Source organism: Streptomyces sp. NPDC029169, from assembly GCF_055563935.1.
In genome coordinates, this window is record NZ_JBVHXA010000010.1 from 111,529 (window position 1) to 168,291 (window position 56,763).

The following is a 56,763-nucleotide window of genomic DNA, read 5'->3' on the forward strand; positions in this document are numbered from 1 at the left end:
GAGTCCGCGGGCCATCCGAGTCCCGAGCGTCGTCTTCCCGACGCCGCCCACCCCGCTGATCACGGCGACGAAAGGGCGGCGCAGCGCGGGCGGGGCGCCGTCCGCCTCGCGGGCGAGGGCTTCGGCCAGGCGGCTCCGCTCCTCGTCGCGGTCGACGAAGGAGCGGCATTCGGGCGGTAACTGATCTGACATCAGCCCATGGGCGGCGGACGCCGGAGCCGGCGCGATGTGCAGATGATCGATACGTCCGGCCTGTACGAGTGTCTCCACCCGGGCCTGTCCCCCCACGCTGTTGCGCGTCTCCTCGACCACGGCCCCACCCTAGAGGGTTGTCGTTGCGCGGTGGTCAGTCATCGGCGGATTCCCGCCGGGACGCGGCCGGTGTCTGTGCCGTCCGGTCGCCCGGCCGGCCGGTTTCGCCGCCGATGGACAGGCTGCCGATCGTGCCGGCCTGCACCACCGTGCCGTGCTGGACCCCGCCGGTGATGGTGTTGGACACCTCGACGGTCGGCACAGCGGAGCTCTCTCCGGCCAACTCCGCGAGGATCACGCGCAGTTCGCCCGCCGCCTCGGGATCGTCCCGGAGGGTGCGGCGCATCCGGGCGCGCCATTCGGCCAGGGCTTCGGCCCGCGCATCGGCGGCGGCCTGCTCGTCGTCGCCCTGCTCCGCGTCGAGCAGCTCCTCCCGTACGAGCTCCAGTTCCGCGCCGACCGACTCCTGGTCGGCGCCGAAGCGTCCGGCGAAGAACGCCGCGACGCGGGTCCGCGCCTGCTCCCAGCCGTCGCCGACCATCTGCTGCACGAGCGCGGTCGCCCCCGCCGTGGCCAGTGCCACCAACTCGGCTTCCACCATTCCCCCTTCGGACGATCGACGCGTTCCGTCACCCTATCCGTCAGCGGCCGAGGAGATCGGTGAGTGCGCCGACGGGGTCGGCGTCGGGTGTGCCGCGGGGCCACCAGTCCTCGCGGTCGGCGTCCGACTCGTAGCCGTACCAGAGTCCGTCGCGGCCGAAGCGGAGCTGGAGGGAGCGGGTCGACAGGCGGTTGCGCCAGGGGCGGAAGGCCGGGAAGTCGGCGGCGAGCAGGGCGGGGCGGGCGCGGTCGAAGGGGCCTGCGGGCGGGTCCCAGGGCTCTTCGAGGACGGCGAGTCCGGCGGCTCCGCCCTGACGCCAGGCGGCGACGGCGCGGGCCAGGTCGGTGGGGGTGCGGTCGAGGGCGTAGGCGAGCTCGCGGTAGAGCGCGCGGGTGGAGGCGGTGAGTCCGGAGCCGGGGTGTGCGGCGGCCAGCCGGACGGCGTCCTGCCAGGGGGTGAGCGCGGCGACGGGGTCGTGTCCGGTGGCCAGGAAGGTGTGGGCGCGGGCGGCGGCCTCGGTCGCGAGCAGGTCCAGGGCGAGGGGGTCGGGGGCGTGGGGGTCCGGAGGGTAGACGGGCGGGCGGCCGGGCCGGTCGGGCACGGGGAGGGGCGGGGGCAGCAGTGGCAGTGCGTGGCCCGTCTGTGGCGCGAGGGCGGTGCGGGCCGGGACCGTGGCCATCGGCGGCGCGGACGCCGTCTTCTCGGCGGCGGAGCGGGCCGCGTTGCGCTGGGTGAGGGCAGCGAGGATCTCCTGCTCGCCGCGGCCCCGCATCAGGAAGAGGACGAACGGGTCCTCGTCGAGGAGCCGTGCCGACTGGTAGCAGAGGGCGGCGGCGTGCTTGCAGGGGAAGCCGTCGTCCGGGCAGGAGCAGTCGGGGACGAGGTCGCCGGGCGCGGGCAGCAGCCCCGTGACGGCCTCCAGGGCGTGCGGGACGTCCTTGTCGAGCAGGGCGGCGATGTGGTCGGGCCGGGCGGCGACCTCGTCCAGGAACCGCTCCCAGCCGTCGTCGCCGAGCGTCCGCAGCCGGATCTCGGTGCGGTACGGGCGGGGGCGTGTGCCGTGCACGTAGGCGACGACCCGGCCCGGGGTGACCGTGATGGCGTCGACGTGACCGCGCCCGGCGTACGCCTTGCCGCGGGCCAGCCGCGCCTCGTCGAGGGCGGTGTCCTCCAGGGCCTCCACCCAGGCGTTGCCCCACCAGGTGGCGGCGAAGCGTCCGTCCGGTGCTTCGCGCGGGGCGAGGGCGGGGAACGTACGGCGCAGGTCGTCGTGGCGCGGGCCCGCGAACCTCCCGGACGCGGGCCGGCGGGCGGCGGCGGGGCGCGGCGTGGAGCCGCTGCGGCGGTTCATGACGGCCTCCTCAGGGAGACCAGGTCGGCCAGCTCGCGGTCGGTCAGCTCGGTCAGCGCGGCCTCCCCGGAGCCGAGGACGGCGTCGGCCAGGGCGCGTTTGGCGCGCAGCATCTCGGCGATGGTGTCCTCCACCGTGCCCTCGGCGATCAGCCGGTGGACCTGGACGGGCTGGGTCTGTCCGATGCGGTAGGCCCGGTCGGTGGCCTGCTCCTCGACGGCCGGGTTCCACCAGCGGTCGAAGTGGACGACATGGCCGGCCCGGGTGAGGTTGAGTCCGGTGCCCGCCGCCTTCAGCGACAGCAGGAAGACGGGCACGTCGCCGGACTGGAAGCGGTCGACCATCCGCTCGCGCTCGGCCACGGGCGTTCCGCCGTGGAGCAGTTGGGCCGGGATCGCCCGGGCGGCGAGGTGGTCGGCGAGCAGCCGGGCCATGGAGACGTACTGGGTGAAGACGAGCACGGAGCCGTCCTCGGCGAGGATCGTGTCGAGGAGTTCGTCGAGAAGGGCGAGCTTGCCGGAGCGGCCGGCGAGCCGGGCCGTGCCGCCGCCCCTGGCCGTCTGCTCCTTGAGGTACTGGGCGGGGTGGTTGCAGATCTGCTTGAGCGAGGTGAGCAGCTTCATGATGAGCCCGCGGCGTGCGATGCCCTCCGCGCCCTCGATCTGCGCCATGGTCTCGCGGACCACCGCCTCGTAGAGCGAGGCCTGTTCGCGGGTGAGGGCCACGGGGTGGTCGGACTCGGTCTTGGGCGGCAGTTCGGGGACGATGCCGGGGTCGGACTTGCGGCGGCGCAGCAGGAAGGGCCTGACGAGGCGGGCGAGGCGCTCGACGGCCTCCTCGTTCTCGATCTCCTCGCTGTTCTCGACGGCCCGCGCGTGGCGGGAGCGGAAGGCCTTGAGGGGGCCGAGGAGGCCGGGGGTCGTCCAGTCGAGCAGGGCCCACAGCTCCGAGAGGTTGTTCTCCACGGGGGTGCCGGTGAGGGCGACCCGGGCGGGCGTGGGGATCGTGCGCAGTGCCTTGGCGGTGGCGGAGAAGGGGTTCTTGACGTGCTGCGCCTCGTCTGCGACGACCATCCCCCACTCCTGCTCGGCCAGCCGGGGTGCGCTGGTGCGCAGGGTGCCGTAGGTGGTGAGGACGAAGCCTCCGGGGCCGGATGTGGGGGTGAGTCCTTCGAGGGAGCGGTCGGCGCCGTGGAAGCGGCGCACGGGGACGCCGGGGGCGAAGCGCTGGATCTCCCGCTGCCAGTTGCCGAGCAGGGAGGCGGGGCAGACGACCAGGGTCGGCGCGCGGCGGGCGCGGCGCAGGTGGAGGGCGATGAGGGTGACGGTCTTGCCGAGGCCCATGTCGTCGGCGAGGCAGCCGCCGAGTCCGAGCGAGGTCATCAGATCGAGCCATGCCAGGCCGCGCAGCTGGTAGTCGCGCAGGGTGGCGTCGAGCCCGGCGGGCGCCTCGGCCTCCTCGGGGCCGGCGACGAGCCGGTCCCGGAGCGTGGCGAGGGCCCCGACGGGGACGGCGCGGACGGTCTCGCCGTCCACCTCGGCGGTGCCGCTGAGGGCGACGGCGAGGGCGTCGACGGGCTCCAGGAGGCCGAGTTCGCGCTTGCGGGCCTTGCGGACCAGGTCGGGGTCGACGACCACCCACTGGTCGCGCAGCCGCACGATGGGCCGGTGGGACTCGGCGAGGGCGTCCATCTCCCGCTCGGTGAGCGGGTCGCCGTCCAGGGCCAACTGCCAGTTGAAGCGGAGCAGTTCCTCGCTGTCGAAGAACGCGGTGCCGTCGGTGGCGGAGCCCGGGGCGGAGACGGGCGGCCGTACGACGGCGGAGGCGCTGAGCGAGCGGGCCAGCTCGCGGGGCCAGTGGACGGCCACCCCGGCGTCGGCGAGACGGGCGGCGGCCGGGCCGAGCAGTTCGTACAGCTCGTCCTCGGTGAGGGCGAGGACATCGGGGACGTCGCGCTCCAGGAGCCTGCCGAGCGGGGGCCAGACGCGGGCCGCGCGGCGCAGCGCGAGGACGGCGTCGATCCGGGCACGCGGTCCGAAGAGCTCGTCGCCGTCGCCCGCCCAGAGCGCGGCGGCGTCGATGACGAGGGTGGGGTCGGCGAGGCTGTGGATCTGGAGGAGGGCCGCGGCGGCCTGCCGTTCGTCGCCGCCCTCCTCGGCGATGTCGAAGAGCTCGTAGCCCGCGAGGTCGAGGCGGAGCGAGACGCGGACCCCGGCGTCCATGCCGGCCGCGGCCTCGGCCGCCCAGGCACGCGCGCGGGGCAGGTGCTGCGCGGCGCGCGCGGCGAACGGCGCCCCGGCCGCGTGGGCCGCGGCGGGCGTACGGGGCAGGGTGTCGGCGACCGCGTCGAGGAAGGCCCGTACCAGCGCCTCCGGCTCGGGCAGCTGGAGCGGGCTGCGGCCGGGTACGGGGACCGCGTGGGCCTCGTGGGGCATGGCGGCGGCGACGGCCCTCAGGTGGGCGATGTCGTCGGCGTCCAGCGGCCCGGCCCGCCAGGCGTCCAGGTCTTCGGGGGTGAGCCCCGGCAGCAGCCTGCCCCGTGCGGTGAGATGCAGGGCGTGCAGGGCGGCGGCGCCCCAGCAGGCGGTCGCGGGGTGGGCGCCGGGACGGTGGCGGGCGGCGACGAGATGCGGCAGGGCCTCGGCGACACCGAGGACCACGGCGGGGACTGTGCGACTGCGCACTCCGGCGCCGTGCCGCCGTACGACGGTGAGCTCGGCGAGTTCGGCGCCTGCACCGGACGCTCCCTCGGCCCCGGCGCCTGCACCCGACCCGCCCGCGCCTCCGGCGACGGCACCTGGTGTGACCGTGGCATCGCGGTCGACGCCGGTCCCACCCGCGCCTCCGGCCTCGGCCCCCTGGCCGACGCGCGGGGGCACGGGGAGTGCGCCGCCGTCCGGGGACCAGAAGGCGACCCGCCCCTCCCGGGGCAGCGCGGCGGGGAGGAAGACGGCGGCACAGGTCTGCCAGGTGTGCTGGGTCACGGCACTGCTCACCTCCCGTTCCACGACGGATTCCGACTGGATCTCCGACCTTACGGGTGGGGTCTGACAACGGGCCCTCGCGCCCCTTCGCCCGGGCGGCCCAGCAGCGGATGACAGCCCGCCCGGCAGGCGGCAGGGTGACGAAAACAGGGCTTCCGCCGCCTTCGCCCGACAGACGAGGATCCGCCATGTCCGTTCACCGGCGTCTCGGCACCGCCGCCGGGGCCGCGCTCCTGACACTCGCCGTCGCGGGCTGCTCCGGCCTCGGCCGCACCGCGGTCGGCACCCTCAGTTACGAGACCGAGCGCGAGGTCGTGATCACCCTGACCAGCCCGTCCGTCAAGGGCTGCCACCGGCTGGCGCCCCACGGCGTGACCGGGGTCGAGAACCGGACACTGAACGACATCAAGGTGTACCGGACCCCGAACTGCAAGGGCGACAACTTCTACGTCCCCACCAACACCAACGGCTCGATCGTGCCCCGCACACTCCCCTGGCGCAGCTATAGCGTCGTTCACTAGACGCCTGCCGGGGTAGAGGCCCAGTAGGGCCCTCACGAGCCTCGGTAGGAGATGCGACCGTCATGCGTACGGGGAGTGAGCCGGCGACCGCGCGCAGCGCTCTGCGGATGCGGTTCTGGCTGAGTCTGTGGGGTCTGCTCTGGGCGGCCTTCGGTACGACGGTGTTCGCCCTGCTCGGCAGTGTGGGGTGGGCGACGGCCTGCGGGGTGCTGTTCGTGGTGGCCGCCGTCGACATGTCGATCGTGCTGCGCCACATCCGCCAGGGGCCGCACTGGCAACCCGGCCGGGACGTTCCGCCGTACGAGCCCGACCACGGCGGCACGGGCCGCCGCTGAGCGGGTCAGTCCTCCGTGCCGAAGCGGGCCGCCTGCAGGTACTCCGGCTTGGGGTCCAGTGCGGCCGCGAGGCGGAAGTGCCGGGTCGCCTGGCCGGGGCGGCCGGACCGCTGGAAGGTGCGGGCCAGCGCGAAGTGCGCGAACGCGTTGTCCGGCTCGTGGTCCACGATGTGCTGGAACTCGCGCTCCGCCGCCCGTAGTTGGGCAGCCGCGAAGTAGGCGCGGGCCCGCAGCAGACGGGCCGCTCTGCTCTCCGGGTGGGCGGCGATGACCGAGTCGAGCAGCTTGATCGCACCCCGCGGGTCACGGGCCGCGAGCAGTTGCTCGGCCGCTCGGAAGTCGATGACGTGGGTCTCCGGGCTTGTCTCGGCCACGGTGGCGTCCTTCCCTTGCTCCGGCGGTTCAACATCGGGAACGGCAGCGGTATTCCGTACCGGAATACGATCCGACAACCGCCGCACGCCGGCATCCCTACCCAGCCGGCGGCACCGCCGATCTGCCCGAGCCCGGCCGCCTTCCAGCAGCCTTCCGACCGCCCTCCAGCCGCCTTCCAGCCGCCCTCTAGCGGCCCTCGGCGGCCGCCCGCCGGGTCAGCTCGTCCCAGACCTTGCGCACCTGGGGTTCGAGCGCCTCCAGCGGCCCGTCGTTGTCGATGACGAGGTCCGCGACCGCCAGGCGCTGCTCGCGCGTGGCCTGGGCCGCCATCCGGGCACGCGCCTCGGACTCCGCCATGCCGCGCAGCCGTACCAGCCGGTCGAGCTGCGTCTCGGGGGAGGCGTCCACGACGACGACCAGGTCGTAGAGCGGGGCGAGGCCGTTCTCGGCGAGGAGGGGCACGTCGTGGACGACGACGTCGTCCGGTCCGGCCGCGCTCTCGAGCTCGGCGGAGCGGGCGCCGACAAGGGGGTGGACGATGGCGTTCAGCGTGGCGAGACGGTCGGGGTCGGAGAAGACGATCGAGCCGAGCTTGGGCCGGTCCAGGGTGCCCTGCTCGGTCAGGATCTCGGTCCCGAACGCCTCCACGACGGCCGCGAGCCCGGGTGTCCCGGGTTCGACGACCTCGCGGGCGATCTTGTCGGCGTCGATCAGCACGGCTCCGTACGAGGCGAGGAGCCGTGACACTTCACTCTTGCCGGCGCCGATACCGCCGGTCAGGCCCACCTTCAGCATGAGCGGCAGCTTAGGACGCGCGGTCCGTCCGCTATGCGTCGCCCTCCCGCTCCGCGAGGAACCGCTCGAACTCGCGGCCCAGCTCGTCCGCCGACGGCAGGTCGACGGGCTCGGCGACCAGGCTGCCGCGGGTCTCGGCGCCGGCCACCGCGTCGTACTGGTGCTCAAGGCCCTGGACCAGGGCCGTCAGCTCGTCGTCGCCCTCGCCGATCTGGCGCTCGATCTCGGTCTGGGTGCGCCGGGCCTCGGTGCGCAGCGTGTGGGCGACACCGGGCAGGACGAGTCCGGTGGCGGCGGTGATCGCCTCCAGGGCGGTCAGCGCGGCGTCGGGGTAGGACGACCGGGCGACGTAGTGCGGGACGTGCGCGGCGACACCGAGGGTGTCGTGCCCGGACTCGGTGAGCCGGAACTCGACGAGCGACTCGGCGCTGCCGGGGACCTGGGCCTCGTCGAAGGGGCTGCGATGGCCGGGCATGAGGTCCGTGCGGCTGCCGTGCGGGGTGAGGCCGACGGGCCGGGTGTGCGGGACGCCCATGGGGATGCCGTGGAAGTTCACCGAGAGCCGGACGCCGAGCCGCTCGACGATCTGGCGGACGGCGGCGGCGAACCGCTCCCACTCCACGTCCGGCTCGGGGCCGGAGAGCAGCAGGAAGGGCGCGCCGGTGGCGTCCTGGACGAGCCGGACCTCGATGGCGGGTGTCTCGTACGACGTCCAGCGGTCGCGCCGGAACGTGAGCAGCGGTCTGCGGGCGCGGTAGTCCACGAGCCGGTCGTGGTCGAAGCGGGCCACCACCTGGTGCGGCAGCGTGTCCAGCAGGCGGTCCACGATCTGCTCGCCGGTCTCACCCGCGTCGATGTAGCCGTCGAAGTGGTAGAGCATGACCAGCCCGGCCGACTCCTGCGCCAGGGCCACGTCCACCACGGCCAGGCCCTTCTGGTCCCATTCGTACAAACCCTGGGGATCAAGCACGATTACCGCTCCTCCTCGCGTTCCTAGTGGTGAACGCGCCGCGGGGTACGAGCATTCCCCGTGACCCGGTTTTCATGAACGGAGTGTCAGCGCCCGAGTACGCGCCACGCGCGCTCACCGGGAAACGCGGGAACGACTGAGGCCCGCTCCCCCGGAGGGGAACGGGCCTCGATCGTTGGCTAGCTAGTGCCTAGCAGCAGAGCCGATTCAGCTCTGGCCGCCGGCCAGCTTCTCGCGCAGGGCAGCCAGGGCCTCGTCCGACGCCAGGGCGCCGGAGTTGTCCTCCGACTCCGAGGAGTACGAACCACCCGAGACGCCCGCCGGGGCACCGGCCGGAGCGGCGGCGCCACCCTCGGCAGCGGCGGCCTCGTCGGCCTCGCGGGACTTGATGACCTGAGCCTGGTGCTGCTCGAAGCGCTGCTGCGCCTCGGCGTACTGGGTCTCCCAGGCCTCGCGCTGGCTCTCGTAGCCCTCGAGCCAGTCGTTGGTCTCGGGGTCGAAGCCCTCGGGGTAGATGTAGTTGCCCTGGTCGTCGTAGGACGCGGCCATGCCGTACAGGGTCGGGTCGAACTCGACCGACGCCGGGTCGGCACCGAAGGCCTCGTTGGCCTGCTTCAGGGACAGCGAGATCCGGCGACGCTCGAGGTCGATGTCGATGACCTTGACGAAGATCTCGTCGTTGACCTGGACGACCTGCTCCGGGATCTCCACGTGGCGCTCGGCCAGCTCGGAGATGTGGACCAGACCCTCGATGCCCTCGTCCACGCGGACGAACGCACCGAACGGAACCAGCTTGGTGACCTTGCCCGGGACGACCTGACCGATCTGGTGCGTACGGGCGAACTGCTGCCACGGGTCCTCCTGCGTCGCCTTCAGCGACAGGGAGACACGCTCGCGGTCCATGTCCACGTCGAGAACCTCGACGGTGACCTCCTGGCCGACCTCGACAACCTCGGACGGGTGGTCGATGTGCTTCCAGGACAGCTCGGAGACGTGCACGAGACCGTCGACGCCACCCAGGTCCACGAAGGCACCGAAGTTGACGATCGAGGACACGACGCCGGAGCGGACCTGACCCTTCTGGAGGGTCGTGAGGAAGGTCTGGCGAACCTCGGACTGGGTCTGCTCGAGCCAGGCGCGGCGGGACAGGACCACGTTGTTGCGGTTCTTGTCCAGCTCGATGATCTTCGCCTCGAGCTCCTTGCCCACGTAGGGCTGGAGGTCGCGGACCCGACGCATCTCGACCAGGGAGGCCGGGAGGAAGCCGCGGAGGCCGATGTCGAGGATGAGACCACCCTTGACGACCTCGATGACGGTACCGGTGACGATGCCGTCCTCTTCCTTGATCTTCTCGATGGTGCCCCAGGCGCGCTCGTACTGGGCACGCTTCTTCGAGAGGATCAGGCGGCCTTCCTTGTCCTCCTTCTGGAGGACCAGGGCCTCGATCTCGTCGCCGACCTTGACGACCTCGTTCGGGTCGACGTCGTGCTTGATCGAGAGCTCGCGGCTCGGGATGACACCTTCGGTCTTGTAACCGATGTCGAGCAGGACCTCGTCCCGGTCGACCTTCACGATGACGCCGTCGACGATGTCGCCGTCGTTGAAGTACTTGATCGTCTCGTCGATCGCGGCGAGGAAGGCTTCCTCGTTACCGATGTCGTTGACCGCAACCTGCGGGGTGGTGCTGGTGGCGGTGGTCTCGGTGCTGCTCGTCATGTGGGAAAGGGCTCCGGTTACGGACAGAAAGTCGTAGGTACTGCTACGCCGAGAGCCCGTATCGCACCGAAGAAGCCGGACAGCCAATGAAGCGCCTGCCCCGCAGAACGGGGGACGCCTCGAGAACCGAGGGGACATACAACCGTGCGAGCGCGGCCTGCTCCGTCTGAGGCGCGCAGGCCCGCAGCGCAACCTTTAGCATACGGGGGCAGCCGGACAGGGTCAATGCGCGAAGCGCGCACGCGGGGCGGATCGCCGCAAAACCGGCACAACTCAACTCTCCCCAGGCCATCCTGGCCGCGGGGCCGCAGAGCGCCGCTGTGCGCAAACTACATCGACGGGCGAGATGAACCAAGAGTACGGACAGGAAGACGGGCCCGACCAGGAGCCGGAGGCGACCCGGCGTGACGCCGGGGACGCGGAGAGCAGCCGGGCGAGCCGGGGCTGGTGGGACCGGAACGCCGACGAGTACCAGAGCGAGCACGGGGCGTTCCTCGGGGACGACCGGTTCGTCTGGGGTCCGGAGGGCCTCGACGAGGCCGAGGCGGGGCTGCTCGGACCGGCCGGCTCGCTGAAGGGGCTCTCCATCCTGGAGATCGGCGCGGGGGCGGCGCAGTGCTCACGCTGGCTGGCGGCGCAGGGGGCGCGGCCCGTGGCGCTCGACCTCTCACACCGGCAGCTCCAGCACGCGCTGCGGATCGGCGAGGACGTGCCGCTGGTCGAGGCGGACGCGGGAGCGCTGCCGTTCCGGGACGGCGCCTTCGACCTGGCGTGTTCGGCGTACGGGGCGGTGCCGTTCGTCGCGGACCCGGTGAAGGTGTTCCGCGAGGTGCGCCGGGTGCTGCGGCCGGGCGGCCGGTGGGTCTTCTCGGTGACGCACCCGATCCGCTGGGCCTTCCCGGACGAGCCGGGCCCGGAGGGACTGTCGGTCTCGGCCTCCTATTTCGACCGCACCCCCTATGTCGAGCAGGACGAGCAGGGGCGGGCCGTCTACGTGGAGCATCACCGGACGATCGGCGACCGGGTGCGGGACGTGGTGGCCGGCGGCTTCCGGCTGGTGGACCTCGTCGAGCCCGAGTGGCCGGAGTGGAACAGCCAGGAGTGGGGCGGCTGGTCCCCGCTGCGGGGGAACCTGATCCCGGGCACGGCGATCTTCGTGTGCGAGAGGGACTGACGGCGGGAGCATGCGTCGGTAGTCGACCGGCTCGTTCGACTCGTCAGTCGTACTCGTTAGTCGTATAAGAGGACGGGGCCTGTGGACAGCCGGGTCCGTCGCCGGCGGGGACGTACGAGACTGAGTGCGTGATCCGAAACGACGCACTCGACCGTCTCCCCGTCCGCCATGCCGTACCCGAGCTGCTGACCGCGCTCGAGGAGCGCGGCACGGCGGTGCTGCACGCGCCTCCCGGCACCGGCAAGACCACGCTGGTTCCGCTGGCGCTCGCGGGGCTCATAGGGGACGGACCGCGGCGGCGGGTGCTGGTGGCCGAGCCGCGCCGGATGGCGGTGCGGGCGGCGGCCCGGCGGATGGCGTGGCTCCTGGGCCAGGAGGTCGGCGAGGCCGTCGGCTTCTCGGTCCGCGGCGAGCGCCGGGCCGGCCCCGCGACCCGTGTCGAGGTGGTGACGACGGGCGTGCTGCTCCAGCGTCTCCAGCGCGATCCGGAGCTGGCCGGCGTGGACGTGGTGCTGCTCGACGAGTGCCACGAGCGCCATCTGGACGCGGACACGGCGATGGCGTTCCTGGTGGACGTCCGGGCGACCTTGCGGCCGGAGCTGAAACTGATCGCCGCATCGGCCACCAGCGACGCCGAGGCGTGGTCGCAGCTCCTGACGGTCCTGGACGGCACGGATCCGGCGCCGATCGTATGGGGGAAGGGCGAGGGGCACGGGTACCTCGTCCGCTTCGCCGCCCCGCCCGCCGGCATCCGGCCCGCGCACGGCACCTGGGTGGATCCCACCCTGCTGCGCCACGTGGCGGCGACGGTGCGGCTCGCCTGTGAGCGGCACGAGGGCGATGTCCTCTGCTTCCTGCCCGGTACGGGCGAGATCGCGCGGACGGCGGGGATGCTGGCCGATCTCGACGCCGAGGTGTTCCAGCTGCACGGGCGGGCCCCGGCGGCGGTGCAGGACGCGGTGCTGCGCGGGGCGGACCCCGGGGGTCGGCGGCGGGTGATCCTCGCGACGTCGGTGGCGGAGTCGAGCCTCACCGTGCCGGGGGTGCGGATCGTCGTGGACTCGGGCCTGGCCAGGGAACCGCGGATGGACCACGCCCGTGGGCTCGGGTCGCTGGCGACGGTGCCGGTGTCGGTCGCGGGCGCCACGCAGCGCTCGGGCCGCTCCGGACGGGAGGCGTTCGGCGTCGTCTACCGCTGCTGGGCCGAGGCGGACGACGGGCGCCGGGCTCCCTTCCCCTCCCCCGAGATCGAGATCGCCGATCTGGCCTCGTTCGCCCTGCGGACGGCGTGCTGGGGCGACTCCTCGGCGGAGGGGCTCGCTCTCCTGGATCCTCCGCCCGCCGGGGCGATGGCGGCGGCCCGTTCCGTGCTCACGGCGATCGGGGCGGTGGACGAGCAGGGCCGGGCGACGCAGCGGGGCGTACGGATGTCCCGGCTCGGGGTGCATCCCCGACTGGCCAGGGCCCTCCTGGACAGTGCGCCCGAGGTCGGGGCGCGGCGGGCGGCCGAGGTGGTCGCGCTGCTCAGCGAGGAGCCGCCCCGCGAGTACGGCGACGACCTGGCCGCTGCCTGGCGCGCGGCGCGCCGGGGCTCGGACGGCTACGGGGCCCGCTGGAAGGCGGAGGCCCGCCGCCTGGAGCGGTCGGCGGGCGAGGCGGGAGTTGGTGCGGGAGCCGGGGCGAGAGCGGGAGCCGGTGCTGGAGCAGCTGTCGGGGCGGGAGCGGTCGCCGGGGCGGGCGCGGATGCCGGGGCGGGTGCGGGAGCCGGGGCGGGTGCGCCCGGGTCTGGAGGCGCCGAGGAGGTGGTGGGCTCCCGGGGTGGTGCGTTGGTGCGGGGTGGGGATGACGTGGTGGCCGGGCTGGTGACGGCGTACGCGTTTCCCGAGCGGGTGGCCAGGGCGCGGGAGGGCAGCGGGTTCCTGATGGTGTCGGGGACGGGTGCCGAGCTCGCCGAGGGGTCGGGGCTCGGCAGCGCGTCCTGGCTGGCCGTTGCCGTGGCGGACCGGACCGCGCGGAGCGCCACGGCGCGGGTGCGGCTGGCGGCCGTGGTGGACGAGGACGTGGCGCGGGCTGCCGCCGGGCATCTGCTCGTCTCGGGCGAGGAGGTCCACTGGGAGGACGGAGACGTGGTCGCCAGGTCCGTGTCCCGGCTGGGTGCCGTCGAGCTGACGGCCCGTCCGCTCAGGGACGGCGCCGACCCCGTACGCGTACGGGCGGCGCTCCTGGACGGGCTGCGGCGCGAGGGGCTCGGGCTGCTGCGCTGGAGCCGGGAGTCGGAGGAGCTGCGGCAGCGGCTCGGCTTCCTCCACCGGGTCCTGGGCGATCCCTGGCCGGAGACGTCGGAGGAGGCCCTGCTCGACCGGGCGGAGGAGTGGCTGGAGCCCGAGCTGTCCCGGGCGCGCCGGCGGGCCGACCTCGGCCGGATCGACGCGGGGCAGGCGCTGCGGCGGCTGCTGCCCTGGGCGACGGGCGAGGCGGGTCGGCTCGACGAGCTGGCGCCGGAGCGGATCGAGGTGCCGAGCGGTTCGCGGATACGGGTGGACTACGGCGGGGAGCAGCCGGTCCTCGCGGTCAAGCTGCAGGAGATGTTCGGCCTCGCCGAGACGCCGAGGGTGGCGGGCGGGACGCCGGTCGTGGTCCATCTCCTCTCCCCCGCCGGCCGGCCCGCGGCCGTCACCGCCGATCTGGCTTCGTTCTGGCGGGACGGCTACCGCGCGGTGCGGGCGGAGCTGCGGGGGCGGTATCCCAGGCATCCGTGGCCGGAGGACCCGGCGGGGGCGGAGCCCACGCGGCACACCAGCGCGCGGCTCAGACGGGAGCGGTAGCGGGGGTGTCCGGGGCGGGGCGCCGGCCGCGGGCCTCCAGCCAGAGGGCGAGGGCGAGCAGGAGGAGGGACAGGGTGACGAAGGTCCAGGGCAGATAGGAGGTGACGAGAAGGACGATGGTGCGGTTGGTGCCGACCAGCTCGACGGTGCTCCGGATGTAGTCCTCGCGCATCTTCACATGGCCGGAGAAGGCGGTGACCTTCCACTGGGTCTTCTCGTTGCGGAGCTCCTCCTCATGGATCTCCTCGCCGTTGACGGGGGCTCCGGTGACGGGGTCGACCCAGAACATCCGCTTGGTGGTGTACCAGATGGACATGCCCGACTGGGCGATCATCTCCGGGGTGACGCCCTTGACCGGCATCGTCCTGGGCATGGGGACCTTGGTCCAGGGGATGGTCTGCTCGAAGTAGTAGACCTCCATGCCACGGAAGTCGCGGGTGCCCTTGTAGTGGATGGGTGCCGTGGTGCGGGAGCGGGCGTCGAAGTACTGGTAGTCCCGCTTCTCGGTGAGGAAGGGCCACTTGAACTCGATGCCCTCACGCCGGACGGCGTCGCCGTCGACCATCGACCCGGTGGCGTTGACCGGGTCCTGGGTGTGGGCGTCGAAGATGTAGCGCTCGGGGATCTGGGAGACCATCTTGCCGTCGGGGCCGGTGATGTAGGTGAGCGCGTCCCAGACGACGACGTCACGGCCGGCGTCGCTCTCGATCCGCTTCGACTCCGCCACGTTGCCCTTGAGGGTCTGGATGATCGTCAGCTTCTCGACCTTCTTGGCCGTGAGGGTCGAGTAGTCGACGAGCGTGGCGGGCTTCGCCTCCAGGACGATCTCCTGGTACTGGTTCGGCGGGATCTTGACCACGCGGGGGAAGACGTACCAGCGCAGGGTGGGGGCCATCGCGGCGAAGAAGACGGCGAAGGAGAGCAGGACGAGACTGGCTCGGCGGCGCATGGGCGGTGCTCCTCCTACTTCTTGGGGCCGGGGTCGGCCGTGAGGAGGGGCTTGGGCGAGGTGGGCCCGTCGGGCGGCAGGTCGGCCACGGAGACGAGGAGGACGACGAGGAGGACTGGGACCAGCCCGATGGCGGCGGCTACGAGGGCGCGCAAGGTCGGCCTCCCGGTGCTCGATCTGATGCGGCGTCAGGGCTGGGGCACCGTAGCAACGCGACCGCGAGATGAGAACACGTTGCACTCAGAACACAGAGCGCCGCCCCCTCGTCCGGGCGGACGAGGGGGCGGCGGACCGGCGGCGTGCGCCACGCGGGGCGGATCAGGGGGTCGGCGTGGGCGTCGGGGTCGGCGAGGACGTCGGGGCCGGCGTCGGGGTCGGGGTGGGCTCGGGGGCCGGCGCGGTGACCTTGAGCTCGATGGTCACGGTGCCGCCGCCGGGCGCGGTCAGCCGCAGCAGGAACGTGCCGGCCTGGTCGTCCGCGTAGATGTCGGGGAGCGTGAGCAGCCCGTTGACGTCCGTCTTCAGGCCGGTGAGGGTCCGCAGCGGGTTGCCGTCGGCGTCCTTGAAGTAGGGGCCCTTGGTGTTCGTCTGCGGGTCGTCCACCGAGGTGATCATGGTGGCGGTCAGGCCGACCGAGGAGGCGGCGGCGCCGTCGCGGGTGGCCTTCACCAGGACGCGGTCGGCGAACCGGCCGCCGGTGGTGGCCGTCAGCTCCGTGGCGTCGCCGCGGACCAGGGTGTCGGCCTGCCGCTCGGTGACGGTCGCGGTGAACGAGACGGGTGCCAGGTTCCGGCCCACGACCGTGGCCCGGACCGTGAAAGTGCCCGTCTGCTCTCCGGCCCGGACGGGCGGGGCGACGGCCCGGCCCGTGGAGCCGGTGGTGACGGTCACACTCTTCGCCACGCCACCGAAGTTGGCGTCCGTGGAGCCGATGATCTCGAAGCGCACGCCCAGTCCGGCGACCGGCTTGCCCGCCGCGTCCAGCGCCTCGACCGTGGGCCGTCCGCTGAAGACACCGCCGGCGGTGGCCGTCAGCGTGCCGGTGCCGGCGTCCTTGATCCGTGCGACCTTCACCGTCGCCGGCGGGGTGACGGGCGTGGTGGTCGGCGGAGGGGTGCCGGGCTTGGACGGGTTCGGCGTCGGCGTCGGGGAGGGCGAGGGTGTGGGCGTGGGCCGGGGCGAGGGGTTGGTGCCCGGGGTGTCGCTGCGCTCGATGGGCAGCACTCCGGTGCCGTCCGGGACCTGGTGGGAGCCGCGCTTGTAGTACTCGAACCAGGAGAGCACGGTGCGCAGATACTCGGACGAGCGGTTGTAGCTGAGGATCGCCCGGTCCAGGTCGGCCTTGACCGCGAGGTCGCGGTTGTTGGCGCACAGGTAGAGACCGGCGGCCTGGGCGGCGTCGTAGATGTTGTTGGGGTCCTTGCGGCCGTCGCCGTTGGCGTCCTGACCCCAGGTCGCCCAGGTGGAGGGGATGAACTGCATCGGGCCGACCGCGCGGTCGTGCGCCGAGTCCCCGTCGAACGCACCGTCGTCGGTGTCCGTGATGTTGGCGAAGCCGACACCGTTGAGGACCGGGCCCAGGATCGGGGAGAGCGTGGTGCCGTTGGCGTCGACCCGGCCGCCACGCGCCTGCCCGGACTCGACCTTGCCGATGCCGGCGAGCAACTGCCACGGGAGGTTGCACGCGGGGTCGCTGGACCGTATCGACTGCTCCGCCCGCTTGTAGGCGGCGAGCACGGTGGCGGGTATGCCGGCCTCCGCGGGGCCGGTGAAGATCGGCAGATCTATGGAAGTACCGGGCTTGTTCGGCGTGTTCAGCGGCGGAAGGTCGGTGTAGTACGGCGAGTCGCCGGTCGCCGAGCCGTCGGGCGACGGCGGCGTCGCGTCACCCGCGCCGACGGGCCGGTCGCCGCCCGCGCTGTCCGAGGGCGGCGGAATCGCGCCGGGTGCCTGCGAGGCGGCGAGTGCCGCCACCGCCGCGGCCACCACGGCCCCGCTGGTCGCTCCCCTGCGCAGCCGACGGCCGAATTGCGCTGCCATACGTCTGGTCCCTCCCCCTCGACTGCACCCGCGCTCCCCGCGCGAGGCCTCAGCAGACCCTATGACACCTACGAGCCCCGCAACACAGCGCCCTGACCGCCTTTCACGCTTTCGTCACCTCTTGGGCGGCCACCGGCCGGACGAAGACCGCTCGCGCATACTGGGCCTGATCGCAGGCCGCAGACCGCAGACCGCAGGCCGCAGACCACAGGGGGACGTTCCGATGCCATTCACGCTCAGTCATGCCGCCGCGGTGCTGCCGGGCATCCGCCGCGACGGCACCGGACGCGGCGGGCTGATCGCCTCCGCGCTCGTGGCCGGGTCGTTCGCGCCCGACATGACCTACTTCGCGGCGACGGCGGTCCCGGGCGCGATGCTCTTCGGGGACGTCACGCACTCCGGTCCCGGCATCGTGACGGTCGATCTGCTGATCACCGCGGTCCTCGTGGCGGCGTGGCTGATGGTCCGTGAGCCGCTGGTGGCGCTGCTGCCGACCGGGCGGCAGAGCCGGGTGTACGGATTCGTCCGGGGCGCCTCGTGGCACGGCCGGCCTGCCTTGCCGCTGGCGGCCTGGTTCTGTCTCTCCTCGGCGCTCGGAGCCTCGACCCATGTCGTGTGGGACTCGTTCACCCACCTCGACCGCTGGGGGACGCGCTCGATTCCCCTCCTCGACGCGGTCGTGGCCGGCTTCCCGGTCTATCTGTATCTCCAGTACGGCGGTTCGGCGCTGGCGCTCGCGCTGTTGGTGTGGTTCACGGCACGGGCGCTGCGGGCCGCCGGCGGTGGGGCGACTCCGCCGCCCGGGGTGCCGGTCCTGAGCCGCCGGGGCCGGTGGCTGGCCGGTGGGCTGATCGGCGCGTGCGTGCTGGCCGGCGTCGTGCACCGGTGCCTGCGCTGGTACGCGTACTGGGGCCGGATCGAGACGCCCCTGGACATCGTTCCGACGGCCTGCTTCGGCGCCGGCGCGGGGCTCGCCGTCGGCCTCGTGCTGTACGGAGCGGGGATGCGGCTGCGCGGAACGCTGCGGCCGGCGCCGGGAGGATCCCGTGACGGTGGACGACCCGAGGATCGTGAGCCGGCTCGGTCCCGTACGGGATCACGCTGATCCCCGTACGGCATGGCGCTGATCCCCTTACGGGATCGCGCTGATCGCGCTCCCCCGTGCGCGGCCGGCCGGCCTGGGACGGCGCTCCCCCTGGCGCGAGCGGCTTCCCGCCCGCGCCAGGGGCGGCCGCCCGTCAGTGTGCTGCCGACTCCCAGTCCGGGCCCACGCCCACCGAGACGTCGAGCGGAGCGCGGAGCGAGGCCGCCGCAGACATCTGCTCGCGGACCAGGGACTCCACCCGCTCCCGCTCGCCCGGGGCCACTTCCAGGACGATTTCGTCGTGGACCTGGAGCAGCATGCGGGAGGCGAGCCCGGCCTCGGTCAGCGCCCGGTCGACGTTCAGCATCGCGACCTTCACGATGTCCGCCGCGGTGCCCTGGATCGGCGCGTTCAGCGCCATCCGCTCTGCGGCCTCGCGGCGCTGGCGGTTGTCGCTGTTCAGATCCGGCAGGTAGCGGCGGCGGCCGAGCATCGTCTCCGTGTAGCCCGTCGCCCGCGCCTCGTCGACGACCCGGCGCAGATAGTCCCGTACCCCGCCGAAGCGCTCGAAGTACGTGTCCATCAGGGCGCCCGCCTCGCCCGGAGTGATGTTCAGCTGCTGGGAAAGACCGAAGGCCGACAGGCCGTACGCCAGGCCGTAGGACATGGCCTTGATCTTGCGGCGCATCTCGGCGTCGACGGCGGACCGCTCGACGGAGAAGACCTGGGAGGCGACCGTGGTGTGCAGGTCCTCGCCGGAGGTGAACGCCTCGATGAGGCCCTCGTCCTCGGACAGATGGGCCATGACCCGCAGTTCGATCTGGCTGTAGTCCGCGGTCATGAGGGACTCGAAGCCCTCGCCGACGACGAAGCCGTGCCGGATCGCCCGGCCCTCGTCGGTGCGCACCGGCACGTTCTGCAGGTTCGGGTCGGTGGAGGAGAGCCGGCCGGTCGCGGCGACGGTCTGGCTGAAGGTGGTGTGGATACGGCCGTCGGCCGCGATCGTCTTGATCAGGCCCTCGACCGTGGAGCGCAGCCGGGCCTGCTCACGGTGGCGGAGCATGATCACCGGCAGCTCGTGCTCGGTCTGCGCGGCCAGCCAGGCCAGCGCGTCGGCGTCCGTGGTGTAGCCGGTCTTGGTCTTCTTGGTCTTCGGCAGGTTCAGCTCGCCGAAGAACACCTCCTGGAGCTGCTTGGGCGAACCGAGGTTGAACTCGTGCCCCACCGAGGCGTGCGCCTCCTTCACGGCCTGCTGCACCGCTCCGGCGAACTGCTGCTCCAGAGCCTCCAGATGGGCCCGGTCGGCGGCGATGCCGTGCCGCTCCATCCGGGCCAGGAGCAGGGACGTCGGCAGCTCCACGTCGTGGAGCAGCTCGGTCGCGCCCACCTCGCCGAGCTTGTCGGTGAACGCCTCGCCGAGGTCGAGCACCGCGCGGGCCTGAGCCATCAGGGCGTCCGCCTCGGCTTGCTCGTCGGTGCCGAAGGCCAGCTGTCCGTCGGCGGCTGCCGGGGCCAGCTCGCGGTGGAGGTATTCGACGGAGAGGGCGTCCAGGGCGAAGGAGCGGCGGCCGGGCTTGACCAGGTAGGCGGCGAGTGCGGTGTCCATCGTGACGCCGTCGAGCTGCCAGCCGTGCTCGGGGAAGACCCGCAGGGCCTCCTTGGCGTTGTGCATCACCTTCGGCCTGGCCGGGTCGGCGAGCCAGGCCGCGAAGGCCCGCTCGTCCTGCTCGTCGAGCCGGGTCGTGTCGAACCAGGCCGCCTTGCCGTCGGCCGCCGCGAGGGCGACCTCGCTGACGTTGCCGACGCCCAGGGCCCAGGTGGCGACGGTGGCGACACCGAGCGGCTGCCCGCCGTGCTGCTCCAGCCAGGGGGCCAGCTCGCCCGTGTCCAGCGCCGTACCGTCCAGCTCGACGCCCGCTTCGGGGGCCGGGGCCTCCTCTTCGGCCGCACCGGGGTCGACCGCGAGCAGGCGCTCGCGCAGGCTCGGATTACGGATCTCCAGGACCTCGAGGAAGCCCTTGAGGGCAGTCCTGTCGTACGGCGCGCGCTCCAGCTCCGCGACGGTGCGCGGCAGCTCGACGTCCCGGACCAGCTCGGTCAGGTGGCGGTTGAGCTTGACCGACTCCAGGTGGTCGCGCAGCGCCTGGCCGACCTTGCCCTTGACCTCGTCGGCACGCTCTACCAGCTCCGCGAACGAGCCGAACTGGTTGATCCACTTCGTGGCGGTCTTCTCGCCGACACCGGGAATGCCGGGCAGGTTGTCGGACGGGTCGCCGCGCAGGGCGGCGAAGTCCGGGTACTGCTGGGGGGTGAGGCCGTACTTCTCCTCGACCTTCTCCGGGGTGAAGCGGGTCAGCTCGGAGACACCCTTGGTGGGGTAGAGCACGGTCACGTGGTCGGTCACCAGCTGGAAAGAGTCCCGGTCGCCGGTGACGATCAGGACGTCGAAGCCGGCCGCCTCGGCCTGGGTGGCGAGCGTCGCGATGACGTCGTCGGCCTCGAAGCCGTCCACCGCGAAACGCACCGCGTTCATCGTGTCGAGCAGCTCGCCGATGAGCTCGACCTGCCCCTTGAACTCGTCCGGGGTCTTGGAACGGTTCGCCTTGTACTCGGGGAAGTCGGCCGAGCGCCACGTCTTGCGGGACACGTCGAACGCGACAGCGAAGTGCGTGGGCGCCTCGTCGCGCAGCGTGTTCGCCAACATCGACGCGAAGCCGTAGATCGCGTTCGTCGTCTGCCCGCTCGCGGTGGTGAAGTTCTCCGCGGGCAGTGCGAAGAACGCCCGGTACGCGAGCGAGTGCCCGTCCATGAGGAGCAGGCGGGGACGGGTTTCTTCGGTCTTCTTCGATGCTGTCTCGGCCACGTAGACGATCCTGCCACGGACCACTGACAATCCCGTCCACGCCTGGTCCCCTCACCGCTCTGTCAGAGCGCCGTGACAGGATCGGAGACGTACGACACACGATGACCGCTCAAGGGAGAGCGCGATGGTCAGCAAGCCCCCCGCAGGCGACCCGGTCCAGGACGCCCCGCAGGTCGCGCCGCCGCAGCACGCGGCCGCCGGCCTCCCCGCCGTCGCGCACACCCTCAGGATCGCCCAGGCGCAGATGGGCGTGCGGCGCACCGCGCAGACGCTCCTCAAGGTCAATCAGAAGGACGGCTTCGACTGCCCGGGCTGCGCCTGGCCTGAGGCCGACAAGCGGCACGTCGCGGAGTTCTGCGAGAACGGGGCGAAGGCGGTCGCCGAGGAGGCGACGCTGCGCCGCGTGACCCCGGACTTCTTCGCCCGGTACACCGTGCAGGACCTGGCGACCCGCAGCGGCTACTGGCTCGGCCAGCAGGGCCGGATCACGCAGCCGATGTACCTCGCCGACGGGGCCCGCCGGTACGAAGCGGTGACCTGGGAGCACGCGTTCGCGATCATCGCCGAGGAGCTGACCGCCCTCTCCTCCCCCGACGAGGCGCTCTTCTACACCTCGGGGCGGACCAGCAACGAGGCCGCGTTCCTGCTCCAGCTCTTCGCCCGCGAGTTCGGTACGAACAACCTGCCGGACTGCTCCAACATGTGCCACGAGTCCTCCGGTTCGGCGCTCAACGAGACCATCGGGATCGGCAAGGGCAGCGTCTCCCTGGAGGACCTCCACCAGGCCGACCTGATCGTCGTCGCCGGACAGAACCCGGGCACGAACCACCCCCGGATGCTCTCCGCACTGGAGAAGGCCAAGGCGGCCGGCGCGAAGATCATCTCGGTCAACCCGTTGCCCGAGGCGGGGCTTGAGAAGTTCAAGAACCCGCAGACCCCGCAGGGCATGCTCAAGGGCGCCTCGCTCACCGACCTCTTCCTCCAGATCCGCATCGGCGGCGACCAGGCCCTCTTCCGCCTCCTCAACAAGCTGATCCTCGACACGCCGGGGGCGGTCGACGAGGAGTTCGTACGGGAACACACCCACGGGTACGAGGAGTTCACCGCGGCCGCCCGCGCCGCCGACTGGGACGAGACGCTGGCCGCGACCGGCCTGAGCCGCACCGAGATCGAGCGGGCCCTGGAGATGGTCCTCGCCTCGGAGCGGACCATCGTCTGCTGGGCGATGGGCCTCACCCAGCACAAGCACTCCGTGCCGACGATCCGCGAGGTCGTCAACTTCCTCCTGCTGCGCGGCAACATCGGCCGCCCCGGCGCGGGCGTCTGCCCCGTGCGCGGCCACTCCAACGTGCAGGGCGACCGCACGATGGGCATCTTCGAGCGGCCCGCGCCCGCCTTCCTGGACGCCCTGGACAAGGAGTTCGGGATCGTCTCGCCGCGCCACCACGGCTTCGACGTGGTCCGCTCGATCCAGGCGCTCCGCGACGGCGAGGCGAAGGTCTTCTTCGCCATGGGCGGCAACTTCGTCGGGGCCACCCCCGACACGGAGGTCACGGAGGCGGCGATGCGGCGCGCCCGGCTGACCGTTCACGTCTCGACCAAGCTGAACCGCTCGCACGCCGTGACCGGCACGCGCGCGTTGATCCTCCCGACGCTCGGCCGCACCGACAAGGACGTCCAGGCGTCGGGCAAGCAGTTCGTGACCGTCGAGGACTCGATGGGCCTGGTGCACGCCTCGCGCGGCAACCTGCCGCCCGCGAGCCCGCACCTGCTCTCCGAGCCGGCGATCGTGGCCCGCATGGCCCGCGCCGTCCTCGGCGCCGGCTCGGCCACGCCCTGGGAGGAGTTCGAGAAGGACTACGCCACGATCCGTGACCGCATCGCGCGCGTGGTGCCCGGCTTCGAGAACTTCAACGCCCGGCTCGCCGCCGACCCCGGCGGCTTCGCGCTCCCGCACGCCCCGCGCGACGAGCGCCGCTTCCCCACGGCCACCGGCAAGGCCAACTTCACCGCCGCGCCCGTCGAGTACCCGAAGGTGCCGGAGGGCCGGCTGCTCCTGCAGACCCTGCGCTCGCACGACCAGTACAACACCACGATCTACGGCCTGGACGACCGCTACCGCGGCATCAAGGGCGGCCGCCGGGTCGTCATGGTGCACCCGGAGGACGCGGCGGCCCTCGGCCTGGCGGACGGGGCGTACACGGATCTGGTCAGCGAGTGGACGGACGGCAGCGAGCGGCGCGCGCCGGGCTTCCGGGTCGTGCACTACCCGACGGCCCGGGGCTGCGCGGCCGCGTACTACCCGGAGACGAACGTGCTGGTGCCGCTGGAGTCCACGGCGGACATCAGCAACACCCCCGCCAGCAAGTCCGTGATCGTACGGCTCGTTCCCACGGGGGCCGTCGGCTGATCCCGCGGACGCCGGGCGGCCCCGGCGCGGACGGCGGGCAGCCCCGGCGCGGACGGCGGGCAGCCCCGGCGCGGACGGCGGGCAGCCCGGCGCGGATCGCCGGGCGGCCGGGCGGCCAGCGCGGACGGCCGGCGCGAACGGCGGGCGGCCGGGCGAGGACGGCCGGGCGGCCCGGCGCGGCCGACCGCGCCGCAGGGTGGCCGGTTCCGCACTGCCGGGGGCTCCCGGGAGGTCTGTATCCTCCACTCCCATTCGCGCATGCCACGGGGGCTCCTGTTGTCCACTCCACCCGCCGCCGAGCCGCCACCGCCGGATCGCCCCTGGGCCGCACCGGGACCACCGGCGCCGCCACCAGCACCGACATCGCCGCCGGCACCGCCACCGTCGCCCGCCGCGCCACCCCCTCCCCCCGCTCCGGAACCAGAGGGTCCGTCCCTGAGCGATCTCGCGATGGAACGGATCGCTCCGGGCGCCGAGGTGCCACCCTCCAGGAGGACGAGGATCCTGGTCCGCGGCCTCGTCGTGATCGCTCTCGGGATCCTGGCGACGGCAGGGCTCGGTCAGGTCGTCACCTACGTCTACGACACCCTGTTCACCGAGTCGCGGCTGCGCTCCGAGGACGACGCCCAGAAGCGGCTGGACCGGGAAGAGGCGCCGTTCACCGCCACGACGGACCCCGACATCTCCGCGCTCGACCGCGACGACTGGACGATCGTCCTCGACAGGACCATCACCCCGCGGGAACAGCGGTCCCTCGCGGCCCTGGACACCTCGGCGCGCGACTACGGACGGAATGTGTGGCGGATCCTCGGGCCCCTGGGAGCCAGGGTCATCGGCGCGAGCCCCCACCTGGCGGACGGCAACCTCCTGACCGGACCGACGACCGAGTTCAAGCTGAACCTCTTCAGCGAGCGGACCTCTCAGCTGTCGATCACCGGCATGCGCGCGGTCGACGTGCGCTGCGCCCCCTCGACCGCGCGGTTCGTCCTGCGACACCCCGCCCAGGGCGAGGCCGTCTACCCGGGAGTCCTCTTCGATCTCCGGCGGGAGAACCCGGCTCCGGTCATCACCGACGAGGGTGACGATCAGGGGCAGCGGTACTTCGACCGCCGGAAGATCGATCTCGGTGGCGGAACCACGCCGGGCGGCCTGCGGGTGGCCGCCACCGTCACCGAGCAGGAGAGCTGCGACTGGGAGATCGCGGCCGACTACCGGGACTCGGCCGGCACCCGCGGCGAGCTGCGGATCCGGGACGACGGCGGCAAGCCGTTCCACGCGGAGGCGCCGCCCGTCGCGCCCGACCAGTACTTTCTTCTCCAGGTCCGCCCCCACCGGCTCGTCCCCTGCCATGAGCCGCAGCACGCGGCCGACCACCTCTGCCGCATCTTCCTCCCGGGGTGACTGGACCCGGCCCCGGCCCCGTCTGACAGAATCGCGCCACACGCCTAAGCGTTTGCTCAGGCGGCGAGTGACGACGACGTACGAAGACGAACGGAGCCGGGCCGATGGGCGAGCAGCATCACGTGAAGTTCCCGCAGGAGGTCATCGACGAGTACGCCTCGCTCGGCGTCGACCTTCCCGCCCTGTTCTCGGCCGGGCACCTCGGCAACCGCATGGGCGTGCAGATCATCGAGGCCTCGGCCGAGAAGGTCGTCGGCACGATGCCGGTGGAGGGCAACACCCAGCCGTACGGGCTGCTGCACGGCGGCGCCTCCGCGGTCCTCGCCGAGACCCTCGGCTCGATCGGCTCCATGCTGCACGGCGGCGTCTCCAAGATCGCGGTGGGCGTGGACCTGAACTGCACCCACCACCGCGGGGTCCGCAGCGGCCTCGTGACGGGTGTCGCCACCCCGGTCCACCGCGGCCGCTCCACGGCCACGTACGAGATCGTGATCACCGACGAGCAGGACAAGCGGGTCTGCACGGCCCGGCTGACCTGCCTGCTGCGCGAGGTCACGGCCCAGGACGCGGGGAACCTCCCGGACGCCGGTGTGACCGGCGGCGGCGCGGCCTGACCTCAGGGACCTCAGGCGGCCCACACCCGGCCCGGGACGGCGCTCCGTCCCGGGCCGCGCCGCGCCACAAAACCGCGCCACAAAACCACGCCACAAAACCGCGCCACGAAACCCCACCGAAACACGCAGAGTCACAATCGGGGGTCCCGGGTGCGGTCACCCGAGCCGGGGCGGGGACCCGGGAACGGGCGCCGATACCCGTACGAATCCCGCGCCCGGGTGCCGGCTCGGGCCCGCGCCGACGAAAACCGGTCTCCGGAGACGGAACGTCGGCTTCCGGACGCCGTACCGCGGGGCTTCGATTCCAGTCTCCGGACGCCTGAGCAGGGGTGGGACCAGGCTCCCACCACACGTCACCTCAGGCCCTCTTGTCCCCGCGCCCGGCACCCGCTTCACTGACGACCCTCCCCCACAGGAGAGCACCGGTCCCACCCACACACCGAGGGGTTCGTCTTGACCGCCGTACGCACCACCGCCGTACGCACCACGACCGTGGCGAGCGCCGTCACTGCCGCGGCCTGCGCTGCCGTCCTCGCCACCGCGATCCCGTCCGCAGCGATCAACTCGTACAACGCCACCCCGGCGCCCGAGCGCACCGAGGTCGGGGCGCTCGTCGCGACCTGGGACAACGACGGCGACCCGAGCACGCCCGACCGGGTCGACTGGGTCTGCTCCGGCACCATGATCGACGCGGACACCTTCCTGACCGCGGCCCACTGCACCACCGACTGGCCGGAGAACGTCCGGTTCTACGTCTCGCTCGACCAGGACGTCCAGGGCGGCCTGGACAAGGCCGCCGCCGAGCACCCGGGCGACCCGGCCGCCGTCGCGAAGGCCGTCGCCGTCGAGGGCACCGCGCACAGTCACCCCGCCTATCCCGGCCCCGCCTCCGACACCCACGACATCTCGGTGATCGAGCTGCCGGCGGCGAAGGTCAAGGAGCGCTGGTCCTTCAAGCCGGCCGCCCTCCCCACCGCGGGCGCGCTCTCCGCGCTCGGCCCGCAGGGGCTCAACGACACCTCGTTCGTCGTCGCCGGATACGGGACGCAGGAGGCGCGCCGTGGACCGGGCGGGCACACCCACCCGGGCGGGGGCGTCCGTCTCAAGGCCCCGGTCACCTTCAACGCGCTCAACGACGCGTGGATCCGGCTCTCCATGACCGCGCCGCAGGGCAACGGCGGTGCCTGCTACGGCGATTCGGGCGGCCCGAACTTCGCCACGCTCGATGGCAGGCTGACGCTCGTCGCCACCACGATCACGGGTGACATGCCCTGTTACGCCACCAACGTGGTGTACCGGCTCGACACCCCCGGCGCCCGCTCCTTCCTCGCGCCGTTCGTCCAACTGCCGTAACCAGACCACCTGTTGTGCCCGCGCACGCGATCCCCTAGCGTCCCGGGCATGGGGTTCCCGCCGTACGCTCCGGCCAGGACCGCGCTCGCCGCGGTCCTGGCCGTCGGCGTTCTGGCCGCCCTGCCCGGGTGCGCCGACAACCGTCCCGGCGACCGCCCCGACCCGGCACCCTCGCAGGCCAGGACGGCCGTGGACATCTGCACCGACCTCGTCGCGTACTGGGTGCAGGAAGCGCTCAAGGGGAGCACGTGGGCGGGGCTGGACTGGGAGCAGAAGGGGCTCTCCAACGAGCAGTTGGCGATCCACGACGAGGTCCTCGCGCTCAGCCGTGCCCGGGAGCGCGCCGACGGCCGCGAGGCCGCGCTGGCCTTCGCCGACAAGGAGAGCCGAAGACGGTGCGCGTCGGCGAACGGCGCGACCGGAAGCTCGGAGAACTGGAAGCCACCTCGTGACGCTCCGTGACACCCGCCCACGCAGGGGCGGGGTTCGGCACTCAGCGTTCCGTCCGCTGACATTCGGTGGACTTCCGATATCCGGAGAGGTCCCGGAACGGCCCGACAGGAGTGTGATCCGCTCAAGCCCCTGAGCGGAACTGGGCATTCTCACTATGTGGATACCGCCTTGCTGACCCTTATGTCCCGATTTGCCCACCACCTGTCCACCTCCTCTCCCCCTCGCGATAACAAGACAGTCACATCCTGACCTCCTCGCTCCCCACCTCCCCCACCTGCGCTTAGAGTCACCGCCAGTTACCGCGCCGCCGGGCGCGTCCACTGCACGGCCCTGTACTACCCAGTCATCCCCAGTACGGCCCGGCACTCACAAACGGCACCTCCAGCTAACGCTTCACGGCACCGCCTCAGCTCGAGGGGGCCGCGCCAGGGAAAGGATTCATCGTGCGACACCGTTCCTTGCTCATTCTCACCACCGTGATCACCACGGGAGCACTCACCCTCACCGCCTGCGGTTCGCGCGACGACAAGGGCGGAAGCGACAACTCCGCCGGCGGCACGACCGTCGTCATCGGTGTCGACGCGCCGCTCACGGGCTCGCTCTCCGCGCTGGGCCAGGGCATCAAGAACTCCGTGGAGCTGGCGGTCCAGACCGCCAACAAGGAGAAAGTGGTCCCGGGCGTCACCTTCAAGATCGAGGCCCTCGACGACCAGGCCGTCCCGGCCACCGGCAAGGCCAACGCCACCAAGCTCGTCGGCATGAAGGACGTCCTCGGCGTCGTCGGCCCGCTGAACTCCGGCGTCTCGCAGTCCATGCAGGCGGACTTCGACAAGGCCAACCTCACGCAGGTCTCCCCGGCCAACACCAACCCGTCCCTCTCCCAGGGCGACAACTGGGGCAAGGGCGAGTTCAAGCGCCCCTTCAAGACCTACTTCCGTACCGCCACCACGGACGTCATCCAGGGCAAGTTCGCCGCGAACTACCTCTTCAAGGACGCCGGCAAGCGCAAGGTCTTCGTCGTCAACGACAAGCAGACCTACGGCGCCGGCCTCGCCGCGATCTTCTCCGACGAGTTCAAGCGCCTCGGCGGCACCGTCGTCGGCACCGACTCCGTGACGGTCAAGGAGACGGACTTCTCCTCCACCGCCAACAAGATCAAGGGCAAGGGCGCCGACTCCGTCTACTTCGGCGGCCAGTACCCCGAGGGCGGCCTGCTCTCCGACCAGGTCAAGAAGACCGGCGCCAAGATCCCCACCATGGGCGGCGACGGCATCTACGACCCGGAGTTCATCAAGGCCTCCGGCGAGGCCAACGACGGTGACCTGGCCACCTCGGTCGGCTTCCCCGTCGAGAAGCTCCCGACCGCCAAGAAGTTCATCGCGGACTACCAGGCGGCCGGCTTCAAGGACCCGTACGCGGCCTACGGCGGCTACTCCTACGACGCCGCGTGGTCGATCATCCAGGCCGTCAAGGCCGTCGTCGCCGCCAACAACGGCAAGCTGCCCGACGACGCCCGCGCCAAGGTCACCGAGGCCATGTCCAAGGTCTCCTTCGAGGGTGTGACCGGCAACGTCTCCTTCGACCAGTACGGCGACACCACGAACAAGCAGCTCACCGTCTACCAGGTCAAGAACGGCGCCTGGGTCGACGTGAAGTCCGAGACCTTCAAGGACTGACCCACCGCACTGCCCCGCACACGCACCACCTGATGCACCACCTGAACCAAGCCGCGGGGGGGGGGGGGGGAGGGGGGGGGGGGGGGGGGGTGGGTGGATGGGGGGGGGGGGGGGGGGGGGGGGGGGGGGGGGGGGGGGGGGGGGGGGGGGGGGGGGGGGGGGGGGGGGGGGGGGGGGGGGGGGGGGGGGGGGGGGGGGGGGGGGGGGGGGGGGGGGGGGGGGGGGGGGGGGGGGGTGGTGTGGGGGGGGGGGGGGGGGAGGGGGAGGGGGGGGGGGGGGGGGGGGGGGAAGGGGGGGGGGGGGGGGGGGGGGGGTTTCCCCCCCCCCCCCGCCCGAAGGCTTACGCCTCCTCGTCGTTCACCCAGCTCATGAGCTTGCGCAGCTCCTTGCCGGTGGTCTCCAGGAGGTGCTTCTCGTCCTGGGTCTTGTACTCGTTGTACTTCTTCAGACCGCCGTGGTACTCGTCCATCCAGTTCTGGGCGAAGGTGCCGTCCTGGATCTCCGCGAGGACCTTCTTCATCTCGGCCTTGGTGGCGTCGGTGATGATCCGCGGGCCGGTGATGTAGTCGCCCCACTCGGCGGTCTCGGAGACGGACCAGCGCATCTTCTCCAGGCCGCCCTCGTACATGAGGTCGACGATGAGCTTCAGCTCGTGCAGGCACTCGAAGTAGGCGATCTCCGGCTGGTAGCCGGCCTCGACCAGGGTCTCGAAGCCCGCCTTCACCAGCGCCGAGGCGCCACCGCAGAGGACGGCCTGCTCGCCGAAGAGGTCGGTCTCGGTCTCCTCGGTGAAGGTCGTCTTGATGACGCCCGCACGCGTGCCGCCGATGGCCTTGGCGTACGAGAGCGCAAGCGCGAAGGCGTTGCCCGTCGCGTCCTGCTCGACCGCGGCGATCGCGGGGACGCCGCGGCCCTCCTCGTACTGGCGGCGGACCAGGTGGCCCGGGCCCTTCGGGGCGACGAGCGCGACGTCGACGCCGGCCGGGGGCTTGATGAAGCCGAAGCGGACGTTGAAGCCGTGCGCGAAGAAGAGGGCGTCGCCGTCGTTCAGGTTCGGGGCGATGGACTCCTCGTAGACCTTGGCCTGGATCGGGTCCGGGATCAGGATCATGATGACGGAGGCCTCGGCGGCGGCCTCGGCGGGCGTCACCACGCGCAGGCCCTGCTCCTCGGCCTTGGCCTTGGACTTGGAGCCCTCGTGCAGACCGACGCGGACGTCGACACCCGAGTCACGGAGCGACAGCGCGTGGGCGTGGCCCTGGCTGCCGTAACCGATCACCGCGACCTTGCGGCCCTGGATGATGGACAGGTCGGCGTCGTCGTCGTAGAACAGCTCGGCCACTGGGAATCTCCTTGATGTGCTGGTGTTGCGTCCCACCGTACGGCGGGGAGCGGGAGGAAGGTTTGCGGGTCTCGCCAGGCGGACCGCCGCCGTGGACAGGCGGTCAGCCGTGGTTGACGTCAGGCGCTGCGGTCGAGGGCGCGCAGGGAGCGGTCCGTGATGGACCGCGCACCACGCCCTATGGCGATCGTGCCGGACTGCACGAGCTCCTTGATGCCGAACTGCTCCAGCATCTTGAGCATCGCGTCGAGCTTGTCACTCGAACCGGTGGCCTCGATGGTGACCGCCTCGGGCGAGACGTCCACGGTCTTGGCGCGGAACAGTTGGACGATCTCGACGATCTGGGACCGGGTCTCGTTGTCGGCGCGGACCTTCACCAGGACGAGCTCGCGCTGGATGGCGGCGCTGGGCTCGAGCTCGACGATCTTCAGGACGTTGACCAGCTTGTTGAGCTGCTTGGTCACCTGCTCGAGCGGCAGGTCCTCGACATTGACCACGATGGTGATGCGGGAGATGTCGGGGTGCTCGGTGACACCGACGGCGAGCGAGTCGATGTTGAAGCCGCGGCGCGAGAACAGCGCGGCGATACGGGCGAGGATGCCGGGGGTGTTCTCGACCAGGACCGAGAGCGTGTGCTTGGACATGTCTGTTCGCTTCTCTCTCAGTCGTCTCTCAGTCGTCTTCGTTGTCGCCGAAGTCGGGGCGGACACCCCGGGCGGCCATGACCTCGTCGTTGGAGGTGCCGGCGGCGACCATGGGCCAGACCTGGGCGTCCTCGTGGACGATGAAGTCGATCACGACGGGGCGGTCGTTGATGGCGTTGGCCTCTTCGATGACCCTGTCCAGGTCGGCCGGGTCCTCGCAGCGCAGGGCGACACAGCCCATGGCCTCGGACAGCTTGACGAAGTCCGGGACACGGGTGCCCTTGCGGGGCGCCGTGCTGGCGCCGACCTGGGAGCCGGTCGCCTCGTGGCCGGTCTCGTCGGCGTGCAGGACCGTGCTCGAGTAGCGCTGGTTGTAGAAGAGGGTCTGCCACTGGCGGACCATCCCGAGGGCGCCGTTGTTGATGATGGCGACCTTGATCGGGATGTTGTTGAGCGCGCAGGTGGTGAGCTCCTGATTTGTCATCTGGAAGCAGCCGTCGCCGTCGATCGCCCAGACCGGGCGGTCCGGCATGCCGGCCTTGGCGCCCATGGCGGCGGGGACCGCGTAGCCCATCGTTCCGGCGCCGCCGGAGTTCAGCCAGGTGGCCGGCTTCTCGTAGTCGATGAAGTGCGCGGCCCACATCTGGTGCTGGCCGACGCCGGCCGCATAGATGGTGTCGGCGGGGGCGAGCTGCCCGATCCGCTGGATGACCTGCTGCGGCGAGAGGCTGCCGTCCTCCGGCAGGTCGTAGCCGAGCGGGTAGGTCTCGCGCCAGCGGTTCAGGTCGCTCCACCAGGCGGTGTAGTCGCCCTTGTTGCCCTCGCTGTACTCGGCCTGGACGGCCTGGACCAGGTCGGCGATGACCTCGCGGGCGTCACCGACGATCGGGACGTCGGCGGCGCGGTTCTTGCCGATCTCGGCCGGGTCGATGTCGGCGTGGACGATCTTGGCGAAGGGCGCGAAGCTGTCCAGCTTGCCGGTCACGCGGTCGTCGAAGCGGGCTCCGAGGGCGACGATCAGGTCGGCCTTCTGCAGCGCGGTGACGGCGGTGACCGCACCGTGCATGCCCGGCATTCCCACGTGCAGCGGGTGGCTGTCGGGGAACGCGCCCAGCGCCATCAGGGTGGTGGTGACGGGGGCGCCGGTGAGCTCGGCGAGGACCTTCAGCTCGGTGGTAGCACCGGCCTTCAGGACGCCGCCGCCGACGTACAGGACGGGGCGCTTGGCGGCGGTGATGAGCTTGGCGGCCTCGCGGATCTGCTTGGCGTGCGGCTTGGTCACCGGGCGGTAGCCGGGCAGGTCGGTCTGCGGCGGCCAGCTGAAGGTGGTCTTCGCCTGCAGGGCGTCCTTGGCGATGTCGACCAGGACCGGGCCGGGACGGCCGGTGGAGGCGATGTGGAACGCCTCGGCGATCGTCCGCGGGATGTCCTCGGCCTTGGTGACCAGGAAGTTGTGCTTGGTGATCGGCATCGTGATGCCGCAGATGTCCGCCTCCTGGAAGGCGTCCGTGCCGATGGCCTTCGAGGCGACCTGGCCGGTGATCGCGACCAGCGGGACGGAGTCCATGTGGGCGTCGGCGATCGGGGTGACCAGGTTGGTGGCGCCCGGCCCCGAGGTCGCCATGCACACGCCGACCTTGCCGGTGGCCTGCGCGTAGCCGGTGGCGGCGTGGCCGGCCCCCTGCTCGTGGCGGACGAGGATGTGGCGGACCTTCTTCGAGTCCATCATCGGGTCGTACGCGGGGAGGATGGCGCCGCCCGGAATACCGAAGACGGTGTCGGCCCCCACTTCCTCGAGAGAACGGATGAGGGACTGCGCACCCGTGACGTGCTCGACGGTGGTGGCGGGCTGTCCGCCGCTACGGGCCCGCGGCTGCGGATGGTGCCCGGTGGCCTGCTCGGTCATCAGCATTCTCTTCTCGAGGCAGAGGTTTTTGCGAGGGTTTGGTACGACTTTGGCGTGAGCCGGTGCAACAAAAAACCCCTCGTGCCGTGAGGCAAGCGAGGGGAGCGCGTCGGTAGCGTTTCAAGCCTGGCCTGCCTGAGGCCCTGCTTCAGCCGACGCGCTTTCCAAGTACGAGAATTCGGGTGCGCATGGCACTGACCCTCCCCCCGACGCACCATCAGTGTCAAGTGGGTGGGACAGGCGTCTCAGTATTTGAGCGGAACGGGGGATGGTTTCCGACAGGGACGACCGCGGGGGCGACACCGGGGACGGGGTACTCGTCCCGTACGAGCGCACGGCGCAGCCGGTACTCGTCGAGGGGCCCCGAGAAGGCCATGCCCTGGCCGTGCGTGCAGCCCATGGCGCGCAGGGCGAGCACCTGCTCGGGGACGTCCACCCCGTCGGCGACGGACTGGAGCCCCAGGTCGGAGGCGATCCGGAGCAGCCCGCTGGTGATCTTGCGCAGCCGGGCGGACTCGACCACGCCCTCGACGAGACCTCTGTCCAGTTTCAGTACGTCGACGGGGAGGCGACGCAGCGCGTTGATCGCCGCGTAGCCGCTGCCGAAGCCGTCGAGTGCGATCCGTACGCCGAGCCGGCGCAGGGCGACCAGGCGCTGCTCCAGGTCGTCGAAGGAGACCCGGGGGTCGCTGTCGGCCAGCTCGATCATCAGGGAGCCGGAGGGGAGGCCGTACCGGGTCAGCAGCTCTTCGACGGAGCCGAGCGGCATGGAGCGGTCGAGCAGCCGGCGGGCGGAGAGCCGGACGGAGACCGGGGTCCGGTGGCCGAGCGCGGCCCGCTCGGCGGCCTGCTCGACGGCCTGCTCCAGGAGCCAGCGGCCGAGCTCGGCGACGCGCTCGCCGTCGTCGGCGACCCGCAGGAACTCGGCGGGGGTGAAGAGGATGCCCTGGGCGGAGCGCCAGCGGGCCTGGGCGGCGACGGCGGTGATCCGGCCGGTGGAGAGGTCCACCACCGGCTGGTGGAGCAGGGCGAACTCGCCGTCGTCCAGCGCGGTGCGCAGCCGGGTGGCCAGTTCCGTCCTGCGGACGACCTCGGCCTGCATCTGCGGGGCGTACATCTCCACGCGGTCCTTGCCGGCGGCCTTGGCCCGGTACATCGCCAGGTCGGCGTTGCGCAGCAGCTCCCCGGCGCTGATGCCGGGCTCGGCGAAGGCGACGCCGATGGAGGCGGCGACCCGTACCTCGTTCCCGCCCTCGACGCGGTACGGCTGGGAGAGCGTGAGGCGCAGCCGGTCGGCGATCTCGTGGACCTGGTACTCGCGGGCCGCGCGGTCCCGCGCGCCGTCGCCGAGGATGAGCGCGGCGAACTCGTCGCCGCCCAGCCGGGCGGCGGTGTCCCCGGCCCGTACGGAGTCCTGGAGGCGGCGGGCGGCCTGGACGAGCAGCTCGTCGCCGGCCTGGTGGCCGAGCCGGTCGTTGACGCCCTTGAAGCCGTCGAGGTCGATGAAGAGGACGGCGGTGCCGGGGTCGGAGGAGCGCCGGCCGGTGAGGGCCTTGCGGACGCGCCGGGTGAACAGCGCCCGGTTGGGCAGGTCGGTGAGCGGGTCGTGCTCGGCGTTGTGCTGGAGTTGGGCCTGGAGGCGGACCCGCTCGGTGACGTCCCGGCTGTTGAAGATCAGCCCGCCCTGGTGGCGGTTGACGGTGGACTCGACGTTGAGCCAGTCGCCGCGGCCGGAGCGGAAGCGGCACTCGATCCGGGTCGTCGGCTCCTCCGAAGGAGGAGCGGCGAGGAAGCGGCGGACCTCGTGCACGACTCCGCCGAGGTCCTCGGGGTGGATGAGGGAGGCCAGCTCCTCGCCGATCAGGTCCTCGGCCTCCCGCCCGTAGACCCCCGAGGCGGCGGGGCTGACGTACCGGAGTATGCCGGTGGGCGCGGCGATCATGATGACGTCGCTGGAGCCCTGCACCAGAGACCTGAAGTGGTTCTCCTTCTGGGCCAGTTCGTGGGTGAGGGCGATGTTGTCGAGGAGCATGATGCCCTGGCGTACGACGAGGGCGAGCACGACCGTGCAGCCGGTGAGGACGACCACGCGGTCCACTCTGCGTCCCTCGACGACGTTGTACAGGATGCCGAGCGTGCAGACCGCCGCGGCGAGATACGGGGTGAGGGCGGCCAGCGAGCCCGCGACGGGGCGGCTGTGGTGGCGCTGGCCGCGCGTGGACCCGGTGCCGGTGGTGGGGACGGTCCGCCGCGCTCCCCAGGGGGCGTACGCGAGGAGCAGCGAGCCGGCGAACCAGCCGGCGTCGAGCAGCTGGCCGGAGGTGTAGTTCTCGCGGAGCAGCGGGGAGGTGAACAGCGCGTCGCAGAGCACGGTGAGGGCGAGGGCGGCGATCGCGGTGTTGGTCGCCGAGCGATTCACCTGGGAGCGGCGGAAGTGCAGGGCGAGGACCATGCTGACGAGAACGATGTCGAGCAGCGGGTACGCAAGGGTGAGCGCGGCCCGCGCGACGCTCTCGCCCTCGAAGTGGGCGGTGTGCGCGAGGGCGAGGCTCCAGGAGAGGGTGAGCAGCGAGCCGCCGATGAGCCAGGCGTCGAGGGCGAGGCAGACCCAGCCGGCCCGCGTGACGGGCTTCTTGGCGAGGACGAGCAGGCCGACGATGGCGGGCGGGGCGAACAGGAGGAAGAAGACGTCCGCGAGGGACGGGCTGGGCACCTCCTGGTGCAGCACGACCTCGTACCACCCCCAGACGGCGTTCCCGGTGGCGGCCATCGCGGAGGAGAAGGCGAAGAGCAGCCAGGCGGGGCGGAAGCGGTTCTCGTGGACGCGGGCGTAGAGGAAGCAGGAGACGCCGGCGGCGAGGGCGGCGGCGCTGAGGCCGAAGTCGCCCATGACGAGGGCCAGTCGCTCGGAACCCCAGCCGAGGGCGGCACCGGTCGCGTACCCCGCGCAGATCAGTCCGAGGACGACCTGGGTGACGACCACGGGCACCCCGGAGCGCGCCGGCCCGTTCCGGACCGGCCCCGGCCCGGAGGCCGGGCCGGCACCGGCGCCCGCGACACGGCGGCGCTCGATGAGCGCCCCGGGGGCGCTCATCGCCGCCGCCAGGACACCGCGCACGCGGGCACGCGGGGGCGCGGTAACGCCGCTGGTGGCGGCGCGAACGGCGCCGGGGCCGGGGCTTGCTGCTGTACGCGGGGCGCCGGGGACGTCGGGGCCTGCGGCACCGGGACCCGCGGAGTCGCGGACGTCCGGGCCGGCGGCTGGGCGTGCGGCGGTCGGGTCTGAGGCGGCAGGACCCTGGATGTCCAGGCCTGGGATGCCTGGGCCCGGGACGTCGGGGCCTGGGGTGTCCGGGCCCGGGGCGCCGCGGCCCTGGGCATCCGGGTCTGAGTCGCCTCGGCTCGGGGCGTCGGGGCCTGGTGTGCCCCGGGCCTGGACGGTGTCCGCCTCGGTGCGTCGGTCGGCCTGGGCGGGGAGGCCGGTGGAGCCGGTCGGCCTGGGGAGGAGGGCGCCCTGCGTGGGCGGCCCGGCGTCGTCGCGCGCGAGGGTCGTCGACGGCGGCCCCGCCGCGTCGGATCGTCGGTCCATCGGCCGTACATCACCCGTCGCCCCCCTCGGAATCTGGTGACCCGTCACTTCGCTCCCCAGCGTCAGCCCGTACTCGACGCAGCCCCCCGCTCCGGGACGATACACCAGGACCGTCACTCAGGGACAGGGGTGCTGTACTCTCTGTGACGGCCTGGGGGCTCGCGGCGGGCGCACCGAGGGGGCGCGCGGCACGACAGCGCGGCTCAGGTGGTCAGGACCACGTTCGCCAGCCGCTCCCCCGCCGCGAACCGGGTGAGCTGGGCGGCGATCAGCCGCTTCGCCCGTGGCATGAACGCCGAAGTGGAACCGCCGACATGGGGACTCACCAGAACACCGGGAGCGTGCCACAGCGGGTGCCCCGGCGGCAGCGGTTCGGGGTCGGTGACGTCCAGCGCGGCGGTGATCCGCCCGCTCTCGACCTCCTTGAGCAGCGCGGCGGTGTCCACCACGGGACCGCGGGCCACGTTCACAAGAAGGGCGCCGTCCTTCATCCGGCCGAGAAACCCCGCGTCGGCGAGGTGCCGGGTCTCGGGCGTGAGCGGAGTGGAGAGCACGACCACGTCCGCCTCCGGCAGCAGGGCGGGCAACTCCGCGAGGGCCCGCACCGACCCGCGCTCCGTGGTGCGTGCGGAGCGCGCGACGCGCACCACCCGCGCGCACTCGAATGGCGCGAGCCGGTCCTCGATGGCGGCGCCGATCGATCCGTACCCCACGATCAGCACGGACTTGTCGGCGAGGGCCGGATAGAAGCCGCCCAGCCACTCCTCCTTGTCCTGGCCGCGCACGAACTGGGGGATCCCGCGCAGCGAGGCGAGGATCAGGGCGAGGGTGAGTTCGGCGGTGCTTGCCTCGTGGACGCCCTTGGCGTTGCACAGTTCGACGCCCGGGGGCAGTGAGCCGAGTCCGGGCGTCACATGGTCGGTGCCCGCCGAGAGGGTCTGCACGGCGCGGACCGAGGTCATCGCGGCGAGCGGCCGGACGGCGATCTCCGTGCCCTTCATGTACGGGACGACGTAGAAGGCGCAGCGCGCCGGGTCGGCGGGGAAATCGGGACCGCCGTCCCAGAAGCGGTAGTTCAGCCCCGACGCGCCCGGGTCGGGAAGCCCTTCGATCTCGTCCGCGGGAATCGGAAGCCACACGTCAGCGGTCGTGTCATCGAGTGTCATGACCGGGAGGCTATGCGAAGAATCCCGCGCTCCATTGGTTACTTTGGGGGACGGCACAGGGAGGGGTACCGGCAGGTGGAGCGCAGGAGTATCGGGGCGGCGGCGCTCGACGTGGGGGCGGTCGGCCTGGGCTGTATGCCGATGAACTGGGCCTACAGCGGCTCGCAGCAGCGCGGGGACCGGTCGCTGCGCACGGTGCACGCGGCGCTTGACGCCGGGGTGAGTCTGCTCGACACCGCCGATATGTACGGGCCGTTCACCAACGAGCTGTTGGTGGGGCGGGCGTTGAAGGAACGCCGGGCCGAGGCGTTCGTGTCGACGAAGTGCGGTCTTCTCGTGGGCGACCAGCATGTGGTGGCCAACGGCCGGCCCGGGTACGTACGGCGGGCGTGCGACGCGTCGCTGCGACGGCTCCAGACGGAGGTGATCGACCTCTACCAGCTGCACCGGGCGGACCCGGAGGTGCCGGTCGAGGAGACCTGGGGCGCGATGGCCGAGCTGGTGTCGGCGGGCAAGGTGCGGGCGCTCGGGTTCTGCGCGGTGGGGGCACGGATGGCTCGGCGCGGGACCGTGGCCGATGTGTATGAGGGAACGATCCGGCAGTTGGAGCGGGTCCAGCAGGTCTTCCCGGTGAGCGCGGTGGAGGCCGAGCTGTCGGTGTGGTCCCCGGAGGCGTTGCTGCGGCTGCTGCCGTGGTGCGAGGCGCGGGGTGTGGGGTTCCTGGCCGCGATGCCGCTGGGGAACGGGTTCCTGACCGGGACGCTGACGCCGGGTGGCGGCTTCGAGCCGGACGACCCGCGGGCCCGGCATCCTCGTTTCACGGCCGAGATGATGGCGGCGAACCAGCCGCTGGTGGCGGGGCTGCGGCGGGTGGCGGCCCGGCACGGCGAGGACGTCACTCCGGCGCAGGTGGCGCTGGCGTGGGCGCTGGCGCAGGGGCCGCATGTGGTGCCGATCCCGGGGACGAAGCGGGAGCGCTGGGCGGTGGAGAACGCGCGGGCGGCGGAGCTGGTGCTGACGGCCGCCGATCTGGCGGAGATCGCGCGGCTGCCGGCGCCGCGGGGGTCGTGGGACTGAGTGAGCCGGTCGGGAACCTGATCGGGCTGGGCGGTGTATCAAGGGTAGTGATCGCCGCTGGAAGGGATCGGGACCGTGGGCCGAGCTTTTGTGGGAGCCGTATGGGCCGCCGCCGTGCTGGGGCTGCTGACCGGGTGCGCGTCGGGCGGGGGCGGGTCTCCGTCCCCACCCGCGACGGAGTCGCGGAGCGCGCAGGCCGCCGTGCGCGTCGCGGGGACGCTCACCGAGAATCTGGAGTCGCCGTGGGGCGTGGCCGCGCTGCCGGACGGTGACCTCCTCGTCGCCTCGCGCGACGAGCGCACGATCACCCGGGTCGACGCGGAGACCGGGAGAAAGACGCCGCTCGGAGAGGTGCCCGGGGTGGTTCCGGGCGGTGAGGGCGGGCTGCTCGGCCTGGCCGTGCGGGACGGCCGGGTGTACGCGTACTTCACGGCGGAGTCGGACAACCGCATCGTACGCATGCCGTACGGAGGCGGGGCCGCGGACCGGCTGGGGCCGCCCGAGGTGGTCCTCTCGGGCATCCCGAAGGGGACTTTCCACAACGGCGGGCGGATCGCGTTCGGCCCGGACGGGATGCTGTACGCGGGGACGGGCGAGCGGGGCGAGAAGGGGCTCGCGCAGAGCGTGGAGTCGCTGGGCGGCAAGATCCTGCGGATGACGCCGGAGGGGAAGCCGGCGCCCGGCAATCCGTTCCCCGGCTCGGTGGTCTATTCGTACGGTCACCGCAATGTGCAGGGCCTGGCCTGGGACGCGGACGGGCGGCTGTGGGCGGCCGAGTTCGGCCAGAACACCTGGGACGAGCTGAATCTGATCAAGGCCGGGAAGAACTACGGCTGGCCGAAGGTCGAGGGCGCGGCGGACGTGTCCGACTTCGTGGACCCGGTGGCCCAGTGGAAGACGGCGGAGGCCTCCCCGAGCGGTATCGCGTACGCGGAGGGCGCGATCTGGATGGCGGGTCTGAGAGGCGAGCGCCTGTGGCGGATCCCGCTGTCCGGAGCGGAACGCTCCGGGGACCCCGAGGCGTTCCTCGTGGAGGAGTACGGCCGCCTGCGCACGGTCCTGGCGGCGGGCGACGGCCGACTCTGGCTGACCACAAGCGAAACCGACACCCGGGGCACACCCGGCCCCGGCGACGACAAGATCCTCCGGTTGGAGGTGAGCTAGCCCAGGCCGTCTCGTTCAGATCACCGGATCGCGACTCAAGCCGCTCCCACTGATCAGCTCGCTAGTAGCCTGCGGCCATGCCCGATCCCTCCCCCTTCGCCATGCCCACGCGCTTCGACGGTGCCCCTGACCGTGTCGCAGTCGTCGTTCCAGGCGTCGGTTACTCGCCCGCCAGGCCGCTGCTGCACTTCGCTCGTGGCGTGCTCCTCCAGCACGGCTGGACGGTCCAGGAGCTGTGGTGGCAGATCCCAGACGACTTCTCGCAGTTCACCGTGGACGACCGGATCGCGTGGGTGGAGCGGCAAGTCACCCAGGCCATCGACGCCGAGGCAGGGGCCTGTCGCCTCCTCGTCGGCAAGTCCTTGGGCTCACTCGCCTGCGGCATCGCAGCCGAGCGCAACATCGCAGCAGCCTGGCTCACTCCTCTCCTGACCATCGATCATGTGGCCCGTGCTCTCCAGCGAGCCCAAGCGCCGACCCTCCTCATCGGCGGTATCGCCGACAAGCTGTGGGATTCACAGATCGCCGAGTCCCTACGCCATGACGTCCTGGAAGTCCCCTCAGCGGATCACGCACTGGAGCTCGCGGACGACGCCACGGGGTCCGTTGACGTATTGCGGCAAGTCGTCTCACGCCTTGACCGCTTCATCGGCTCTCTCGGGCCGACTCCCTGAGGGCGACACCGTCCTCATGCCCGGCTCCACCGGTGCCGCGGGGAACCACCTTGGGGCTTCGCGCCGTTGACCCGGTATGAACTCCGTACGGGAAACCCCCGAGGTCCTGCGTTACACCGCCTTCTCCGACGATCCCGAGGGAGGCAATCCCGCCGGAATCGTTCTCGACGCCACGGGCCTGAGCGACGAGGAGATGCTGGCGATCGCCGCCGAAGTCGGCTACAGCGAGAGCGCGTTCCTGACGGGGCCGTTCGAGGGAGCCGGCTCCGGCGCGGCGGGTGGCGGGCGGGCGTATGCCATCCGGTACTTCAGCCCCAAGGCGGAGGTGCCCTTCTGCGGTCACGCCACCGTCGCGACGGCCGTGGCCCTCGGTGAGCGCATCGGCCCCGGCGACCTGGTGTTCAGCACGCGTGCCGGGACCGTGCCGGTCACCGTGACGCGGGAGGGCGGGGCGCTGCGGGCCACGCTCACGAGCGTCGAGCCGCACGTCGAGGAGGTCGCGGCCGCGGACCTGGCAGAGGCGCTCGCCGCGCTCGACTGGCCGGCCGGCGACCTCGATCCCGCCCTGCCTCCCCGCATCGCCTTCGCGGGCGCCCGCCATCTGGTCCTGGCCGCCGCGACCCGAGAGCGCCTGGCCCGCCTGGCGTACGACTTCGCCCGCCTGGAGGCCCTGATGCACCGGCTCGACCTGACGACGGTGCAGTTGGTCTGGCGCGCCTCTACGGACGTCTTCCACGTCCGCGACCCGTTCCCGGTGGGCGGTGTGGTGGAGGACCCGGCAACCGGGGCGGCGGCCGCCGCCTTCGGCGCGTACGCCCGTGAGCTCGGACTCGTGCCCGAGGCGACGGTCCTCACCCTCCACCAGGGGGAGGACATGGGGCGTCCCGGCGTCCTGACGGTGGAACTGCGGGCGGGCGACCGGCGGATCAGGGTCGGCGGCGCAGGGACCCGCATCCCGGACTGATCCGAACGACACCCAGAGGGGGCCGAAGACGATGTTCAACCCGTTCGAGGAGCTGTTCGCACCAGGCCACAAGCACACCGAGGACGAGCGGCAGCGGCTCGCGCTGACGCGGGAGGACCAGGGTGACGCGGACCCCGGGCAGGGGCCGATCGATCTCAATTCGGGCTACGTGACGATACGCGTTCCAGGTCCGGTGGCCCGCGACGACGAGGACGAGAGCGGGGACGACGAGGAGGGGGGTTCCTAGGGGGTCGGGTCCAGGAGGCGGAGGCGGTGGGCGAGGGCGGCCGCCTCGCCGCGGCCGGAGACGCCCAGTTTGGCGAGGATGTTGGAGACGTGGACGCTCGCCGTCTTCGGGGAGATGAAGAGCTCCTCCGCGATCTGGCGGTTGGTGCGGCCGACGGCGACCAGGCGCAGGACGCCCTGCTCCCGGGGGGTCAGGCCGAAGGCGTCTTCGCCCGGCTCCGGTTCCGGGGTGCGGTCCGGGGCGGTCAGCGGGAGACGGGCGCGGGCGGCCAGGAGTTCGACGTCCTCGCGGAGCGGGTGTGCGCCGAGGCGGACGGCCGTGGCGTGGGCCTCCCGGAGCAGCGCGGCGGCCTCGTCGCGCCGGCCGCCCTCGGCCAGGAGGGCGTCGGCGAGGCGGTGCCGGGCGAGTGCCAGGAGGTGGGGGCGCTCCAGCGGCTCGTAGGCGGCGACGGTCTCCGTCCAGCGGTCGACCGGGCGGCGGCCCTCGGCGCGGTCCAGCTCCGCCGAGGTGTGCAGGGCGTACGCCTCCCAGACGGGCGCCGGGGTCGCCATCCCCCGGACGCAGCGGCGGAGCAGGGCGAGGGTCTCCGCGCGGCCCTCCTCCGCGGCGGGCAGGCCGAGCGCGTCGGCCTCGGCGGTCGCGGCGGCAAGGAGCAGCGGCCAGCCCTCGCGGTGGGTCCCGGGCGGGAAGCCGGTCTCCGCGGCGGCGGCGAGCACGGCCCGTACGTCCTGGATCCGGCCGCCGGCGGCCGCGATGCTCAGCTCGACCTGGCGTGTCGGAACGGTGTACTGCGGCATCGGATCAGCTTCGCCGAAGTGCTCGCGCGCCACGGCCAGTTGAGCGACGGCGGTGGTCAGCTCGCCCCGGGCGACGGCCAGTTGGGCGAGGCGCAGGGCGGCGGAGCCCCGCGGCTTGGAGCCGCTCCCGGCGTGCTCCAGCCACTCGCAGTTGCGCTGCGCCTCCTCCCAGAGCCCGAGGGAGAGCTGCGACTCCGCCAGGTTGCCGCGGATCCAGCCCTGGCTGTCGAGGAGTCCGTAGGTGCGGGTGAGCCGGACGCCGCCTTCGGCGACGTCGACGGCCTCCCGGGAGCGGCCGAGGTTCTCCAGGACGTGGGCGAGGTTGATGTGGGCGCGCGCGCACTCGTGGTGGAGGCCGAGGGTACGGGTGCGGTCGATCGTCTCGTACAGGCCGGCGAGTCCGGCCTCGCGGTCGCCGGCGTTGACCTGGAGGGTGCCCAGGGTGATGAGAGCGCCGAGTTCGATGGCCTCGTCCTTGACGAGACGGGCGTACTCGACGGCCCGCTCGGCGGCGGCGAGGCTTTCGGGTCCGGGCTTGTGGAGCATGCCCCAGCCGGCGGCCCCCACGAGGATGCGGGCGTGGACGGCGGACGGCGGGAGGCCCTTGACGAGTTCCTGCGCCTTCGCGATCTCGGCCCAGCCGTCGGAGCGGCCGAGGCCGGAGACGATGCGGGACCGCTCGCACCAGAACCAGGCGGCCCGCAGCGGGTCGCGCTCGCCGCCGTCCTCGGCGGAGTCCAGGAGCCGCAGCGCCATCTTGCCGATCTTCAGGGCGCGTTCGCGTGCGCCGCTGAACCGGGCGGCGATGGCGGCCTCCGCGAGGAGGTCGAGATAGCGCAGCGGGGCGGTGGCGGGATCGCAGCCGCACGCGGGGTAGGCCTCGACGTAGTCCATCGGCCGCAGCGAGTCGCGGACCTCGGCGGGCACCTCGTCCCACAGCTCCATGGCCCGTTCGAGGAGCCGCAGTTGCTCGGCGTAGGCGTAGCGCTTGCGGGTCTCGACGGAGGCGCGCAGCACGGCCGGCAGCGCCTTGGCGGGGTCGTGGGCGTGGTACCAGTAGGTGGCGGTCCGGGTCGCGCGTTCCTCGGCGCGGACGAGGGACGGGTCGGCCTCCAGGGCCTCGGCGTAGCGGCGGTTGAGGCGGGAGCGCTCGCCGGGCAGCAGGTCGTCGCTGACGGCCTCGCGGACCAGGGAGTGCCGGAAACGGTAGCCGTCGCCGTCGGGGACTGCGAGCAGGATGTTGGCGCCGACGGCGGCCCGGAGCGCTTCGATGAGGTCGTCCTCGGAGAGCCGGGCGACGGCGGCGAGCAGCGCCCACTCGACGGTGGAGCCGCCCTCGGCGACGATCCTGGCCACCCGCTGGGCGTCCTCGGGGAGCGCCTCGACCCGTACGAGCAGCAGATCGCGCAGGGAGTCGCTGAGGGAGCCGGGGGCGCAGCCCGCCTCGTGGGAGACGACGAGCTCCTCGACGAAGAAGGCGTTGCCGTCGGAGCGGTCGAAGACCTCGTCGACGAGGGCGGCGTCGGGTTCGGCGGCGAGGATGCCGGTGAGCTGGCGGCGTACTTCGGCGCGGGTGAAGCGGGCGAGTTCGATGCGCCGGATGGTCCGCAGCCGGTCCAGTTCGGCCAGGAGGGGGCGCATCGGGTGGCGGCGGTGGATGTCGTCGGAGCGGTAGGTGGCGACGACGACGATCCTGCCGCGGCGCAGGGTACGGAAGAGGTAGGCGAGGAGGTGCCGGGTGGACGCGTCGGCCCAGTGCAGGTCCTCCAGGACGAGCACGATCGTACGGTCGGCGGCGAGGCGCTCCAGGAGCCGTACGGTCAGCTCGAAGAGGCGGGCGGTGGAGTCCTCGTGGGAGGGCTCGTGGCTGCCGACGTCGCCGAGTTCGGGGAGGAGCCGGGCGAGTTCGCCCTCCTGGCCGGCCGCGGCGGCGGCCAGCTCGTCCGGGAGCCGGCGGCTCAGCCCGCGCAGGGCCGTGGAGAAGGGCGCGAACGGCAGTCCGTCCGCGCCGACTTCGACACAGCCTCCGACGGCGACGTACGCGCCGCGCTCGCAAGCCGCGGCGACGAACTCCTCGATGAGCCGCGTCTTTCCGACGCCCGCCTCGCCGCCGACGAGCAGAGCCTGGGGCTCTCCGTCGGTGGCGCGGGCGAGGGCGTCGGTGAGGGCGGCGAGTTCACCGGCGCGGCCGACGAACACGGGGCTGACTGACCTGGTCTCCACGGCGCCGAGCATCGCACAGACGTCCGGGATCGTGGCCATAAGGGGTCACGCGGCCCGGACGAAGCGACCGCGCTGTACCCTCACCCACCCCTCGGAATCATGCTCTTCGGACCGGGCGGCGGCCTTCGCGGCCCGCCGCGCCTTGACGGCCTGACGGGACAGTCGCTGGGCGGCGGCCTCACGGACGAGCTCGGAGTGGTGCAGTCGGTTCAGTTCGTACGCGAACATCTTGTTCTCCCTGGTGGGCTCGCTGGTGTCGGTATCGCTCCTTGCGATGCCTCTACTCTCGTCGCCCAGGGGGTGCGGCCACATCGGGCGAGTGCCGCATGTTCGGGGTACGGGGGCCTTAGGCGGGCATCGCCGCTGCCTTAGACAGCTGCCTTGGACATAGGGGCGCCGGCACACGCCGATAGGGTGCGGGCCGGGAACTGCCGGGAGGGGCTGAGGGATGAGACCGGGACGAGGACTGTGGATCACGGGGCTGGTGCTGGTGCCCCTGGGGGTGCTGCTCCTGTCGGTGACGTGGTGGATCGGTGACTCCGCCTTCGGAGGCCACCGCGTCGGTTCCGATGCCATGCGGCCTACGTACGAGCAGGGCGACCGCGTCTTCACGAAGAAGATCGACGGCACCGAGGTCCGTCGCGGCGACGTGGTCTTCTACTCCCTGCCTGGGCACTACGCGGACACGGATCTCGTCTTCAAGCGCGTCATCGGGGTCGGCGGCGACCGGGTGAGCTGTGACGGGCGCCAAGTGCTGGTGAACGGCGAGCCGTTGCGCGAGACGTACGTCGCCGGGGGCGACCCCGTCGGTGACGGCAAGACCTACGACGTGAGGGTGCCGGAAGGCCGGCTCTTCGTGATGGGCGACAACCGGGTCAACTCCCGTGACTCCCGCTCCTTCCTGTCGGACGGACAGAGCGGCACGATCCCTGCGGACGCGGTCCGCGAGCGGGCGCTCGACGGCGCGGGCGTCGCGATCACGATGGCCGCCCTCATGGTCGGCGGGTTCGTCCTCGCTCTCATCGGGTTCGGCTGTGGCCTGGCCGGCTGTCTGACCATGCGGCGAGCCCTGCGGACGGGACCGACGCCCGCGACGCCGTACGTCTTCCGTTGACGCCAGAGGCCCCCGACCTGACGGTCGGGGGCCTCGCACCTGTGGGCCTCAGGGCGCGGTCGGGAGGCTCAGGAAGAGGTCGAAGTACATGCCCGCCGACAGGAACATGCCGAGGGCGCCCAGGACGGCGCCGGCGAGGGCCACGGCGCGGATCCAGGTGGGGCGCTGCGGGCGGACGAGGACGAGCACGGCGATGATCAGGGCGAGGAACGCGAAGATGCCGTTGACGAGGGCGGTGGTGTGCCAGGCGTCGCCGTAGATCTCGTTGATCTGCTGGGCCGCGCTGCCGCCCTGGGCCTTGATCTGGCCGATGAGCGTCTCGCGCTCGCTGCTGACCTTGCCCACCCAGGTGCCGGTGAGGGCGGCGAGCCCGAGGGCGGTGGAGACGACGGCGGCGGCACCCGCGCCGATACCGTCACCGGCCTCAGCGGGAGCGAGGGGAGCCTCCTCGCTCTCCTCCAGGGCGTCCAGCTCGTCGAGCTCGTCAACCAGCTCGACATCCTCAGCCACCTCGGCCGTCTCGTCGGCCTCGGCAGTCGTCTTCTCAGTCTTGATAGTCATGCGCCGCACGCTAGGTGCCGCTCATGAGAGCCGTCTTAAGACGGCGACCTCCAGCTGACAGGTGCAGCCCGGTGCCCACTGGGACAATGCGAGATGTGGAACCGAACATTGACTACAAGGCGTTGTTCGCGGCCACGCCCAGTCCGTATCTGGTGCTGGGTCCCGACCTGGTGATCGTCGACGTCAATGAGGCGTACCTGCGTGCCACGGGCCGGACGAGGCAGGACCTGGTCGGCCAGTACCTGTTCGACGCCTTCCCGGACAATCCCGCGGATGCGAGCGCGGACGGGGTACGGAACCTGGATGCGTCGCTGCGCCGTGTCCTGCAGTCGAGGCTGCCGGACACGATGGCCGTGCAGAAGTACGACATCCCCGTCATGTCCCGGCCCGGGGGGTTCGAGGAGCGGTGGTGGTCGCCGATCAACACCCCCGTGCTGGGCCCGGACGGGCAGGTGGCGTGGATCATTCACCGGGTGGAGGACGTGACCGAGTTCGTCCGCTCCCGACCGCCCGGGCCGACACCAGGGCCGCTGGGCACGCGAGAAGTGGTGGAGGCCGAGCTGTACGCGCGGGCGCGGGAACTGCAGCAGCTGAACGAGGAACTGCGCCACGCGCACGCCCGGGAACGCACGGTCGCCCTCACCCTGCAGGAGGCCATGCTGCACTCGCCCGACCTGGACCGGCACCAGGATGTCGCGGTGCGCTACCTGCCCGCGGTCGGGTCGCTGAACGTCTGCGGCGACTGGTTCGACGTCGTGGATCTGCCCGGCGACTCCTTCGGCGCCGCAGTCGGCGACGTCGTCGGCCACGGCCTGGAAGCCGCCGCGGTCATGGGCATGCTCCGCAGCGCACTGAGCGCCGCCGTCCGAACCCTCCCCGAGCCGGCGAAGTCATTGGAGGTCCTGGGCCTGTACGCCCGCTCGGTCGAAGGCGCACTGGCCACTACCGTCGTACAGGCCGTGATCGACACCCGCCACCGGCGGATCTCCTACAGCAGCGCCGGCCACCCCCCACCCGTTCTGCTCCACCCCGACGGCACATGCGACCTGCTGGACCAGGCCACCGACCCGCCGCTGGGCGCCCGCCCCGAACACGTCCCCCGCCCGGAGGCCGCCCTGCCCTACACCCCCGGCGACACCCTCGTGCTGTACACGGACGGGCTCATCGAACGCCGCGACGAGGACATCGACGCCGGCCTGCACCGGCTCACGGACGCCCTCGCCCGCCATGCCCGCCTGGGCCCCCACCGCCTCGCCGATGCCCTGCTGGCCCGCCTCGGCGTGGCCGGCGGCGCCCGGGACGACATCGCCCTGATCATCGTGCGGCTCTGACAGGCGTCACAGCCTGCCCGTTAAAGGGAGCGAACGACTGTCCGTGCGGGCGAACCGAGTCGGGCCCCGTTCCTCAGGGCGCCTTCTCCTCGACCGCCGGAACCGTCACACGCTGAGCGGGGATCTTCGCGCGGGCGTCCGCGGCCTCGCGGCTCTCGGGAGGTTCGATGCTGATCCGGGGCATGCGGCGGTCGAGCCACTTCGGCAGCCACCAGTTCGCCCCGCCGAGCATGTGCATGAGGGCCGGTACGAGCAGGGTCCGCAGGACGAAGGCGTCCAGGGCGACCGCCGCCGCCAGCGCGATGCCGAACATCGCGACGACCCGGTCGCCGGAGAGCACGAAGGCGAGGAAGACGGAGATCATGATGACCGCCGCGGAGTTGATCACCCGGCTGGTCTCGGCGAGCCCGACCCGGACCGCCCGCCGGTTGTCCCCGGTCTCCAGCCACTCCTCGTACATCCGGCTGACCAGGAAGACCTGGTAGTCCATGGAGAGCCCGAAGAGCACCGACACCATGATGACCGGCAGGAAGGGTTCGATCGGGCCCGCGCTGCCGAGCCCGAGCAGCTCGCTCCCCCAACCCCACTGGAAGACCGCGACGACGATCCCGAAGGCCGAGGCGACGGCCGCCACGTTCATCAGCGCGGCCTTCAGCGGGATGCCGAGGGACCGGAAGGCGACGAGCAGCAGCAGACAGCCGAGCGCGATGACGACGCCCACGAAGAGCGGCAGCTTGCCGACGATGATCTCGGCGAAGTCGTCGTACGAGGCGGTGACGCCGCCCACGTGCACATCGAGCGACGTGCCGTGCTCGGCCGCGGGCAGCACGTCCGCGCGCAGCCGGTCGACCAGCTCGCTCGTCTCCTTCGACTGCGGCGAGGAGTCCGGTACGACGGTCAGGACGGCGGTGTCCCCCGTGCTGTTGTACGTGACCGGGGAGACGGACTCGACACCGCGGGTGTGCGCCAGCTCGGCCGGCAGCTCGCCGAGCGCGACACGGTCGTCGGCGCCGTCGATCTCGGCGACGAGGGTGAGCGGCCCGTTGACACCGGGCCCGAAGCCGTCGGCCAGCAGGTCGTACGCCTGCCGGGTGGTCGCCGTGGCGGGTCCGTTGCCCTGGTCGGAGGTGCCGAGGTGGAGCGAGAAGGTCGGCAGCGCGAGGACCAGCATGACGACGGCGGCGACCGCACCGAGCAGCTTGGGATGGCGCTCGACGAAGGCGGACCAGCGGGCCGCGAAGCCGGTCGGCAGCTCGGGCTGCGGCCCGTGCTCGGCGAGCTGCCGCCGCTCACGGCGCGACAGTGCGCGCATCCCGATGAGGGAGAGCAGCGCGGGCAGCAGCGTGACGGACGCGGCGACGGTGAGCACCACCGTCAGCGAGGCGGCGATGGCGACGCCGTTGAGGAAGCTGAGCCGCAGGATGAGCATGCCGAGCAGCGCGATACAGACGGTCGCGCCCGCGAAGACGACGGCGCGGCCGGTGGTCGCGACGGCGATCTGCGCGGATTCGGGGACCGAGAGTCCGCGTTTGAGGCCCTTGCGGTGGCGGGTGACGATGAAGAGCGCGTAGTCGATGCCGACGCCGAGGCCGATGAGCATGCCCAGCATGGGGGCGAAGTCGGCGACCGTCATGACATGGCCGAGGAGCGCGATCCCGGAGTATGCGATGCCGACGCTGACGAGCGCGGTGGCGATGGGGAGCGCGGAGGCGGCGAGCGAGCCGAAGGCGAGGAAGAGAACGAGGGCCGCGACGACGACGCCGACGGCCTCGGCGACATGGCCGCCGGGGGCCTCGGTGAGGGCGACGGCGCTGCCGCCGAGCTCGACCCGGACGTTCTCGTCGGCGGCGGAGCGGGCCGTGTCGACAAGCGCTTGGGCCTGGGACTCCGGGATGTCGTCGGCCTGCTCGTGGAAGGTGACGGCCGCGAAGGCGGTGCGACCGTCCTCGCTGATCTGCGCCTGGGCGGCGGGCCGGGAGTCGTACGGGGAGACGACGGACGCGACGCCGGGCAGTTCGGCGACCTCGTCGAGCATGTCGGTCATGCGCTGCTCGACGCCAGTGGCCCGGACGCTGCCCTTGTCGGTGTGCCAGACGATGGTGTCGCTGTCGCCGCCGGCGCCGGGGAAGCCCTTGTCGAGGAGGGCGGTGGCGCGGCCGGACTCGGTGCCGGGGACCTCGTAGTCGTTGGAGTACGCGTTGCCGGCGACCGATGCTCCGGCGACGGCTCCGCCGAGGGCGATGAGCCAGAGCAGTACGGCGACGAGGCGGTGCTTGATGCACCACCGTGCGATGGCTGCCAAAGGACGGGCTCCCTGGTGGGTGGTTCGTGGATCTTTACCGGGGAACAGCCCGAAAAGAACGCATGACCTACGTCAGGCCACTGTCGCAGCCCAATAAGATCAATTGCCCCTTTCGTGTCGATACTCACAGCGATGCGCGGAAGCGCAGGCCTTTGTGCCTGTGCTCCCGCGCACGTGCCGTGTACGGGGTGTCTCAGCCGGAGACGCTCGCCCGCCCGTTCTCGATGTGCCCCATGAGCCGCCGGCGGAAGCCGCCCGGGGCGGTCACCTCGACGTCGTACCAGCCGTGCGCGTCGGCGGCCGAGTGCACGAGGGTACGGCTCTTGCCAGGCTTCACCGTGACCGTGCGGGTCCAGTCGCGCAGGTCGTCCTCGTCGACGTAACCGAGCGGCCGGATCGTGAAGGCGACGGGCGCCTTGCCGGTGTTACGGACGGTGAGATGCAGGTCACGGTCGTGATGGTCGATGTACGAGGCCAGTTCGGCACCGCCCGCCGCCGGGCCCTCGAACTCGCGGCGGAAGCCGTTCGGGCCCGTGATCGTGAAGCGGTAATGATCACGCGTAAGGGGGACCCTCCATTGCGCCGTGCCCCTTACATCCCGGTGCTGGGGGACGGCGAACTCGCCGGCGTACGGGTAGAGCGCGAAGTGCGCGGAGGCCTTCCCCGTGTTCTTGAGGTCGACCGTGAGCGCACCACCGATCGCGCCACCGTCGATCCGGGCCTGCGCGTCCGGCTGGTACGGCAGCGGGCGGGCCGGCCGGGTGCCCGGCTCCTGGACCGGCATCCGCTGCACCAGCGGGGGCTGCGGCCGCCAGCGGCCGGAGAACGGCGGGATCGGGCCGGGCTCCTCGACGTCGGGCTGCCGGTGGGCGCGCCGGAAGTCGAAGGCGGAGGTCAGGTCGCCGGTGACGGCGCGCCGCCACGGGGTGATGTTGGGCTCCTGGATGCCGGTGAGCTGCTCCAGGAAGCGGATGACCGAGGTGTGGTCGAAGGTCTCGGAGCAGACGTAGCCGCCGAGCGACCAGGGCGAGACGACGAGCAGCGGGACGCGGATGCCGAGGCCGGTGGGCAGGCCCTTCCAGCGCTCGTCCGTGTTGTCGGCGGGCGGGACGGGCGGCGGCACGTGGTCGAAGAAGCCGTCGTTCTCGTCGTAGTTGATCAGGACGACGGTGTGGCGCCAGACGTCCGGGTGCGAGCCGAGGGCGTCGAGCACCTTGTAGACGAGGGAGGCGGAGGCGATCGGCGAGGAGGAGCCGGGGTGCTCGGAGTCGATAGCGGACGGCACGAGGTACGAGACCTCGGGCAGCGTCCCGGCGGCCACGTCGGCGCGGAAGGCGTCGGCGAGCTTCCCGGTCTCGACGCGGCGCAGTCCGCGCTCGAAGAGCGAGCGCTCGGCGTCGGTGAGCGTGGCGACGCCGTCCTCGAGGGCGGCGAGGAGACGGGCGCGCTCGGCGGGGTCCTCCGTGTCGCGGACGGCGGCGTAGAAGGACTCCATGAAGGTGTGCCCGCCGGTGGGGGCGAGGGCCTTGCGGGCGATCTTCTTGAAGGAGGTGAAGAACTCGATGTTGTTGTCGGTGAAGTTCTCCCACTCCGCGTACGTCTTCCAGGTCCGCCCTGCCGCTTCGAGACGCTCGGCGTAGGTGGGCCAGGAGTAGCCGGGGTGGGTGCCCTCGGCGTACGCGGCGTTGGTGACGGCGCGGGCTCCGTCGGCCTCGTAGCCGGTCCAGCCGGACCAGAGGTGGTTGCGGTTGGGGCTCGTCGAGGTGTGGATGGACGAGTGGTAGGCGTCGCAGATGGTGAAGGTGTCGGCGAGCTCGTAGTGGAGCGGGAGGTCCTGGCGGTCGTAGTACGCCATGGTCGCCGCGGTCTTGGCGGAGACCCAGCCGTCCATCCACCCGTCGTGCCAGGCCTTGGCACCGCCGCCCCACGAGTGGTCGAGGTCGCCGATGTACTGAAGGTCCTTCTTCTGGGTCTCGGCGGCGCCCCGGATCGGGAACGGCAGCACGGTCCGGCCGAGGGCGGCCGGCTGCTCGAACACGGGCTTGCCGGACGGCAGCTCGATCGCGTTGCGGTCGCCGAAGCCGCGGACGCCGCGGAGGGTGCCGAAGTAGTGGTCGAAGGAACGGTTCTCCTGCATGAGGATCACCACGTGCCGCACGGCCGACATGCCCCCGGCCGGCGGCCCCGCGGCGATCGCCTCCTGCAACGACGGCGGCAGCAGCGAGCCCGCCGCGGCGACGCCGAGCGCGCCTCCGCCCAGGGCGAGGAGCCTCCTGCGGGACATCCGGGACATCTCGGTGGACAAGACCGACCTCCAGTCGACGGCCAATGGTTCGCCTTCGAGCCATTGGGTGGTACGCGGGGGACGGTAGTGAGGGCGGGTGACGGGGGGAAGACCCGGCGAGGACGCGGTGGTGAACGTCCCGTCAGGTCGCAGTGGTGAACGTCCCGTCAGCTCGCGCGCAGCACCTTCCTTCCGTGCAGCAGCTCCTTCGAGCGGCGGAGGAGCTGGTCGGCGGAGGTGGTTCCGCAGGTCGCCCAGCAGAGGACGCCCGTCGCGTCGAGCGAGACCCCGCCGAAGGTGCCGCCGCCGTCGACCGGGCGCCGGACGCACTCCCTCAGCCGGGCGGCCAGCGTCTCGGCCCTCGTGGCGTCGAGGTCGTGGGCGAGGACGAGGAACTCGTCGCCGCGGATACGGGCGAGGTCCCCGTCCTCGTCCCATGACGCGAGCTCCCTCCGGAGCCTCTGCGCGATCTCGATCAGGACGGCGTCGCCGGCCGCGAGCCCGTGCCGGGCGTTGTACGCCTTGAAGGCGTCGATGCCGAGATGCAGCACCGCCAGAGTGGAGCGTCGGCCGGTCGGCAACCCCTTGTGCCGGTGCGGATAGTAGGTGAGCGACTCGGGCTCCCTCTCGGCCTTGGCCGCGGTCGCGCCCTCCTGCTTACCGCACAGCTGACGCCCCAGCCGGAGCCGCAGCTCGGACTCGGTCAGCAGGCCGGTGAGTTCGTCACGGCTCGCCCGCTCCTCCAGTGCGAACTCGCGGCGCTTGCGCTCCTCGATGTCCACGACGTGAGTCAGGAGGAAACGCGGCCCGTCCGAGGCATCGGCGACGACGGAGTGGGACAGCGACACCCAGACATAGGTGCCGTCGCGGCGGGCGAGCCGCAACTCGGCACGCCCGCCCTCGGCCGAGGTGGTCAGCAGGACGCCGGCCTCCTCGGGGTGCACGAGGTCGGCGAGGGAGTACTGCCGCAGAACGGAGGCGGACCGGCCGAGGAGGCGGCACAGGGCGTCGTTCGTCCGCAGCACACGGCCGTGCTGCTCGCCGCCCATCTCGGCAATGGCCATACCGGCCGGCGCGTACTCGAACGCCTCCCGGAACGACTCCTCGCTGGCGCGCAGGGCCTGCTGCTCGCGCTCAAGCCGCACCAGCGCCCGCTGCATGTTCGCCCGCAGGCGCGCGTTGCTGATGGCGATCGCGGAGTGGAAGGCGTAGGTGCGCAGCGCCTCGCGGCTCTCGACACCCGGGCGACGGCCGTCACCCGGCCTGTCGACGGAGATCACGCCAAGCAGCTCACCCACGGGCGAGTACATCGGCGCGAAGAGCCGGTCCTCGGGATGCCACCCACCCTCCTGCTCGGGCACGGGGCCTTCGGTGTGCCACTGCGGTACGTCGTCGTCGTTGAGTACCCAGCCTTCCGTGTACGGGATGAACCGCAGGCCCTCCCAGTCCTCGCCCATCGTCAGCCGCCGGTCCCAGGAGGCACGGGAGCCCACCCGGCCGGCGATCAGCGCTTCGGCGGCGGGACTGCCGGCCAGCGCGGCGACGACGAGGTCTCCGTCGGGCCGGACGAGGTTGACGGCCGCCAGCTCGTAGCCGAACCCGGAGACGGCGGCGTCGGCGATGGCCTGCAGCGTGTCGGCCAGACTGCGGGCCGTGTAGATCTCGGCGACCGCCTGGTCGGTCCGCAGGGGCGCCGGCGCCTGGGACGCGCCGGTGACGAGGGCCGGCTCGGGCGGCGGGGTGTAGGCGGCGTTACGGATGAAGGGCGCCTGTCCCAGCTGGTTACGGCACAGCCGGTGCGGCTCCGGGCGGTCGCGGGTGACCAGCCGCGTGCGGAGCCGGGTGAAGATCGTGTCGAGGTCCAGATACTCGGGCCCGCCCGGAACACCCTCCTGCATCAGCGTGACCAGCTCGCCGGTGAAGGCGGTGAGCGGCTCACCCGGCGGCGAGAGCGCCACGGCCGTCTCGGCGGCGGCCGCAAGCAGGTAGGTGCCGTCCACCTCCAGGGCGGCGGCAGCGGACTGGACCCCGAAGGCCCGCGCGCTGTAGCAGCAGTCGAGGACGACGATCCGGCGCATGGCCGCGCTCTTCTCGACCGGCCAGCGGATCCACTCGTAGGGCGTGGCGGTGTCGTGGACCGACGCGGGATCGCTCGTCTCGGTGGCCAGGTGCAGTTTCCCGGTACGCGGATCGAGCAGGCCGTGCCCCGCGTAGTAGACGAGCAGCGTGTCGGTGGCCGCGTCGACCGCTTCCTGGACGGCCCTCGACAGGTCGCGGGGAATGGACGGGTTCGTCACCACGGTCACGTGACCGGGCGGCAGATTCCACGTCGCCGTGAATAGGTCGCGCAGCAGGGCGAGGTTGCCCGCCACGGCGGGCAGGCCGTCCAGGGAGGTGAACTCGCTCGCGCCGATGAGGAGGACACGCGTCCCGGCCGGATCGGGCAGTTCGGTCAAGACGCGGTGTCGTTCTGCTCGGTGGCGTTCTGCTCGGTGTCGCCCAGGAGCCGGCGCATCAGCTTCTCCGACTCCTCCAGGGACTGCCCACTGATCTCGACGCGCACACCGTCCGGTCGCTGCACGACGAGCGTCGGCGGCTTGGGCCGGGTGCCCCGCCAGGAGGCGATCGCGGCGACCAGCGACGCCGTACTGAGGCCGCTGCTCAGAACGAGGGAGAGGATGTCGATGCCGTCCCCCTGCTGTCCGGGCACGGCCGGGAGCGCGCTGCCCAGCTCGGCCCGTACATGTCGGCGTACGGCCCGGTCGGCTTCCAACCAGGCAGCGAGGGAACGCAGTTCGTCCTCGACCGAGTCACCCTCGCAGCTCAGCATGATCTTCATACCGGCAGCATAGAAGCCGCCCGCCCGGCCCGCTCGAACTCGCACCAGACGATCTTGCCGGGGTTCCGCTCCCCCACACCCCAGCGGTCCGCAAGCGCCGCGACGAGGAGAAGCCCTCGGCCGGACTCGCCGAAGGAGGGTTCCCGTACGGACGGGGTGCCGTCGCCGCTGTCGTGGACCTCGATACGGAGCATGGGGTGCTCGAAGGTCAGGTGGAGGGCGTAGCCGCGGCCCGGTGGGACGCCGTGGAGGAGGGCGTTGGTGGCGAGTTCGCTCACGCACAGGAGTACGTCGTCCGCACGGGCGTCCATCTTCCATTCGGTCAGGACCTTGCGCGTGAAGTCGCGGGCGAGTGAGACGGATCGGCGCTCGCGGCGGAAGAACGCCTGGTGGTGGACGGTGAGTTGGTCGGTCATGGCGCCACGATGACGACTCGCGCCTCATGCGCCCCAGGTGGGGAAGCCGTACAAATTCTTTGTACGGGTAGGAAATGCGTCGGGTACGCACGGGGAGGGGAAGGCAGTGCCCATGCAGCCAGGGAAGAAACCTCGCAAGAAAGTCCCCTCGTGGGAAGTCGTCGGCGCGCTCGTGGGCCTGTACCGGAAGAACGCGGGGATGACGCAGCCCCAGCTGGCGTCGCTCGTGTGCGTCGGGCTCGAGACGCTGGGGTCGATCGAGCAGGGGCGCAGGCCGTTGCGGCGGAAACTCGCTGAAGAGATGGACGAAATCCTCGACACCAAGGGGGCATTGACGGCAGCGGTGGCGAAGGTGCCGCAGCGGGAGCGGTTCCCCGCGTTCGTACAGGAATTCATCGACCTGGAGGCCCAGGCGCTCAGCCTGTACTGGTACGAGAACCAGGTCGTGCCCGGACTGCTCCAGACCCCCGAGTACGCCCGCGCCGTCTTCGACTGCCTCTATCCGCCCATCACGGAGCAGGAGGCGGAGGAACGGCTTCTCGCCCGGATCGACCGGCAGCAGCTCCTCGATCAGAAGCCCTGGCCGCCCATGATGGCCTTCCTCATCAACGAGTCCATCCTGGAGCAGCCCATCGGCGGGAAGGAAGTGCTGCGCGAGCAGATCCGGCACCTGAGGGCCATGGCCGATCTGCCCTTCCTCGTCATCCAGGTCATCCCGAAGAGCCTCACGAAGCACGCGGGACTCGCAGGGCCCATGGTGCTGGTCGAGACTCCCGAGCACGAGCATCTCGCCTACATCGAAGGTCAGCGCGTCAGCTTCCTCATCGAGGATCCCGACGAGGTCGGGATCCTCCAGCAGAAGTATGGAATGCTGCGATCGCAGGCCCTGACGCCGGAGGAAACCAAGGACCTGCTCGATCGTCTGGCAGGAGAGACATGAGCGCAGCAGAACTTTCGTGGTTCAAGTCCAGCTACAGCAGCGACGAGGGCGGCAACTGCCTCGAAGTCGCCTACGACTGGCGCAAGTCCAGCTACACTACAGCAGCGACGAGGGCGGCGCCTGCGTCGAGGTCGCCGCCCACCCCGCCGCCGTCCACGTCCGCGACTCCAAGCTCGCCGGCGTAAGCCCCGTCTTCACCGTCTCCCCCGCCGCCTGGGCCGGCTTCGTCGCCGACGTCGCCTCCTAGGCGGGGATGCGCGGGTTTCCGCCCTCCAGGAGGGCGAGGCCGAGCTCGGTGACCGAGTGGAGCGTCGCGTTGCGGTGGCGTTGGCTGGCGACCAGCGCCGCTTCCCGCAAGGCCGTGATGTGCCGGCTGGCGTTGGGCGCGGTGGTGCCCGCGCGACGGGCGAGCTGGCCCGTGGTCGCGACGCCGTCGGCCAG

45 protein-coding genes and 2 pseudogenes (2 of these 47 cut by a window edge) are annotated in these 56,763 nt (G+C 72.0%); 20 read left to right on the top strand and 27 right to left on the bottom strand.

The features are described 5' to 3' along the window. The 4 genes in view from ACZ4VI_RS20280 to ACZ4VI_RS20295 are tightly spaced (at most 40 nt apart) and all read right to left on the bottom strand, a layout consistent with a single transcriptional unit that may run on beyond the window. Nucleotides 1–312, bottom strand: the start of a protein-coding gene (locus tag ACZ4VI_RS20280; RefSeq protein WP_468000929.1) for a hypothetical protein. The gene continues 1,746 nt to the left of window position 1, outside the view; the window shows 312 of its 2,058 coding nt (coding positions 1–312); it begins with the start codon at nucleotides 310–312; its stop codon lies off the left edge, out of view. A gap of 34 nt (nucleotides 313–346) precedes the next feature. Further along, the gene (locus tag ACZ4VI_RS20285) at nucleotides 347–853 is read right to left on the bottom strand and encodes a hypothetical protein (protein WP_468000931.1); all 507 of its coding nucleotides are present in this window, start codon (nucleotides 851–853) and stop codon (nucleotides 347–349) included. A 40-nt stretch (nucleotides 854–893) separates the two neighbouring features. After that, complete coding sequence (locus ACZ4VI_RS20290) at nucleotides 894–2,204, bottom strand: SWIM zinc finger family protein (RefSeq protein WP_468000933.1); 1,311 nt, start codon at nucleotides 2,202–2,204, stop codon at nucleotides 894–896. After that, nucleotides 2,201–5,200: a DEAD/DEAH box helicase gene (locus ACZ4VI_RS20295; protein ID WP_468000934.1), complete on the bottom strand. Its 3,000-nt coding sequence runs from the start codon at nucleotides 5,198–5,200 to the stop codon at nucleotides 2,201–2,203. The genes ACZ4VI_RS20290 and ACZ4VI_RS20295 overlap by 4 nt, the downstream gene beginning before the upstream one ends. A gap of 176 nt (nucleotides 5,201–5,376) precedes the next feature. Between ACZ4VI_RS20295 and ACZ4VI_RS20300 the strand changes: the two genes are divergently transcribed. Together ACZ4VI_RS20300 and ACZ4VI_RS20305 are read left to right on the top strand one after the other, a co-directional pair. Next, entirely contained in the window at nucleotides 5,377–5,709 is a 333-nt protein-coding gene (locus ACZ4VI_RS20300; protein WP_468000936.1) for a hypothetical protein, read from the top strand. Nucleotides 5,710–5,771: 62 nt separating this feature from the next. Continuing rightward, a complete protein-coding gene (locus tag ACZ4VI_RS20305) occupies nucleotides 5,772–6,044 on the top strand; it encodes a DUF6343 family protein (protein WP_468000938.1) in 273 nt (90 codons plus the stop codon). Nucleotides 6,045–6,049: 5 nt separating this feature from the next. Here the strand turns inward: ACZ4VI_RS20305 and ACZ4VI_RS20310 are convergent, their stop codons facing one another. From ACZ4VI_RS20310 to rpsA, 4 genes are all read right to left on the bottom strand, one after another. Continuing rightward, nucleotides 6,050–6,418, bottom strand: coding sequence for a tetratricopeptide repeat protein (locus ACZ4VI_RS20310; protein ID WP_468000940.1), 369 nt, complete (start codon nucleotides 6,416–6,418; stop codon nucleotides 6,050–6,052). A 187-nt stretch (nucleotides 6,419–6,605) separates the two neighbouring features. Then, nucleotides 6,606–7,214: a dephospho-CoA kinase gene (coaE, locus tag ACZ4VI_RS20315; RefSeq protein WP_468000942.1), complete on the bottom strand. Its 609-nt coding sequence runs from the start codon at nucleotides 7,212–7,214 to the stop codon at nucleotides 6,606–6,608. Between the two features lie 31 nt (nucleotides 7,215–7,245). After that, nucleotides 7,246–8,184: a PAC2 family protein gene (locus tag ACZ4VI_RS20320; RefSeq protein WP_468000944.1), complete on the bottom strand. Its 939-nt coding sequence runs from the start codon at nucleotides 8,182–8,184 to the stop codon at nucleotides 7,246–7,248. Between the two features lie 207 nt (nucleotides 8,185–8,391). Beyond that, a complete protein-coding gene (gene rpsA, locus ACZ4VI_RS20325; RefSeq protein WP_468000946.1) occupies nucleotides 8,392–9,900 on the bottom strand; it encodes a 30S ribosomal protein S1 in 1,509 nt (502 codons plus the stop codon). Between the two features lie 346 nt (nucleotides 9,901–10,246). Here rpsA and ACZ4VI_RS20330 point away from each other — a divergent pair, with 346 nt between their 5' ends. After that, a complete protein-coding gene (locus tag ACZ4VI_RS20330; RefSeq protein WP_468000948.1) occupies nucleotides 10,247–11,074 on the top strand; it encodes a class I SAM-dependent methyltransferase in 828 nt (275 codons plus the stop codon). A 128-nt stretch (nucleotides 11,075–11,202) separates the two neighbouring features. Beyond that, nucleotides 11,203–13,899 carry an ATP-dependent RNA helicase gene (locus ACZ4VI_RS20335; protein WP_468000950.1) on the top strand — a complete coding sequence of 899 codons (2,697 nt, stop codon included), beginning with the start codon at nucleotides 11,203–11,205 and terminating at the stop codon, nucleotides 13,897–13,899. Here the strand turns inward: ACZ4VI_RS20335 and pgfA are convergent. The 3 genes from pgfA to ACZ4VI_RS20350 form a co-directional block, all read right to left on the bottom strand. After that, complete coding sequence (gene pgfA, locus ACZ4VI_RS20340; RefSeq protein ID WP_468000952.1) at nucleotides 13,883–14,848, bottom strand: cell envelope lipid trafficking protein PgfA; 966 nt, start codon at nucleotides 14,846–14,848, stop codon at nucleotides 13,883–13,885. The two genes, ACZ4VI_RS20335 and pgfA, sit on opposite strands and share 17 nt — an antisense overlap. Before the next feature lie 14 nt (nucleotides 14,849–14,862). Beyond that, nucleotides 14,863–15,003: an SPW_0924 family protein gene (locus tag ACZ4VI_RS20345; protein ID WP_468000954.1), complete on the bottom strand. Its 141-nt coding sequence runs from the start codon at nucleotides 15,001–15,003 to the stop codon at nucleotides 14,863–14,865. Nucleotides 15,004–15,166: 163 nt separating this feature from the next. Next, on the bottom strand, nucleotides 15,167–16,888 hold the full coding sequence (locus ACZ4VI_RS20350) for a lytic transglycosylase domain-containing protein (protein ID WP_468000956.1): 1,722 nt from the start codon (nucleotides 16,886–16,888) through the stop codon (nucleotides 15,167–15,169). 223 nt (nucleotides 16,889–17,111) lie between these two features. Here ACZ4VI_RS20350 and ACZ4VI_RS20355 point away from each other — a divergent pair, with 223 nt between their 5' ends. Then, on the top strand, nucleotides 17,112–17,993 hold the full coding sequence (locus tag ACZ4VI_RS20355) for a DUF4184 family protein (protein ID WP_468000957.1): 882 nt from the start codon (nucleotides 17,112–17,114) through the stop codon (nucleotides 17,991–17,993). Between the two features lie 133 nt (nucleotides 17,994–18,126). Here ACZ4VI_RS20355 and polA read toward each other — a convergent pair whose 3' ends face one another. Next, entirely contained in the window at nucleotides 18,127–20,781 is a 2,655-nt protein-coding gene (gene polA / locus ACZ4VI_RS20360; protein WP_468001154.1) for a DNA polymerase I, read from the bottom strand. 178 nt (nucleotides 20,782–20,959) lie between these two features. On the opposite strand from polA, the gene ACZ4VI_RS20365 reads away from it, so the two are divergent. The 6 genes from ACZ4VI_RS20365 to ACZ4VI_RS20390 all read left to right on the top strand — a co-directional run bounded on the left by ACZ4VI_RS20365 (nucleotide 20,960) and on the right by ACZ4VI_RS20390 (nucleotide 28,742). Then, complete coding sequence (locus ACZ4VI_RS20365) at nucleotides 20,960–23,245, top strand: FdhF/YdeP family oxidoreductase (RefSeq protein ID WP_468000959.1); 2,286 nt, start codon at nucleotides 20,960–20,962, stop codon at nucleotides 23,243–23,245. Nucleotides 23,246–23,695: 450 nt separating this feature from the next. Next, entirely contained in the window at nucleotides 23,696–24,646 is a 951-nt protein-coding gene (locus ACZ4VI_RS20370; protein ID WP_468000961.1) for a hypothetical protein, read from the top strand. Between the two features lie 104 nt (nucleotides 24,647–24,750). Further along, nucleotides 24,751–25,260, top strand: a complete 510-nt coding sequence (locus ACZ4VI_RS20375) for a PaaI family thioesterase (protein ID WP_468000963.1) — start codon at nucleotides 24,751–24,753, stop codon at nucleotides 25,258–25,260. A 453-nt stretch (nucleotides 25,261–25,713) separates the two neighbouring features. Continuing rightward, the gene (locus ACZ4VI_RS20380) at nucleotides 25,714–26,613 is read left to right on the top strand and encodes a trypsin-like serine protease (protein WP_468000965.1); all 900 of its coding nucleotides are present in this window, start codon (nucleotides 25,714–25,716) and stop codon (nucleotides 26,611–26,613) included. A 48-nt stretch (nucleotides 26,614–26,661) separates the two neighbouring features. Beyond that, complete coding sequence (locus tag ACZ4VI_RS20385) at nucleotides 26,662–27,075, top strand: hypothetical protein (protein ID WP_468000967.1); 414 nt, start codon at nucleotides 26,662–26,664, stop codon at nucleotides 27,073–27,075. Between the two features lie 434 nt (nucleotides 27,076–27,509). After that, nucleotides 27,510–28,742: a branched-chain amino acid ABC transporter substrate-binding protein gene (locus ACZ4VI_RS20390; protein WP_468000969.1), complete on the top strand. Its 1,233-nt coding sequence runs from the start codon at nucleotides 27,510–27,512 to the stop codon at nucleotides 28,740–28,742. 340 nt (nucleotides 28,743–29,082) lie between these two features. Here the strand turns inward: ACZ4VI_RS20390 and ilvC are convergent, their stop codons facing one another. From ilvC to ACZ4VI_RS20415, 5 genes are all read right to left on the bottom strand, one after another. Next, nucleotides 29,083–30,084 carry a ketol-acid reductoisomerase gene (gene ilvC / locus ACZ4VI_RS20395; protein WP_468000971.1) on the bottom strand — a complete coding sequence of 334 codons (1,002 nt, stop codon included), beginning with the start codon at nucleotides 30,082–30,084 and terminating at the stop codon, nucleotides 29,083–29,085. Between the two features lie 119 nt (nucleotides 30,085–30,203). Further along, nucleotides 30,204–30,728 (bottom strand): acetolactate synthase small subunit, encoded by a 525-nt coding sequence (gene ilvN / locus ACZ4VI_RS20400; protein WP_019889675.1) that lies wholly within the window; start codon nucleotides 30,726–30,728, stop codon nucleotides 30,204–30,206. 28 nt (nucleotides 30,729–30,756) lie between these two features. Further along, nucleotides 30,757–32,634, bottom strand: coding sequence for an acetolactate synthase large subunit (locus tag ACZ4VI_RS20405; protein ID WP_468000973.1), 1,878 nt, complete (start codon nucleotides 32,632–32,634; stop codon nucleotides 30,757–30,759). Nucleotides 32,635–32,857: 223 nt separating this feature from the next. Further along, entirely contained in the window at nucleotides 32,858–35,728 is a 2,871-nt protein-coding gene (locus ACZ4VI_RS20410; protein ID WP_468001156.1) for a putative bifunctional diguanylate cyclase/phosphodiesterase, read from the bottom strand. A gap of 698 nt (nucleotides 35,729–36,426) precedes the next feature. Further along, nucleotides 36,427–37,389, bottom strand: coding sequence for a 2-hydroxyacid dehydrogenase (locus ACZ4VI_RS20415; RefSeq protein WP_468000974.1), 963 nt, complete (start codon nucleotides 37,387–37,389; stop codon nucleotides 36,427–36,429). Nucleotides 37,390–37,464: 75 nt separating this feature from the next. Here ACZ4VI_RS20415 and ACZ4VI_RS20420 point away from each other — a divergent pair, with 75 nt between their 5' ends. The 5 genes from ACZ4VI_RS20420 to ACZ4VI_RS20440 all read left to right on the top strand — a co-directional run bounded on the left by ACZ4VI_RS20420 (nucleotide 37,465) and on the right by ACZ4VI_RS20440 (nucleotide 41,515). Then, nucleotides 37,465–38,466, top strand: coding sequence for an aldo/keto reductase (locus ACZ4VI_RS20420; protein WP_468000975.1), 1,002 nt, complete (start codon nucleotides 37,465–37,467; stop codon nucleotides 38,464–38,466). Nucleotides 38,467–38,541: 75 nt separating this feature from the next. Further along, on the top strand, nucleotides 38,542–39,630 hold the full coding sequence (locus ACZ4VI_RS20425; RefSeq protein ID WP_468000977.1) for a PQQ-dependent sugar dehydrogenase: 1,089 nt from the start codon (nucleotides 38,542–38,544) through the stop codon (nucleotides 39,628–39,630). 77 nt (nucleotides 39,631–39,707) lie between these two features. Further along, entirely contained in the window at nucleotides 39,708–40,304 is a 597-nt protein-coding gene (locus ACZ4VI_RS20430; RefSeq protein ID WP_468000979.1) for an alpha/beta fold hydrolase, read from the top strand. Between the two features lie 76 nt (nucleotides 40,305–40,380). Continuing rightward, nucleotides 40,381–41,268 carry a PhzF family phenazine biosynthesis protein gene (locus ACZ4VI_RS20435; protein ID WP_468000981.1) on the top strand — a complete coding sequence of 296 codons (888 nt, stop codon included), beginning with the start codon at nucleotides 40,381–40,383 and terminating at the stop codon, nucleotides 41,266–41,268. A 31-nt stretch (nucleotides 41,269–41,299) separates the two neighbouring features. Beyond that, nucleotides 41,300–41,515: a DUF6191 domain-containing protein gene (locus tag ACZ4VI_RS20440; RefSeq protein ID WP_468000983.1), complete on the top strand. Its 216-nt coding sequence runs from the start codon at nucleotides 41,300–41,302 to the stop codon at nucleotides 41,513–41,515. On the opposite strand, the gene ACZ4VI_RS20445 is transcribed toward ACZ4VI_RS20440, so the two are convergent. Further along, the gene (locus ACZ4VI_RS20445) at nucleotides 41,512–44,547 is read right to left on the bottom strand and encodes a helix-turn-helix transcriptional regulator (RefSeq protein ID WP_468001158.1); all 3,036 of its coding nucleotides are present in this window, start codon (nucleotides 44,545–44,547) and stop codon (nucleotides 41,512–41,514) included. The two genes, ACZ4VI_RS20440 and ACZ4VI_RS20445, sit on opposite strands and share 4 nt — an antisense overlap. Before the next feature lie 33 nt (nucleotides 44,548–44,580). Then, a complete protein-coding gene (locus tag ACZ4VI_RS20450; RefSeq protein WP_468000985.1) occupies nucleotides 44,581–44,763 on the bottom strand; it encodes a hypothetical protein in 183 nt (60 codons plus the stop codon). Nucleotides 44,764–44,983: 220 nt separating this feature from the next. Here ACZ4VI_RS20450 and lepB point away from each other — a divergent pair, with 220 nt between their 5' ends. Next, nucleotides 44,984–45,649, top strand: a complete 666-nt coding sequence (lepB, locus tag ACZ4VI_RS20455) for a signal peptidase I (RefSeq protein ID WP_468000987.1) — start codon at nucleotides 44,984–44,986, stop codon at nucleotides 45,647–45,649. A gap of 48 nt (nucleotides 45,650–45,697) precedes the next feature. Here the strand turns inward: lepB and ACZ4VI_RS20460 are convergent, their stop codons facing one another. After that, entirely contained in the window at nucleotides 45,698–46,210 is a 513-nt protein-coding gene (locus tag ACZ4VI_RS20460) for a hypothetical protein (RefSeq protein WP_468000988.1), read from the bottom strand. Between the two features lie 86 nt (nucleotides 46,211–46,296). Here ACZ4VI_RS20460 and ACZ4VI_RS20465 point away from each other — a divergent pair, with 86 nt between their 5' ends. Next, nucleotides 46,297–47,541, top strand: coding sequence for a PP2C family protein-serine/threonine phosphatase (locus ACZ4VI_RS20465; protein ID WP_468000990.1), 1,245 nt, complete (start codon nucleotides 46,297–46,299; stop codon nucleotides 47,539–47,541). Between the two features lie 73 nt (nucleotides 47,542–47,614). Here ACZ4VI_RS20465 and ACZ4VI_RS20470 read toward each other — a convergent pair whose 3' ends face one another. The 6 genes and pseudogenes from ACZ4VI_RS20470 to ACZ4VI_RS20495 form a co-directional block, all read right to left on the bottom strand. Then, nucleotides 47,615–49,843, bottom strand: a complete 2,229-nt coding sequence (locus ACZ4VI_RS20470; RefSeq protein ID WP_468000992.1) for an MMPL family transporter — start codon at nucleotides 49,841–49,843, stop codon at nucleotides 47,615–47,617. 193 nt (nucleotides 49,844–50,036) lie between these two features. Continuing rightward, nucleotides 50,037–52,127, bottom strand: a complete 2,091-nt coding sequence (locus tag ACZ4VI_RS20475) for a phosphocholine-specific phospholipase C (RefSeq protein WP_468001160.1) — start codon at nucleotides 52,125–52,127, stop codon at nucleotides 50,037–50,039. Nucleotides 52,128–52,294: 167 nt separating this feature from the next. Further along, nucleotides 52,295–53,815, bottom strand: coding sequence for a diguanylate cyclase domain-containing protein (locus ACZ4VI_RS20480; RefSeq protein ID WP_468001162.1), 1,521 nt, complete (start codon nucleotides 53,813–53,815; stop codon nucleotides 52,295–52,297). A 138-nt stretch (nucleotides 53,816–53,953) separates the two neighbouring features. Then, nucleotides 53,954–54,583, bottom strand: a pseudogene (locus ACZ4VI_RS20485) (caspase, EACC1-associated type); the annotation flags it as partial. Continuing rightward, on the bottom strand, nucleotides 54,580–54,966 hold the full coding sequence (locus ACZ4VI_RS20490; RefSeq protein WP_468000994.1) for an effector-associated constant component EACC1: 387 nt from the start codon (nucleotides 54,964–54,966) through the stop codon (nucleotides 54,580–54,582). The pseudogene ACZ4VI_RS20485 and the gene ACZ4VI_RS20490, both read right to left, overlap by 4 nt. Beyond that, nucleotides 54,963–55,382, bottom strand: a complete 420-nt coding sequence (locus tag ACZ4VI_RS20495) for an ATP-binding protein (protein WP_468000996.1) — start codon at nucleotides 55,380–55,382, stop codon at nucleotides 54,963–54,965. Before ACZ4VI_RS20495 ends, ACZ4VI_RS20490 begins: the two co-directional genes overlap by 4 nt. Before the next feature lie 112 nt (nucleotides 55,383–55,494). Between ACZ4VI_RS20495 and ACZ4VI_RS20500 the strand changes: the two genes are divergently transcribed. Further along, nucleotides 55,495–56,322, top strand: coding sequence for a helix-turn-helix domain-containing protein (locus ACZ4VI_RS20500; protein WP_468000997.1), 828 nt, complete (start codon nucleotides 55,495–55,497; stop codon nucleotides 56,320–56,322). After that, a pseudogene (locus tag ACZ4VI_RS20505) lies at nucleotides 56,319–56,569 on the top strand (DUF397 domain-containing protein). The gene ACZ4VI_RS20500 and the pseudogene ACZ4VI_RS20505 overlap by 4 nt, the downstream one beginning before the upstream one ends. Here ACZ4VI_RS20505 and ACZ4VI_RS20510 read toward each other — a convergent pair. Further along, nucleotides 56,566–56,763 carry the 3' portion of an ArsR/SmtB family transcription factor gene (locus ACZ4VI_RS20510; RefSeq protein WP_468000999.1) on the bottom strand. 801 nt of this gene lie beyond the right edge of the window, so 198 of the gene's 999 nt are visible here — the last part of the coding sequence; its start codon lies off the right edge, out of view — the gene reads right to left on this strand; its stop codon occupies nucleotides 56,566–56,568. The pseudogene ACZ4VI_RS20505 and the gene ACZ4VI_RS20510 overlap by 4 nt on opposite strands.

What these genes read in the sequence shown, in the direction of transcription:
- ACZ4VI_RS20410 (WP_468001156.1), bottom strand. Translation starts at nt 35,728, where the DNA reads ATGAGCGCCCCCGGGGCGCTCATCGAGCGCCGCCGTGTCGCGGGCGCC.
- ACZ4VI_RS20375 (WP_468000963.1), top strand. Translation starts at nt 24,751, where the DNA reads ATGGGCGAGCAGCATCACGTGAAGTTCCCGCAGGAGGTCATCGACGAG.
- ACZ4VI_RS20440 (WP_468000983.1), top strand. Translation starts at nt 41,300, where the DNA reads ATGTTCAACCCGTTCGAGGAGCTGTTCGCACCAGGCCACAAGCACACC.
- ACZ4VI_RS20365 (WP_468000959.1), top strand. Translation starts at nt 20,960, where the DNA reads ATGGTCAGCAAGCCCCCCGCAGGCGACCCGGTCCAGGACGCCCCGCAG.
- polA (WP_468001154.1), bottom strand. Translation starts at nt 20,781, where the DNA reads ATGGACGGGCACTCGCTCGCGTACCGGGCGTTCTTCGCACTGCCCGCG.
- ACZ4VI_RS20285 (WP_468000931.1), bottom strand. Translation starts at nt 853, where the DNA reads ATGGTGGAAGCCGAGTTGGTGGCACTGGCCACGGCGGGGGCGACCGCG.
- ACZ4VI_RS20450 (WP_468000985.1), bottom strand. Translation starts at nt 44,763, where the DNA reads ATGTTCGCGTACGAACTGAACCGACTGCACCACTCCGAGCTCGTCCGT.
- lepB (WP_468000987.1), top strand. Translation starts at nt 44,984, where the DNA reads ATGAGACCGGGACGAGGACTGTGGATCACGGGGCTGGTGCTGGTGCCC.
- ACZ4VI_RS20305 (WP_468000938.1), top strand. Translation starts at nt 5,772, where the DNA reads ATGCGTACGGGGAGTGAGCCGGCGACCGCGCGCAGCGCTCTGCGGATG.
- ACZ4VI_RS20475 (WP_468001160.1), bottom strand. Translation starts at nt 52,127, where the DNA reads ATGTCCCGCAGGAGGCTCCTCGCCCTGGGCGGAGGCGCGCTCGGCGTC.
- ACZ4VI_RS20290 (WP_468000933.1), bottom strand. Translation starts at nt 2,204, where the DNA reads ATGAACCGCCGCAGCGGCTCCACGCCGCGCCCCGCCGCCGCCCGCCGG.
- ACZ4VI_RS20415 (WP_468000974.1), bottom strand. Translation starts at nt 37,389, where the DNA reads ATGACACTCGATGACACGACCGCTGACGTGTGGCTTCCGATTCCCGCG.
- ACZ4VI_RS20490 (WP_468000994.1), bottom strand. Translation starts at nt 54,966, where the DNA reads ATGAAGATCATGCTGAGCTGCGAGGGTGACTCGGTCGAGGACGAACTG.
- ACZ4VI_RS20370 (WP_468000961.1), top strand. Translation starts at nt 23,696, where the DNA reads ATGGAACGGATCGCTCCGGGCGCCGAGGTGCCACCCTCCAGGAGGACG.
- ilvN (WP_019889675.1), bottom strand. Translation starts at nt 30,728, where the DNA reads ATGTCCAAGCACACGCTCTCGGTCCTGGTCGAGAACACCCCCGGCATC.
- ACZ4VI_RS20435 (WP_468000981.1), top strand. Translation starts at nt 40,381, where the DNA reads ATGAACTCCGTACGGGAAACCCCCGAGGTCCTGCGTTACACCGCCTTC.
- ACZ4VI_RS20300 (WP_468000936.1), top strand. Translation starts at nt 5,377, where the DNA reads ATGTCCGTTCACCGGCGTCTCGGCACCGCCGCCGGGGCCGCGCTCCTG.
- ACZ4VI_RS20465 (WP_468000990.1), top strand. Translation starts at nt 46,297, where the DNA reads ATGCGAGATGTGGAACCGAACATTGACTACAAGGCGTTGTTCGCGGCC.
- coaE (WP_468000942.1), bottom strand. Translation starts at nt 7,214, where the DNA reads ATGCTGAAGGTGGGCCTGACCGGCGGTATCGGCGCCGGCAAGAGTGAA.
- pgfA (WP_468000952.1), bottom strand. Translation starts at nt 14,848, where the DNA reads ATGCGCCGCCGAGCCAGTCTCGTCCTGCTCTCCTTCGCCGTCTTCTTC.
- ACZ4VI_RS20460 (WP_468000988.1), bottom strand. Translation starts at nt 46,210, where the DNA reads ATGACTATCAAGACTGAGAAGACGACTGCCGAGGCCGACGAGACGGCC.
- ACZ4VI_RS20350 (WP_468000956.1), bottom strand. Translation starts at nt 16,888, where the DNA reads ATGGCAGCGCAATTCGGCCGTCGGCTGCGCAGGGGAGCGACCAGCGGG.
- rpsA (WP_468000946.1), bottom strand. Translation starts at nt 9,900, where the DNA reads ATGACGAGCAGCACCGAGACCACCGCCACCAGCACCACCCCGCAGGTT.
- ACZ4VI_RS20430 (WP_468000979.1), top strand. Translation starts at nt 39,708, where the DNA reads ATGCCCGATCCCTCCCCCTTCGCCATGCCCACGCGCTTCGACGGTGCC.
- ACZ4VI_RS20355 (WP_468000957.1), top strand. Translation starts at nt 17,112, where the DNA reads ATGCCATTCACGCTCAGTCATGCCGCCGCGGTGCTGCCGGGCATCCGC.
- ACZ4VI_RS20385 (WP_468000967.1), top strand. Translation starts at nt 26,662, where the DNA reads ATGGGGTTCCCGCCGTACGCTCCGGCCAGGACCGCGCTCGCCGCGGTC.
- ACZ4VI_RS20495 (WP_468000996.1), bottom strand. Translation starts at nt 55,382, where the DNA reads ATGACCGACCAACTCACCGTCCACCACCAGGCGTTCTTCCGCCGCGAG.
- ACZ4VI_RS20500 (WP_468000997.1), top strand. Translation starts at nt 55,495, where the DNA reads ATGCAGCCAGGGAAGAAACCTCGCAAGAAAGTCCCCTCGTGGGAAGTC.
- ACZ4VI_RS20330 (WP_468000948.1), top strand. Translation starts at nt 10,247, where the DNA reads ATGAACCAAGAGTACGGACAGGAAGACGGGCCCGACCAGGAGCCGGAG.
- ACZ4VI_RS20445 (WP_468001158.1), bottom strand. Translation starts at nt 44,547, where the DNA reads ATGCTCGGCGCCGTGGAGACCAGGTCAGTCAGCCCCGTGTTCGTCGGC.
- ACZ4VI_RS20405 (WP_468000973.1), bottom strand. Translation starts at nt 32,634, where the DNA reads ATGACCGAGCAGGCCACCGGGCACCATCCGCAGCCGCGGGCCCGTAGC.